General features: G+C 63.4%; 56 protein-coding genes (1 of these 56 running past the window's edge). 16 read left to right on the top strand and 40 right to left on the bottom strand.

Features of this window, described 5'->3' with window-relative positions; all coding sequences use genetic code 11:
• On the bottom strand, positions 1 to 1457 hold the 5' portion of the coding sequence (locus LB516_RS21870; RefSeq protein ID WP_224720353.1) for a BTAD domain-containing putative transcriptional regulator. Its footprint begins 523 nt before the window's first position; the window shows 1457 of its 1980 coding nt (coding positions 1–1457); its start codon is at positions 1455 to 1457; its stop codon lies off the left edge, out of view.
• 478 nt (positions 1458 to 1935) lie between these two features.
• Between LB516_RS21870 and LB516_RS21865 the strand changes: the two genes are divergently transcribed.
• On the top strand, positions 1936 to 2805 hold the full coding sequence (locus LB516_RS21865; RefSeq protein ID WP_140619424.1) for a DUF1194 domain-containing protein: 870 nt from the start codon (positions 1936 to 1938) through the stop codon (positions 2803 to 2805).
• 30 nt (positions 2806 to 2835) lie between these two features.
• Here LB516_RS21865 and LB516_RS21860 read toward each other — a convergent pair whose 3' ends face one another.
• Genes LB516_RS21860 through flhA form a run of 3 tightly spaced genes read right to left on the bottom strand, consistent with a single transcriptional unit; the run spans position 2836 to position 6057 of the window.
• Positions 2836 to 3219, bottom strand: coding sequence for a hypothetical protein (locus tag LB516_RS21860; protein ID WP_140619426.1), 384 nt, complete (start codon positions 3217 to 3219; stop codon positions 2836 to 2838).
• Position 3220: 1 nt separating this feature from the next.
• The gene (gene fliR / locus LB516_RS21855; RefSeq protein ID WP_140619428.1) at positions 3221 to 3973 is read right to left on the bottom strand and encodes a flagellar biosynthetic protein FliR; all 753 of its coding nucleotides are present in this window, start codon (positions 3971 to 3973) and stop codon (positions 3221 to 3223) included.
• The gene (flhA, locus tag LB516_RS21850) at positions 3970 to 6057 is read right to left on the bottom strand and encodes a flagellar biosynthesis protein FlhA (RefSeq protein ID WP_015315887.1); all 2088 of its coding nucleotides are present in this window, start codon (positions 6055 to 6057) and stop codon (positions 3970 to 3972) included. Before flhA ends, fliR begins: the two co-directional genes overlap by 4 nt.
• 115 nt (positions 6058 to 6172) lie before the next feature.
• Here flhA and LB516_RS21845 point away from each other — a divergent pair, with 115 nt between their 5' ends.
• Positions 6173 to 6472, top strand: a complete 300-nt coding sequence (locus tag LB516_RS21845) for a putative quinol monooxygenase (RefSeq protein WP_015315888.1) — start codon at positions 6173 to 6175, stop codon at positions 6470 to 6472.
• A 234-nt stretch (positions 6473 to 6706) separates the two neighbouring features.
• Positions 6707 to 8488, top strand: a complete 1782-nt coding sequence (locus LB516_RS21840; RefSeq protein ID WP_140661808.1) for a chloride channel protein — start codon at positions 6707 to 6709, stop codon at positions 8486 to 8488.
• A 23-nt stretch (positions 8489 to 8511) separates the two neighbouring features.
• Here the strand turns inward: LB516_RS21840 and LB516_RS21835 are convergent, their stop codons facing one another.
• The 32 genes from LB516_RS21835 to LB516_RS21680 all read right to left on the bottom strand — a co-directional run bounded on the left by LB516_RS21835 (position 8512) and on the right by LB516_RS21680 (position 39417).
• Complete coding sequence (locus LB516_RS21835; protein ID WP_140619434.1) at positions 8512 to 10155, bottom strand: MFS transporter; 1644 nt, start codon at positions 10153 to 10155, stop codon at positions 8512 to 8514.
• Between the two features lie 171 nt (positions 10156 to 10326).
• The gene (gene asnB / locus LB516_RS21830) at positions 10327 to 12195 is read right to left on the bottom strand and encodes an asparagine synthase (glutamine-hydrolyzing) (protein ID WP_224720352.1); all 1869 of its coding nucleotides are present in this window, start codon (positions 12193 to 12195) and stop codon (positions 10327 to 10329) included.
• A 179-nt stretch (positions 12196 to 12374) separates the two neighbouring features.
• The gene (gene fliQ, locus LB516_RS21825; RefSeq protein WP_013893193.1) at positions 12375 to 12641 is read right to left on the bottom strand and encodes a flagellar biosynthesis protein FliQ; all 267 of its coding nucleotides are present in this window, start codon (positions 12639 to 12641) and stop codon (positions 12375 to 12377) included.
• Positions 12642 to 12654: 13 nt separating this feature from the next.
• Positions 12655 to 13062, bottom strand: a complete 408-nt coding sequence (gene flgD / locus LB516_RS21820) for a flagellar hook assembly protein FlgD (protein ID WP_015315891.1) — start codon at positions 13060 to 13062, stop codon at positions 12655 to 12657.
• A complete protein-coding gene (gene flbT, locus LB516_RS21815) occupies positions 13062 to 13505 on the bottom strand; it encodes a flagellar biosynthesis repressor FlbT (RefSeq protein WP_015315892.1) in 444 nt (147 codons plus the stop codon). The genes flgD and flbT overlap by 1 nt, the downstream gene beginning before the upstream one ends.
• Positions 13502 to 13849 (bottom strand): flagellar biosynthesis regulator FlaF, encoded by a 348-nt coding sequence (gene flaF, locus LB516_RS21810; protein ID WP_015315893.1) that lies wholly within the window; start codon positions 13847 to 13849, stop codon positions 13502 to 13504. The genes flbT and flaF overlap by 4 nt, the downstream gene beginning before the upstream one ends.
• Before the next feature lie 28 nt (positions 13850 to 13877).
• Positions 13878 to 14921, bottom strand: coding sequence for a flagellar hook-associated family protein (locus tag LB516_RS21805; protein WP_224720351.1), 1044 nt, complete (start codon positions 14919 to 14921; stop codon positions 13878 to 13880).
• A 3-nt stretch (positions 14922 to 14924) separates the two neighbouring features.
• Positions 14925 to 16379, bottom strand: a complete 1455-nt coding sequence (flgK, locus tag LB516_RS21800; RefSeq protein WP_015315895.1) for a flagellar hook-associated protein FlgK — start codon at positions 16377 to 16379, stop codon at positions 14925 to 14927.
• Between the two features lie 27 nt (positions 16380 to 16406).
• Positions 16407 to 17666 (bottom strand): flagellar hook protein FlgE, encoded by a 1260-nt coding sequence (locus LB516_RS21795; RefSeq protein WP_224720350.1) that lies wholly within the window; start codon positions 17664 to 17666, stop codon positions 16407 to 16409.
• 79 nt (positions 17667 to 17745) lie between these two features.
• Positions 17746 to 18414: a response regulator transcription factor gene (locus tag LB516_RS21790; RefSeq protein WP_015315897.1), complete on the bottom strand. Its 669-nt coding sequence runs from the start codon at positions 18412 to 18414 to the stop codon at positions 17746 to 17748.
• Between the two features lie 222 nt (positions 18415 to 18636).
• Positions 18637 to 19224, bottom strand: a complete 588-nt coding sequence (locus LB516_RS21785; RefSeq protein ID WP_181171169.1) for a transglycosylase SLT domain-containing protein — start codon at positions 19222 to 19224, stop codon at positions 18637 to 18639.
• Complete coding sequence (locus tag LB516_RS21780) at positions 19154 to 20533, bottom strand: flagellar hook-length control protein FliK (protein WP_224720349.1); 1380 nt, start codon at positions 20531 to 20533, stop codon at positions 19154 to 19156. The genes LB516_RS21785 and LB516_RS21780 overlap by 71 nt, the downstream gene beginning before the upstream one ends.
• Entirely contained in the window at positions 20530 to 21897 is a 1368-nt protein-coding gene (locus LB516_RS21775) for a chemotaxis protein MotC (protein ID WP_224720348.1), read from the bottom strand. The genes LB516_RS21780 and LB516_RS21775 overlap by 4 nt, the downstream gene beginning before the upstream one ends.
• The gene (locus LB516_RS21770) at positions 21894 to 23261 is read right to left on the bottom strand and encodes a MotB family protein (protein ID WP_224720347.1); all 1368 of its coding nucleotides are present in this window, start codon (positions 23259 to 23261) and stop codon (positions 21894 to 21896) included. Before LB516_RS21770 ends, LB516_RS21775 begins: the two co-directional genes overlap by 4 nt.
• Positions 23258 to 23878 carry a hypothetical protein gene (locus LB516_RS21765; protein ID WP_224720346.1) on the bottom strand — a complete coding sequence of 207 codons (621 nt, stop codon included), beginning with the start codon at positions 23876 to 23878 and terminating at the stop codon, positions 23258 to 23260. Before LB516_RS21765 ends, LB516_RS21770 begins: the two co-directional genes overlap by 4 nt.
• Positions 23879 to 23881: 3 nt before the next feature.
• On the bottom strand, positions 23882 to 25531 hold the full coding sequence (gene fliF / locus LB516_RS21760; protein ID WP_224530250.1) for a flagellar basal-body MS-ring/collar protein FliF: 1650 nt from the start codon (positions 25529 to 25531) through the stop codon (positions 23882 to 23884).
• A gap of 126 nt (positions 25532 to 25657) precedes the next feature.
• Positions 25658 to 26728 (bottom strand): flagellin, encoded by a 1071-nt coding sequence (locus tag LB516_RS21755; RefSeq protein WP_015315904.1) that lies wholly within the window; start codon positions 26726 to 26728, stop codon positions 25658 to 25660.
• Between the two features lie 275 nt (positions 26729 to 27003).
• The gene (locus LB516_RS21750) at positions 27004 to 27999 is read right to left on the bottom strand and encodes a flagellin (RefSeq protein WP_015315905.1); all 996 of its coding nucleotides are present in this window, start codon (positions 27997 to 27999) and stop codon (positions 27004 to 27006) included.
• Positions 28000 to 28241: 242 nt separating this feature from the next.
• The gene (gene fliP / locus LB516_RS21745; RefSeq protein ID WP_015315906.1) at positions 28242 to 28973 is read right to left on the bottom strand and encodes a flagellar type III secretion system pore protein FliP; all 732 of its coding nucleotides are present in this window, start codon (positions 28971 to 28973) and stop codon (positions 28242 to 28244) included.
• Positions 28970 to 29464: a flagellar basal body-associated FliL family protein gene (locus LB516_RS21740; protein ID WP_015315907.1), complete on the bottom strand. Its 495-nt coding sequence runs from the start codon at positions 29462 to 29464 to the stop codon at positions 28970 to 28972. The genes fliP and LB516_RS21740 overlap by 4 nt, the downstream gene beginning before the upstream one ends.
• Positions 29465 to 29484: 20 nt before the next feature.
• Complete coding sequence (gene flgH / locus LB516_RS21735) at positions 29485 to 30189, bottom strand: flagellar basal body L-ring protein FlgH (protein ID WP_015315908.1); 705 nt, start codon at positions 30187 to 30189, stop codon at positions 29485 to 29487.
• Positions 30186 to 30773 (bottom strand): MotE family protein, encoded by a 588-nt coding sequence (locus LB516_RS21730; protein WP_411961378.1) that lies wholly within the window; start codon positions 30771 to 30773, stop codon positions 30186 to 30188. The genes flgH and LB516_RS21730 overlap by 4 nt, the downstream gene beginning before the upstream one ends.
• Before the next feature lie 2 nt (positions 30774 to 30775).
• The gene (locus LB516_RS21725; protein WP_140721464.1) at positions 30776 to 32017 is read right to left on the bottom strand and encodes a flagellar basal body P-ring protein FlgI; all 1242 of its coding nucleotides are present in this window, start codon (positions 32015 to 32017) and stop codon (positions 30776 to 30778) included.
• Positions 32014 to 32526 (bottom strand): flagellar basal body P-ring formation chaperone FlgA, encoded by a 513-nt coding sequence (gene flgA, locus LB516_RS21720; protein ID WP_224596440.1) that lies wholly within the window; start codon positions 32524 to 32526, stop codon positions 32014 to 32016. Before flgA ends, LB516_RS21725 begins: the two co-directional genes overlap by 4 nt.
• Positions 32527 to 32532: 6 nt before the next feature.
• On the bottom strand, positions 32533 to 33321 hold the full coding sequence (gene flgG, locus LB516_RS21715) for a flagellar basal-body rod protein FlgG (protein WP_015315912.1): 789 nt from the start codon (positions 33319 to 33321) through the stop codon (positions 32533 to 32535).
• A 10-nt stretch (positions 33322 to 33331) separates the two neighbouring features.
• Complete coding sequence (locus LB516_RS21710; RefSeq protein ID WP_015315913.1) at positions 33332 to 33655, bottom strand: flagellar hook-basal body complex protein FliE; 324 nt, start codon at positions 33653 to 33655, stop codon at positions 33332 to 33334.
• The gene (gene flgC, locus LB516_RS21705; protein ID WP_015315914.1) at positions 33652 to 34068 is read right to left on the bottom strand and encodes a flagellar basal body rod protein FlgC; all 417 of its coding nucleotides are present in this window, start codon (positions 34066 to 34068) and stop codon (positions 33652 to 33654) included. Before flgC ends, LB516_RS21710 begins: the two co-directional genes overlap by 4 nt.
• A 2-nt stretch (positions 34069 to 34070) precedes the next feature.
• Complete coding sequence (flgB, locus tag LB516_RS21700) at positions 34071 to 34451, bottom strand: flagellar basal body rod protein FlgB (RefSeq protein ID WP_015315915.1); 381 nt, start codon at positions 34449 to 34451, stop codon at positions 34071 to 34073.
• 192 nt (positions 34452 to 34643) lie between these two features.
• On the bottom strand, positions 34644 to 35225 hold the full coding sequence (locus LB516_RS21695) for a hypothetical protein (protein ID WP_224583355.1): 582 nt from the start codon (positions 35223 to 35225) through the stop codon (positions 34644 to 34646).
• Positions 35226 to 35460: 235 nt separating this feature from the next.
• Positions 35461 to 36876, bottom strand: coding sequence for a flagellar protein export ATPase FliI (gene fliI, locus LB516_RS21690; protein ID WP_015315917.1), 1416 nt, complete (start codon positions 36874 to 36876; stop codon positions 35461 to 35463).
• 1 nt (position 36877) lies between these two features.
• Positions 36878 to 37603, bottom strand: a complete 726-nt coding sequence (gene flgF, locus LB516_RS21685) for a flagellar basal-body rod protein FlgF (RefSeq protein ID WP_015315918.1) — start codon at positions 37601 to 37603, stop codon at positions 36878 to 36880.
• Positions 37604 to 37605: 2 nt separating this feature from the next.
• Entirely contained in the window at positions 37606 to 39417 is a 1812-nt protein-coding gene (locus LB516_RS21680; RefSeq protein WP_224720345.1) for a DUF1217 domain-containing protein, read from the bottom strand.
• 156 nt (positions 39418 to 39573) lie between these two features.
• Between LB516_RS21680 and motA the strand changes: the two genes are divergently transcribed.
• The 6 genes from motA to LB516_RS21650 are packed head-to-tail and all read left to right on the top strand — an operon-like array spanning position 39574 to position 44407.
• The gene (motA, locus tag LB516_RS21675) at positions 39574 to 40449 is read left to right on the top strand and encodes a flagellar motor stator protein MotA (RefSeq protein ID WP_015315920.1); all 876 of its coding nucleotides are present in this window, start codon (positions 39574 to 39576) and stop codon (positions 40447 to 40449) included.
• A 32-nt stretch (positions 40450 to 40481) separates the two neighbouring features.
• The gene (locus LB516_RS21670; RefSeq protein WP_224596450.1) at positions 40482 to 41429 is read left to right on the top strand and encodes a FliM/FliN family flagellar motor switch protein; all 948 of its coding nucleotides are present in this window, start codon (positions 40482 to 40484) and stop codon (positions 41427 to 41429) included.
• Between the two features lie 17 nt (positions 41430 to 41446).
• Complete coding sequence (gene fliN, locus LB516_RS21665) at positions 41447 to 41833, top strand: flagellar motor switch protein FliN (RefSeq protein ID WP_015315922.1); 387 nt, start codon at positions 41447 to 41449, stop codon at positions 41831 to 41833.
• A 43-nt stretch (positions 41834 to 41876) separates the two neighbouring features.
• Complete coding sequence (locus tag LB516_RS21660; RefSeq protein WP_015315923.1) at positions 41877 to 42890, top strand: flagellar motor switch protein FliG; 1014 nt, start codon at positions 41877 to 41879, stop codon at positions 42888 to 42890.
• Positions 42891 to 42893: 3 nt separating this feature from the next.
• Positions 42894 to 43976, top strand: coding sequence for a flagellar biosynthesis protein FlhB (flhB, locus tag LB516_RS21655; protein WP_140713476.1), 1083 nt, complete (start codon positions 42894 to 42896; stop codon positions 43974 to 43976).
• On the top strand, positions 43973 to 44407 hold the full coding sequence (locus tag LB516_RS21650; protein ID WP_015315925.1) for a hypothetical protein: 435 nt from the start codon (positions 43973 to 43975) through the stop codon (positions 44405 to 44407). The genes flhB and LB516_RS21650 overlap by 4 nt, the downstream gene beginning before the upstream one ends.
• 24 nt (positions 44408 to 44431) lie before the next feature.
• On the opposite strand, the gene LB516_RS21645 is transcribed toward LB516_RS21650, so the two are convergent.
• The 4 genes from LB516_RS21645 to LB516_RS21630 form a co-directional block, all read right to left on the bottom strand.
• Positions 44432 to 45202 (bottom strand): helix-turn-helix transcriptional regulator, encoded by a 771-nt coding sequence (locus LB516_RS21645; protein ID WP_224720344.1) that lies wholly within the window; start codon positions 45200 to 45202, stop codon positions 44432 to 44434.
• Complete coding sequence (locus LB516_RS21640) at positions 45199 to 45909, bottom strand: helix-turn-helix transcriptional regulator (protein ID WP_041163672.1); 711 nt, start codon at positions 45907 to 45909, stop codon at positions 45199 to 45201. The genes LB516_RS21645 and LB516_RS21640 overlap by 4 nt, the downstream gene beginning before the upstream one ends.
• A 472-nt stretch (positions 45910 to 46381) precedes the next feature.
• On the bottom strand, positions 46382 to 47413 hold the full coding sequence (locus LB516_RS21635) for a histone deacetylase family protein (protein WP_224720343.1): 1032 nt from the start codon (positions 47411 to 47413) through the stop codon (positions 46382 to 46384).
• 55 nt (positions 47414 to 47468) lie between these two features.
• Complete coding sequence (locus LB516_RS21630) at positions 47469 to 48122, bottom strand: TetR/AcrR family transcriptional regulator (RefSeq protein ID WP_224720342.1); 654 nt, start codon at positions 48120 to 48122, stop codon at positions 47469 to 47471.
• A gap of 258 nt (positions 48123 to 48380) precedes the next feature.
• Between LB516_RS21630 and LB516_RS21625 the strand changes: the two genes are divergently transcribed.
• From LB516_RS21625 to LB516_RS21595, 7 genes are all read left to right on the top strand, one after another.
• A complete protein-coding gene (locus LB516_RS21625) occupies positions 48381 to 50054 on the top strand; it encodes an amidohydrolase (protein ID WP_224720341.1) in 1674 nt (557 codons plus the stop codon).
• A 140-nt stretch (positions 50055 to 50194) separates the two neighbouring features.
• Positions 50195 to 51289, top strand: a complete 1095-nt coding sequence (locus LB516_RS21620) for an ABC transporter ATP-binding protein (protein ID WP_224641060.1) — start codon at positions 50195 to 50197, stop codon at positions 51287 to 51289.
• A complete protein-coding gene (locus LB516_RS21615) occupies positions 51289 to 52218 on the top strand; it encodes an ABC transporter permease (protein WP_224720340.1) in 930 nt (309 codons plus the stop codon). Before LB516_RS21620 ends, LB516_RS21615 begins: the two co-directional genes overlap by 1 nt.
• The gene (locus tag LB516_RS21610; RefSeq protein WP_224720339.1) at positions 52211 to 53023 is read left to right on the top strand and encodes an ABC transporter permease; all 813 of its coding nucleotides are present in this window, start codon (positions 52211 to 52213) and stop codon (positions 53021 to 53023) included. Before LB516_RS21615 ends, LB516_RS21610 begins: the two co-directional genes overlap by 8 nt.
• Positions 53024 to 53067: 44 nt before the next feature.
• Entirely contained in the window at positions 53068 to 54096 is a 1029-nt protein-coding gene (locus LB516_RS21605; protein ID WP_224720338.1) for an extracellular solute-binding protein, read from the top strand.
• 67 nt (positions 54097 to 54163) lie between these two features.
• Entirely contained in the window at positions 54164 to 55360 is a 1197-nt protein-coding gene (locus tag LB516_RS21600) for a serine hydrolase domain-containing protein (RefSeq protein ID WP_224720337.1), read from the top strand.
• Between the two features lie 32 nt (positions 55361 to 55392).
• A complete protein-coding gene (locus LB516_RS21595) occupies positions 55393 to 56574 on the top strand; it encodes a serine hydrolase domain-containing protein (RefSeq protein WP_224720336.1) in 1182 nt (393 codons plus the stop codon).
• The last annotated feature ends 131 nt before the right edge of the window (positions 56575 to 56705 follow it).

The following is a 56705-nucleotide window of genomic DNA, read 5'->3' as shown; positions in this document are numbered from 1 at the left end:
TCGTCAGGCACCGCCCGTACCGCCGCCGCCGCAAGCTCGACCGCCCGCTCGATCTGGCCCGGCTCCCTGGGTAACGAGCCGAACGCCACGCCCATTGAAATTATAATCGAGAGCGTCCGCTTCGCACGCGCGTTGTCGACGCCTATGGAGACAGCTTTCTCGGCAAGTTCTAGCCCGATCAGAAGCGAGTCCCGGGTCATCTCAAAATACTTCATCAAAGCTTCGTTCACCAACCTGCGCACTTCGGGGGGACCAGGCGGACTCTTGTCGCGGACTTTCCAGTTGGTCAGTTGAAGGTCGAGGATCACGGCCAAGACAACAGACTGTGCGATCCTGTCCTGGAATTCGAGCGCATTCTCGGACTGCCCGTCGAACTTCTGGGCCCAGACGTTGTGGCCGCCAGCGGCATCGACAAGCTGGATGTTCACCCTCAGCCCATTGCCCGATCTCTGGACGCTGCCGCTAAGCACGTATCGCGCACGGAGCGTTCCCGGGATCTTGGTTCCTTCGGCACCACTTTTCTCCGCAGGCGGCTGTGCGGAGAGCACGACATAATCGGCCACCTCGGAAAGAGCCGTGGTGATGTCCTGCATGAGCCCCTTGGAGAAAAAGTCGTCGCCTTGCTTTCCGGTCAGATTGATGAAGTCGGCAACGCTGATCGATGGGCGCCCGTGGCGCTGGTTGGCTGGAACAGTATTTGCCGACTGTGTATTCGACGCCGTATCGGTAGACAGCATGGATTGCCAAAGCGCTCGCGTTTCCGGGCCGACCTCGACCCCGAATTCTTTCTTCAACATGCTTCTGCAAACTTCGTATGTCCTGATCGCCCTGTCGCGTTGACCCGACGCAAGCAGTAATTCCATCTTGAGCCGATAGGCCTCTTCCCGCGTCGGTTCCATGACGAGAACGCGATCGACCAGTATGATTCCGGTTTCCGTGTCAACGAGACGGGCCAATTTTTCGAAAGCTTCAAGTGCGCGGCTCAGCAATCTGTCGCGTTCGGATGTGACCCAGCCATCGAACCCATCGCTTCCCAGATAAAACCCGTCGAGGAACGGCCCGTTGTAGTTCGCCAGAGCCTTTTCGAGTTCCGGCACAGAACGGGCCGTGAGGCCTGCTTCGAACTCGTCCACGTCAACCCGAACCGCGTCTGGCGTGAGGCCAATCGATTCCCCGCGGGAATGGATAAGATTCACGCCTGCCCGCGATAAATCCCGACGCAGAATACTGAGGGTTTGCCTCAGACTGTTGCGGGAGTGTTCGCTATCGCTGTCACTCCAGAATAGATCAGCCAGCCTCTCCCGTGTCGCTGCCATGCCTGGAGACCGGGACAGATAAGCGATGATCGCAGGCCCTCGTTTTCCTGTCAGCCGGAGCGAATCCGCCATGGCATTTTCGATCCTGAAACCACCGAAGAGTGAGATTCTATTTGTCTCGTCCTTATCTTCATTTTGCATTTGCTCTCCCCGCCTGACGAAATTCTAACTCAAAACTAACGCTTCGCAAACAGTAGCGGCCCACCCTCAAGCGCTGCCGTGATGCAGGATTGTCTAGGTCCGGCGAGTTAGGGGGCCGAGTCATCAAGAACTTGGCTTGAGGGGTGCCGGGTGTCTGAGATCAGAGCCAATTTGCTGCTGCTGTTGGCGGCCGCTATATGGGGCCTCGCCTGGCCCGATCCCTTCCGTAGTGCAGTGCTCGCCAGCCGGTTGCCGGCAATGCTAGCGACAACCGTAGCCCTCGGGGGGACCTTCCCGCGGGTCTGGTTGGGCGAGTCCTTCGCGGCGCTCGCCATGCAACTGAGTTTGCTGGGCTGTTACCTTCTATGGACCAAGGCGGATCTGCTGCTGCTCGGCGCGCGGAGCAAGGTTCTTCGCGAGACTTCCACATGTTGAAAAGTAACTGTTTGAGAATGCCCGTCTTGAGGTGGAGAATGACATGTTGGGTAGTATGCATCGGGGCGTAGGTGCCCTGTCCGTAGCGGCCTCTTTTCGCGAGCAGGCGTGCGCGATATGCAGGGGTACCCTGATATCGGGGACAGAGCGGTCAGCCGAAGGGCCAGCAAAGCGTGCCGGCCTATTTTTGGCGCTGGTAGGGACACTTGGAGCTTCGGTGGTTTGGGCGCCGCAGGCCTGGGCGGCCAACGTCGATGTTGCCGTAGTATTCGCTGTCGATTTCTCATCCTCGGTCGATCCAAAGGTCGCCGATCTACAGCGCGAAGGTCATGCTGCGGCACTTACTTCTCCAGAGATCATCGCCGCCATCGCGCGCAATTACGTCGGCTGCATCAGCGTTGCCTACTTTGAGTGGTCAAGTCCCGGACACTCACGCGTCGTGCTGCCGTGGACAAACATCTGCGGGCTGGAAGACGCCAGAGCGGCCGCATCGGTGATCAGCAAGAAAGGAGATACCGGCTTCGCCCGTCGGGGGCGGAGCGGAACGTCCGTATCGTCGGCTATTGATGTCGGTGCCCTTCTGCTCGACCAGTTTCCGGGAACGGCAGCAAAGAAAGTAATCGACATCTCAGCCAACGGCGAGAATAATGATGGGCTTCCTGTCCAGCCGAGCAGGCTAAACGCCGTTGCCAAGGGGTATACAATCAACGCGATTGCCATTCCAACGCAGGATGAGGATCCCGATCAACCGTTGGCATCCTATTTTGCCAAATCGGTCATTGGCGGCTCCCAAGCCTTCGTTATAACGCCGAAGGGACCGAGTGACTATGTGATGGCCCTTCGCCGCAAGCTGGTTACGGAAGTAAGCATGGACGTTAGCCGGCAGGCGGATGGACTCTCTACGCAACATTGATGAGTTCGGGCAACGTTCCGGCTCCGCCAATTACTCCTGTCCCCGCTTCTGCGCGATCAGGTCCAGCCGCTCGCGGTCTGATCTCTCGCGCTCGTCGCGGTTGCGCAGGTCCCTGTAGGCGCGCTCGACCATGTTCGTGCGGGCGGTTGCCGCGGCGATGAGGGCGGCTTCTTGTCTCGCGCCTTCCAGGCTCTCCTCCTGGCGCACGACGGCCTGGGCGATGCGGCGATGATAGAGATCGGGGAACAGGCTAGAGAGGGAATTGTCCTGGTCGAAATGGCCGATCAATTCGCGGGCCTCGGTCTCGGCGGCGCTTGCCGCGGCGACGAAGGTGGCGTGGCGGGTTTCGTGCAGGGCTTTCAGCTGTCCCTGCACCTTGACCAGTTTCCTCAGACGATCCTTGCGCGTGCTCATGTCACCTCGCCAGCGTGAGGTCGACGAAGCCGTCGACGAACAGCGACAGCATGGTGCCGGCGGCGAAATAGAAGATCAGCATGCCGCCGGCCATGACGAAGGGCTGCGAGATGAAATAAATCGGGATCTGCGGCGTCAGCTTGTTGACGAAGCCGATCGTCAGATTGACGAGAATGGCATAGGCGACGAACGGGCTGCCGAGGCGGATGACCAGGAAGAAAGTGTCCGACACGGTGTCGGTGATGTCGACCAGCGCCGCCTGCGGGTTGAAGAAGACGTTGACCGGCGCGACCGTGTAGGACGCCACGAGGGCGCGGACGATCTCGTGATCGAAGTCGAAGACGAACAGCATCAGCAGCGCCGAGAACGAAATGATGGCGGCAAGGGCTGCCTGCGGCTCCGGTTCCTCGATCGCCGGTCCGCCGGAACCGCCATAGCCGATCAGCATGGCGATGGCCGAGCCCATGAAGCGAAGCGCCTCCATGTAGAGCCTGGTCATGGCGCCGATCAGCCCGCCGACCAGCAACTCCGAGATGATCATCGGCACCAGGATCTGCGGACGCGGATCAACGAAGGGAAAGATCTTGTCCCACAGGAAGGCAAGCAGGCCGCCGGTGGCGGCGATCGCGACGAACAGCCTGACCTGGACCGGGACGCGGGCGCTGGACAGGCCAGGCATCAGCATGAAACAGGCGCCGATGCGGCAGAAGGCGAGGAACGCCGCGATGACGACGGCCTGCGAGAGAACGCTCACGATATGGTCCCGAGCACCCTGATCTCGACGCCCTTGGCGATTTCGACATGGGAGAGCACCGGCAGCGTGGTGAACAGGCGCTCGATGATCATGCGCACATAGGGGCGGGCGTCGGGCGCGGTGACGAGGACAAAACGCTCGCCGGCTTCGAGGTGTTTCTTGATCGCCTTGGTGGCGTCCTGGCCGAATTCCTCCAACTGGCGCGGATCGATGTCGAATTCGCGCACCTCGCCCTTGGCGTCGCGCTTGAGGCTCTGGTGGAAGGCAAGGTCCCAGCGGTTGCCGAGGCGCAGCACCTTGAGCACGCCGCCTTCGGAGAGGTCGCCGCAGATCTGCTGGGCCATGCGGATGCGCACATGTTCGACGATCTGCTCGGTGCGGCGCACATGCGGCGCGATCTCGGCGATGGCCTCGATGATGAGATGCAGGTTGCGGATCGAGACGCGTTCGGCAAGCAGCAGCTTGAGCACCGCCTGCAGGCCGGGATAGGAGATGTGGGTGGTGCAGATCTCGTCGGCGAGCTTGCGGTATTCCTGGTCCTGGCGTTCGAGTAGCGCCTTCATGTCCTTGTAGGACAGGAGCTGCGGCAGGTTGTTGCGGATGACTTCCGAGAGATGGGTGAGCAGCACCGACATGTTGTCGGCGAAGGTGAAGTTCTCGCGCTTCAGATCCTCGGCGAAGGTTTCCATGACGGAGTAGGCGCGCATGCCGAAGGCGGGCTCACGAATCTCCTCGCCTGGGATTTCGGGTATGTCGCGGTTGCCGAGCAGCACCATGATCTCGCCGACGCGCATCGAATATTCGGCGACCACGGTGCCGTGCACCTTGATCTGATAGCTTTTCGGTGGGATGGCGAAGTCGTCGGCGACACGGACTTCCGGCACGACGAAGCCGTATTGCTGGGCGAATTTCTTGCGCATCTTGGACATGCGGAAGACCAGTTCCTGGTGCGAGACCAGGAGCCGGGTCGAAAGCTGCTTGCCGATCAGCAGTTCGATCTCGGCGGTGGCGAGCGAGGCCTTGACCGAGTTCTTCTCTTCCTCGGCCTTGCTCGCTTTTTCCTGGCTCTTCAGCGCCTCGGCCTCGGCGACGGCCCGGTTGTGGCGCATTGGAATGACATAGCCGAGGCCGGCCATGCCGGCGGCGAGCGCGAAGAACGGGAACAGTGGCAGGCCGGGCATCAGGCCGAGCAACACCAGCAGTGCGGCCGCCACGTAGAGCGCGCGCGGATGGGCGCCGAGCTGGCCGAACACGGCCTGGTTGGTCGAGCCGCGCGTGCCGCCCTTGGAGACCAGCAGGCCGGCGGCGAGCGAGACGATGAGCGCCGGGATCTGAGTGACGAGACCGTCGCCGACCGACAGCTTGATGAACACGTCGGCGGCCTCGCCCATGCCCATGCCGTGCCTGATGTAGCCGATGGCGATGCCGCCGACGATGTTGATGGCGGTGATGATGAGGCCGGCGATGGCGTCGCCGCGGACGAATTTCGAGGCGCCGTCCATCGAACCGAAGAAGGAGGATTCCTCTTCCAGTTCGCGGCGGCGCAGTTGCGCGGTCTTGTCGTCGATCATGCCGGCGGAGAGGTCGGCGTCGATCGACATCTGCTTGCCGGGGATGGCGTCGAGGGTGAAGCGCGCACCGACCTCGGCGATACGGGTGGCGCCCTTGGTGATGACGATGAAGTTCACCACGATCAGGATCATGAAGACGATCAGGCCGATGACGAAATCGCTGGCCATCACCAGCTTGGAGAAGCCGGCGATGACATAGCCGGCGGCGTGCGTGCCCTCATTGCCGTGCGACAGGATCATGCGCGTGGTGGCGATGTTGAGCGACAGGCGCAGCATGGTGGCAATGAGCAGCACGGTCGGGAAGGACGAGAAATCGAGCGGCCGCTGGATCCACAGCGCCACCATCAGGATCAGCACCGAAAGCGCGATCGAGAAGGCAAGCCCGATGTCGATGAGAAAGGCCGGGATCGGCAGGAACAGCACGGCCAGGATGACGACGATGCCGAGCGCGAAGAAGACGTCGCGGCCGTTCTTGGCCACCGCGCCGGGCTGGATGCTTTCGCTGATCGCCATTCTCGTCCTCGAAACCCTGGGCTGCCGAGCATGCGACAGCCCGGCGAGGGTAGCTGGCCAAGCTTGCGCGAGGGTGGGAGAGTGACGGAATCGACTCTCTCGCGAAGGACACCTCATGCTGCTGATCATCGGTACGATCCGCCTGCCGCCCGACAGGCTCGACGAGGCAAGGCCGGTGATGGAGCGCATGGTTCGCGCCAGCCGCGCCGAGGACGGCTGCCTTGAATATTCCTATGCGCAGGATGTGCTTGATCCCGGTTTGATCCGGATCACCGAGGTGTGGCGCGCCAGACCGGCCCTGGATGCGCATTTCCGCTCGCCGCATCTTGCCGACTGGCGCGCGAGCTGGCCGGGGCTCGGCATCGGCGAGCGCAATCTCGTGCTCTACGAGGCCGGCGAAGCCATGCCGACCTGAGCGGTCCGGCGCCCGGATCCTTGCCGCGCTCCGGCTCGGTGTACGCATTGTGCTGAAAGGGCACGGTTAGTTCGCAACTGGCGGGCGGCCCCGTCGGCCCAAAGCGGGAAAGGCCGGATCGGGCGGTTTCGCGGCCATAATGGCGCCTTTGATGTCGGCATTGTGGTTGTCACGACGTGCCGCCCGGCGTATCAGGCGGGTCTTCCTTTGCCTTGATATCGGCGAGCCGCCCCGGTGCTTTCCAGAAACCAACCCCAAGTCTACGCCCGCCGGCTGCGCGCGGTTCTTTTGAGGTCAGTCCCTCTGCTGGAGGCGCGCGGTATCGCCGTCGTCATGCTGGCGGGCGTTATCGGCGTCATGGCTGGCATACTGGTCACCGCGATGAGCCAGATCGTACAGGACCTGCACGGGCTGCTGTTCGGCGTCCAGCCCGGCGGGCGCCTGTCTGGCATGTTCTCGCTCGCCAATCCGATACAGGCGCTGATCCCGGCGATCGGCGGTATCCTGCTCGGGATATCGGTGGTCTGGCTGAGGCTCCGGAAATTCCGCACGCCGGTCGATCCGATCGAGGCCAACGCGCTCTATGGCGGGCGCATGTCTCTGACCGATACCTTCATCATCGTCGTGCAGACGATGATTTCCAGCGGCTTCGGCGCTTCGGTCGGTCTGGAGGCGGGCTACACGCAGGTCGGCTCAGGCGTCGCCTCACGGCTGGCGCGCGCTTTCCGGTTGCGCCGCAACGACGTCCGCATCCTGGTTGGCTGTGGTGCCGCCGGCGCCATATCGGCCGCCTTCGACGCGCCGCTGACGGGCGCCTTCTACGGTTTCGAACTGGTCATCGGCATCTACTCGGTCGCCAATGTCGCCCCTGTCATGACGGCCGCGATCTCGGCGTCGCTGACGGCGGAAGTGTTCGGCGGCGTGCCCTTTCCGCTCGAGCTTTCAGGGTTGCCGCAACTCACCGCCAGCCAATATGTGCCTTTCCTGTTGCTCGGCCTGCTTGGCGGTGCTGCCTCGATCGCCATCATGCAACTCGTGACGTTGATCGAGCGTGGGTTCAACCGCCTGTCGGTCGACGCCTCGCTGCGCCCCGTCATCGGTGGTGTGCTGGTCGGCCTCCTCGGCCTGATCACGCCGCAGGTCCTGTCCAGCGGCCACGGCGCGCTGCATCGCGAGTTCGCCATGAATTACGGGCTGGCGGTGGTGGCCAGCGTCTTCGTGCTGAAGCTGGCGGCGTCGGCGATCTCACTGGGTTCGGGCTTTCGCGGCGGATTGTTCTTCGCCTCGCTGTTCCTTGGTGCGCTACTAGGCAAGTCGTTCGCCGGTGTCATGGCGCTCGTGTCGCCGGCGACCGGTATCGACCCCTCCGTCGCCGCCGTTGTCGGCATGACGTCGCTTGCCGTCGGCGTCGTCGGCGGGCCCCTGACCATGACCTTCCTGGCGCTGGAATCGACCCGCGACCTGACGCTCACCGGCGTGGTGCTGGCCGCCTCGATCATGGCGGCGATCCTGGTGCGCGAGACCTTCGGTTATTCGTTCTCGACCTGGCGCTTCCACCTGCGCGGCGAGACGATCCGCAGCGCCCACGATGTCGGCTGGATGCGCAGCCTGACCGTCGGCTCGATGATGCGCGAGGACATCAAGACCGTCGATGCGTCGACGACGCTGGCCGCCTTCCGCAAGGAATTCCCGCTGGGTTCGGCCCAGCGCGTGATCGCGGTCGACCCGGGGGATGAGTATGTCGGCGTGCTGATCGTGGCCGAACTGCATAGCGATCCCTCCGGGGGCGAGGTGCCGGTGCGCGACCTTGCCCAGTACAAGGATGCCGTCCTGGTGCCCAGCATGAACGTGCAGGCCGCCGCCGAGACCTTCCAGCGCGCCGGCGCCGAGGAACTGGCCGTGGTCGAGGACTTCGCCGACCACATCGTGCTCGGGCTGCTTACCGAGGGCCATTTGATGCGGCGCTATGCCGAGGAGCTGGAAAAGGCGCGGCGGGACCTGTCGGGCGAGGGGTGAGGCGCCGCGAACCTTCGAATTCGTCAGTGCTCGATCGGCCCCTTGGCCATCACCAACGCGGTGCCGGCGGTCGTCGGGCGCTCGATGACGCGGCGCACGCGCGGCGGCTCGTTGCCCGAGTGCAGCGCCCGCAAGCGTTCGCCGACCATGGCGTCGGCTTGGGTGATGCGACCGTTATGCCTGACATATTCGAGCCAGGTCGGCGTGTGGTAATGCTCGATCCAGATCGCCGGATTTTCGAGATCGCGCGCCAGTGTCCAGTTGCGGGCGCCGTCGCGGCGGCGGATGCGGCCGCGCTCGGCCATGGTGGCGAGGAATTCCGCCTCGTCCTCGTGCCGGATGATGTATTCGATCATAATGGCGATCGGACCGCTGCGCGGCTTCAGGTCGAGTGCCAGGTGCGGCTCCTTGAAGCGGTTGAGCGGGTCGAGGTTGAGCACCTGCTGTTGCGGCAGCGGCAGCACGAGGCCGATGGCGCCGCCGGCCAGCATGGCGATGGCCGCGGCGATCAGCGCCGTCTCGGCGCCATGCGCGTCGGCGACGACACCCCAGATCCAGCTGCCCAGTGCTATGCCGCCGAAGGTTGCGGTCTGGTAGACCGACAGAACCCGGCCGACCACCCAGCGCGGTGTCGCCATCTGCACGGTGACGTTGAAATGCGAGAGCGCGATCACCCAGCAGGCACCGCCGACCAGCAGGCCGAGCGAGGTCTGCCAGGCATGCTGGCTGACGGCGGCGTTGAAGGCGCAGGCCGCAAAGCCGGCGAATGCACAGCGCACCATCGTCTCGCTGGAGAGCAGCTGCCGCAGCCGCACGCTGATCAGCGCCCCGCCGACGGCGCCGATGCCGAAGGCGCCCAGCATGATGCCGTAGGTCAGCGCATCGCCCTTGACGACGTCGCGCGCCACCAGCGGCAGCAGCGCCAGCACCGCGCCGGCGCTGAAGCCAAAGGCGGCGCCCCTGACCAGCACCTTGCCGATATTGGGCGACATGGCGACGTAGCGCAGGCCGGCGCCCATGGCGGCCCCCAATGACTCGCGCGGCAAGGTCGAGGCCGGCAGATCCGGCTTCCAGCGTGCGAGCACGACGATAAGCCCGACATAGCTCACCGCGTTCGCCGCGAAGGCCGCGGCCGCGCCGGCGGCCGCGACGATGATGCCACCGATTGCCGGGCCGACGCTGCGTGTCAGGTTGAAGCCCATGGAATTCAGCGCCACGGCGGCAGGCACCTTGTTGCGAGGAACGATGTCGCCGACGGAGGCCTGCCATGACGGGCTGTTGAGTGCCGTGCCGCTGTCGATCAGGAAGGTAAAGGCCAGCAGCGTCCACGGCGTGATCAGGTCCAAATAGGTGAACGCGGTCAAAAGCACCGAAACGACCAGCATGAAAGTCTGGGCGACCAGCATCACCTTGCGGCGGTCGAAGCTGTCGGCGATGGCGCCGGCGACAAGCGCGAACAGCATGATTGGCAAGGTGGTCGAGGCCTGGACCAGGGCGACCTGGTAGGGCGAGGTGGCGATGGTGGTCATCATCCAGGCGGCGCCGACGCCCTGGATCAAGCCGCCGAAATTCGAGACGAGGCTCGCGCCCCATACGGCCCGGAAGATGCCATGCCGGAACGGCGCCAGCGCCGAGACGCTTTCGCTATCCGGCTTCTCGTCAATCATGGATGGGTTCCTGCCACGGCGCGCTGATCCTTGCGGGAATCCGTTTCCCCGCATGATTTGCCGAAACTATGGCATCGCGGCGCAAAGGGCGAATGCCTTGCAGGGAAGATCATGGTCCAACAAGGGGATAGCGAAGGGCCACGCCGCCCCTTTGGCATCCAGCCTGCCGTTTCAGCACGCCTCGCCCACGGCCGCATGCAACGCTTCGCTTAGTTGGCCGGCGGACTGGCCGCCGGCATGGAGACGAAGGAAAAGCTCCATTCCCACCAGCCGAAGCCTTGACGGCTGGTCGCGCCTGGCCAGGTCGACCAGATCCGCGACCGAAGATGCCGGCCACTTCATCGCATCGCGCAGAAGGCCACCATTCAACAGGGTCTCGGTGCCGGTGGTAAAGTTCGCGGATACCTGGAAGCCGTTCTTCCTGGCCTTTACATTCTGAACCGGAATGTGTTTTTCCGCTACTTTCTTCAAAAGCCACTTTCCCTGCTTCTGGCGGTATTTGTGCCGCCGAGGCAGATGGATCGCGAAGTCGATCAGCCGGTTCTCGAGGAATGGCACCCTGAGTTCTACAGAGGCCGCCATGCTGAGGCGGTCATGCCGGTTCAGCAGATCCTGCAGATGCGAATACATGTCGTGAAGGCAGCATCCCAGGAAGGCACGGTCGCCAAGCGGCGTCACTGGCTCCAGCCGGTCGAAGATCCTTGCCTGAAGGAAATTCAATTCCGGCGAAAGTGCCCTGAGCACGGCGTTGCGATCCCAGCCATGGGCAAAGCCGATCGCGGTCCGGAAGGGGGCATGGCGCTGGCGCTCGAATCTGCGAGCGAGCTTGTGCCTGGACCGAAACAGCCGACCCGGCCAGGACCATGGCCGCCACAATTTCAGGCTGGCTTCCTGCCAGTCGTAGCCGCCAAAGAGTTCGTCGGCGCCTTCGCCGGTCAGCAGCACCTTGACGCCATCGGCCCGGCATTGCTCGGCCAGCGCGAGCAGGCAGACGTGGCTTGCATGCCAACCGTCGCTTTCCAGATGCCAGATGGTCTTCGGCCACAGGTCGAGGAACCGGTCCTTGTCGATAGGCACCCTGTTCAGTGGCACATGAGCGTGGCTGGCGGTACGCTGCGCGTCATCCGCCTCGCTGTGGCCAATGCGGGGGTCGACCACATAGGCCGCTATCTCCGGCCTGAAGCGTTTGGCCAGCGTGGTGACGAGGCCGGAATCGACGCCGCCGCTGCAGGCAGCGGCCAGGCTGGTGTCGGCGATGCAATGGAGCCCGACACTGTCTTCGATCAGCGCCTCCAGCGTTGCCATGTGCTCCGCGTCGGTGGCGGTATCGCCAACGATGCGGGCGGCATCGAGCACGTCGAGGACATGCCAGAAACAGCGCTTCTCGACGCCCGCATCGCTGATCTTCCATAGAGCTGCCGGCGGCAGCCGCTCTATGCCCTGAAACAGGCTGGAACAGGAATCACGGCTTTGCCAAGCGAGGCGCAACGTCATCTCGCGCGCATCGATGGTCCGGGCGACGCCATCGCAGGCCAGGATCGCCTTATCCTCGGAGGCGAACAGGATCCGCTCACCCGTCTCGGCCACCGACATAGGCTTTATGCCGAGACGGTCGCGCGCGAGCCACAGGGCGTCGGCACGGGCGTCGAAATAGGCGATGGCGAACATGCCGTCGAACATCGGGATGGCTTGGTCCGGCCCCCAATGGTGCAGCGCTTCGAGAACCACTTCGGTATCAGAGGCTGTCCGGAACCGTTTGCCTTCAGCCCGCAGCGTGTCCCGCAGCGAGCGATAGTTGTAGACCTCGCCATTGTAGACCAGCACGCCCTGGCCACAGGCGGTGAGCATCGGCTCGCGTGCCTGCGCCGACAGATCGATGATTGAGAGCCGGCGGTGACCGAACGCCAGGCGGCTGTCGTTCCAACTGGCATGATCGTCTGGCCCACGATGGACCAGCGCCTGCATCATGCGGGCGACGTCGGCAATGTCACCTCCGGCGATCGGATCGCGTTTGCGCCAAACGCCGGCTATGCCGCACATGGCGTGCCGGGCTGGTTCAAGGGTGTGCGAGACGTCATCGAGACAATACCGTCATGTCAGGCCGACAATTTGCCGGATCATGGAACGGCACTCTAGCCGCAGCGCCATCGCCTGCAAGCCGTGCTCCATCTGGCGCAAGTCTGGATGGAAGTCCGTCGAGCACCCTTGCTGGAAATCGCTCAGAAACCGTTCTGGATGCGCTCGAAGATGACATTGGTGAAGGCCGATATCTGGCCGCCGATGAAGGGACCCGTAAGCGCCACCACCAGCATGATGGCGACGATCTTGGGAACGAAGGTCAAGGTGATTTCCTGGACCTGCGTCAACGCCTGGATCAAGGCAATGCCAATGCCGACCGCCATGGCGACCAGCACCACCGGAGCGGATGCGGTCAGCACCGTCCACACCGCATACTGGACGATGTCGAGTGCGTCGGCCTCATTCATGTCGGCGGTTGGCCTAGCTCGCCGGCTTGATCGACACGCCCGCGCCGACAGGGACCGTGGTGCCATCCTGCAACACCGCGATCAGTCCGTTGCTGCCAAGCGTAACCGACGCCACCGTGCCCGTTGTCTTGCCATCGGCCGAGGTGATGTTGCGGCCTATGAGAGCGTCGGCCTGCGACAGCGCCGAGGACTGCATGATCTGGTCGAGCTTGGTGTTGGTCTGCACCGATTGCTCGACCTGGGAGAAGGTGGCGAGCTGGGCGACATACGCCGTCGAATCCATCGGTTTGGTCGGATCCTGGTTCTTCATCTCCGCGATCAGAAGCTTCAGGAAGGACTGATAGTCGACCGCCGTCTTCGAGGTCGGCGTGGTGGTCTGGTTGGCGCCAACCGGCACCGTCGTCGTCATGTCCACGGTCATCAGTATCGTGCTCCCACGGCCAGCGGGCGCGCGGCGCCCGGAACATCGTCATTGCCGCCAAGCGCGCGGCGTTCGAGAGGATAAAGCGAACGGATCGCCTTCAAGGCCTCGTAGATGTGATCCTCGCCGACCATGCGGTCGACCTGTTTCAGCGCGCTGCCGATCTCGGCGTCTTCGAAACTTGCAATGAGCAGTGGCAGCGAGCGGCGGAACATCTCGCGCGCTTCGTCGGCACCAGCGGGGTTTATCAGCATGACCTGCACGATGAAATAGAGCTGCCGCAATGGCGTCGACGCATCGTCTGCTTGGATCACATGGCTCTCGAGCAGGAACTGCACGTCGTTCATCAGCTCGATGGTGACCTTGCGGTCGACGCGGATGACCGCGCCATTGATGTAGATCTTCTCATTGGGCTTCAGCGATAACTTCAACGTGTTGGTCATTGAATGCCGTCGCGGATGATCTGGGATACTTCGATCAGCCCCTCGAAATTGTCGGTGCGGCCCTGGCGGATGTCCTCGGCCTCCCGCAGCAGCCACAGGCCGATGGAGATCAGGTTGGCGCGCAACTCCTTGGGGAGTGCATTGTCGCTGGAACCGAGATCCTCGACGAAGGTTGTCCAGACGCGATTGGTGAAATGCAGCGCCTCGACCGCCTCCATCGAATGCTGGCCTGCCGCGGCGGCGGCCGACAGCATGTCGATCGAGCGGGTCAGGAGGTCCCGCTCGCGGTCCTTGGCGTCCGCGACGGAGGTGCTCTGAACGTCGGCGTAGGAGAATTGGTACATCGGTGGCTCTACCGTTCCGCTGGAGGTGTCAGGTCAGGTAATTCAACAGGCTGAGCTGCTGCAGGCGCGCCGTCAGGGCGAAAGACGTCTCGATATGCTGCGTCAGATTGGCGACGCGGGTCGCCGCTTCCGCCGGATCGACTGCCTCGAGATCCAGAATGTGGCGTTCGAACAGGTCGATCTGCGTCTTCATGCGGTCGCTGGCATCGGAGACGCGCTTCTGCACGATGCCGGTCTGGGATTGGACCTGCGCGATGCCGCTCAGCGCCTCGCCGACCAATTTCTGCGAGTGGTCGATGATGGTGTCCTTCGCCGCCTGGCTGATGTTGGTGGACATCAGGCTGGAGACCAAGGCCGCCGCCATGGCGAGCTTCCTGATGCCGTCGCTGTTGGCCCCGGTCGAGGTCTCGGTGGTTTCGTTGAGCGCGATGCGGCTGACGATCTGCTGGTCGGTCGCATTCGACATGTTGGTCTGCCAGCCCGCGCCGAGGAACTGGGGCGTGACATTGTTGGTGATGAAATCGTCCATCTGGGCCGCGGTGATGTTGGCCGCGGCCGGGTCACTGGGCGGGAAGCCGAACTTGGCGACGAAGGAGGCGTCAAAGGCAGCCTTGGCGGGAGAGCCGGCGGCGGTGAAATCGTTGATCGGCTTGACGTCGGTGTTGGTGCCAGCGAACAGATATTCGCCGTTGACGCTGGTGTTGAGGATCGACGTAAGCTGCTGGATCGTTGTCTGGCCGGTCGATTGGGTCAGGCTGTCGGAGTTGTCGCCCGACGACGCGGTGGTCAGGCTGGACAGGAAAGTCTGCGCGACGCTGGAGAGCTGGCCGAGCGAGGTCTGGGTGGATGAGAGCCGGGCGGCCACCAGTCCGTTGGAATCGACAACGACGTTGAGCCGGTCGAGGTCGCGCGAAAAGGTGACGGACTGGGCGGTACGCCCACCAAGTGCCAGACCGACATCGGCGACCTTGCCGGTCGAGGACTCTTTCGTGGCTTTGACGAGATCGGCCTGCATGCGCATCTGCTGATAGCGCATGGCATTCGTAAGGGCAGCAGAGGAGACAAAGGTCATGGCTTATCCCACCGCGCTCAACAGCGCCGTCATCATGTCGTCGATGGTCTTCATCATCCGGGCGGATGCCTGATAGGTGTGCTCGAGATCGAGCATCAGCGACATTTCCTGATCGACATTGACGCCCGTTGCGTTGGACAAGGCATCGGCACTGCGCTGTGCCAGGGCTTCCTTGGCGTCGGCGGCGGTCGAGGCCTGCTGACGAACGCCCTGCAACCAGCCGATCGAATTGGCGGCGTAGTCGGCAACGCTGGAGGTTGCCGAAATCCCGGCCAAGGGATCGAACGTCATCGGCTTGTCGAGCTGGTCGCCATAGGCGACCAGAAGGTTGGAGTATGAAGCCCCGCCAGTGGTGTTGGCGACGTAGGCGACGCCATTGGCCCCCCCATCGCGCAGCAATGTCGGGTTGCCGCCGGTGCTGGGATCCATCGCGGCATTGATCTTGATCGTTCCAGCAAGGCCGTCGACGAGCGTGCCCGCGGCTGGCACCGCCGGTGCGCCCGACCAGGTGAACAGGCCCGCCGCATTGGGCATCGACGGTGCCGTTTCGGCAAAGGCGGTGATCAGGCCGCGCGCGGTTTCGTCGAGCTGGCTCTGCATGGTCGAGGCAACGCCGTCGCGCAATTGCAGCAGGCCGGCAATGGTGCCGCTGGCGGTGGTGTTGCCGCCGCTGCCCGCCGAGACCGGTACGTTGTCGATATAGACCGTGTTGCCGGCCGCACCCGCGGCATAGCCCGAAGACGGAGCGAAGCTGACGGTGCGTGGGATCGTCTCGAACAATGTCGTGCCGTCACCCGTGGTGATGACCATGTCGTTGTCGCCACGCGTGAAGGTCGACACCGGAATGTAATTGGCGATCTTCTTCAACAATGCGTCGCGTTGGTCGAGCGCATCGGAAACGTCGGTGCCTGAACGGGTTCCGGACATGACCGCGGTGTTAGCATCCTGGAACTGGTTGAGCAGCGAGTTGAGATCCTTGACGGCGGTATCGATCTGGCCGTCGGTTTGGGTACGAAAATCCTGAATGGCCTTGGAGCCTTCATTGAGGGACCGCACCACCTGTTTGGCCGCGTCGATGACGCTCGAGCCAAGATTCTGGTTGGACGGCGAGGTGGCGTACAGCTGCAGCGCCTGCTGCAGATTGCCGATCGCTGTCGAAGGCGAGGAGGCGTTGTCGACGCCATTCACCGAGACGTCGAGCTGATCCATGCCGTTGTAGAGCGCGCTCTGGCCGGCATAGGCGGACAGAGCGCCGAGGTTCTGGCGAAACAGCAGGTCGTTGGCCGCACGCTGGACATCAACCGAACGCGCGCCGGGCGTCGTGCTGGTGACCAGCGCGATGCGGCGCGAATAGTTCGGATTGTCGGCGTCTGCCACGTTGCGCGTGACGACGCTTGTCTGCCGCGAGGTGGCCAGAAGCGCCGATTGGGCGATGCTCAGTGCGGAGGAAAGCGACATGCTGGTCTTTCACGGGCGAAGCCCGGTTTATCTCTTCAGGTTGACAAGGACGTCCATCAGGTCGGAACCGGTCTGGAAGACTTTGGAATTGGCGGTGTAGCTGCGCTGGGCCGCGATCATGTCGGTCAATTCCTCCGCGATGTCGACGTTGGAATTTTCGAGCGCGCCCGAGATGATAGAACCGGCCTTGCCTTCGTTGGCAAAGCCGACACGGATCGCACCGGAGTCGGTGCCTTGCGCGTAGACATTGCCAGGCAGCGCCTTGAGCTGGTCAGGGCTCTGCACGTCGGCCAGCGGAATTTTGTAGAGCGGCTTGGAGGTGCCATCCTTGTACTGGGCGTAGATGGTGCCGTCCTTGCTGATCTGCACCTTGTCGATGGTGCTCGGCGCGTTGCCGTTCACCTGGGCGTCGGTGACGGTGAAGCCGGTGCCGAGCTGGGTCAGCTTCGACAGGTCGAGGGCAAGGCTGGCGCCGCCCGGTACGGTGAATGAAACGCCGGTCGGGGTGCCGGTGAGCTTGCCGGTGGTGGTATCGAAGGTCAGGTTGGCCGTGCCCAGGGCGCCGCCGGCAGCGTAGGGGAAGCCAGTTCCGGCCGTCGCCTTCGACTGGTCGAAGACCGCCACCTCCCAGGTGCCTGCGCCGGTGTTGGTGAAATAGACGTCGAGCAACTTCTTGTTGCCGAGATTGTCATAGGCGACCATCGACGATTTCGAAGTATACTGCGCTCCCGCCGAGTTCGTGCTGGGCAGGTTGCCGGCAGGGACCGGTGTCGCACCTGCCGGCAGATTGCCGCTGAAATTGCCTTGGGTGCTCGGCGTCGCGGTCAGTCCCTGGTCGGAGATGACAACCGGCTCGAGACCTTCGAAGCCGTTCACCGTGGCCGCCGGCGTGCCATTGGCGTAGCTGTAGGCCATCAATTGGAAACCGGCGGCATTGACCAGCCGGCCCTGTGCGTCGGGGACGAAGGCGCCGGCGCGGGTCAGGAAAGGCGTGCCGCTTGGATCCTGGACGACGAAGAAACCATCGCCGCTGACGGCAAGGTCGGAGACCGAGGTCGTGTATTGAAGCACGCCCGGATCGCTGACCGCCTGGCGGATCGTGGTGGTGACGCCACCGGAATTATAGGCGCCACCGGTCGACGGCATGATCAATGTCGAAAATTCGGCCGAGGACCGCTTGTAGCCGGTGGTATCGGAGTTGGCGATGTTGTCGGCTGTCGTCGACAGGCGGTTCGCCTGGGCGTTCATGCCCGAAACGCCGGTCCGCATCATTCCGTAGAGGCTCATCGAGATGTCTCCGCAATATCCATGCCACTGGCTTCGAGGCTACGCGTCCTGTCTTGCGCGAGGCTGGCGCGGTGCCGCATCAGAACACGAGCCGGTAGCCGAGGAAGCGCTTGGAATCGATCGGGTCGGTGCCCAGCTTCTCGCGCAGTTTCTTGCGCAACTTGCTGATGTGGCTTTCCACCACGTTCTCTTCGACCTCTTCGTCGAAGATGCCGTAAATGGCATTGAACACCTGGGTCTTGGTGACGCGGCGGCCACGGTTGCTCGCCAGATATTCCAGGATACGGCGCTCGCGGCGCGGCAAGGGCAGCGGCTGCCCGTCGATCTCGGGATCGCGGCCGTCCATGAAGATGCGCATGGCGCCGATCTCGGTATAGGCGACGTCCTCGCTGGCGCGGCGGCGGATGGCGGTGATGCGGGCCAGGATTTCGCGGATGTGCACCGGCTTGCGGATGACGTCATCGACGCCGCTCTCGAACAACCGCAGCGTGTTTTCCAGCGAATGCTGCTCGCTGAGCGCAATGACCGGAGCTCCGGTGCGGTCGCGGATCTGGCGCGGCGAGATCGCGCCGTCGCGACAGTCGCCGATCAGGAAGGCCCGCACCGATCGCAGATCGGTGTCGGCGGCCGAGTTGACCCACTCGCCGAACTCGCCCGGCGCGAAACCGGCGCAGGCGATCCCCTCGCGGTCGAAAAGTGAATTGTAGCCCTCTGTCACGAGCTCTCGCTCGTCAACGATAACGATCATCGGCCCCGCCTCCGAATCAGCACATTTGCCCCGTGGGGAAAGGCGTATCCGCTGGCGGGAATCCTGAACAACCGTCATTTCTTGTAACTAGTTTCTTGGGAGTCCGGAATCGCATCGGTTGCATTAGCGTGCAGCCAGATATGCTTGGGGCCCAAGTCTCGGCCAAGTCGAATCGATCGCTTCGCAGCCACGGGACTGATGTATTAGAAGTGGAAAATGCGCTTACGGGTTGCAGAAGGCGCGTGCGTTCGTGGTCCATTTGCCGAAGCCGGTGGCCACCATGTTGGCGATCACCCTGCAGACATAGACCTTCTGCGCCGGGTCGTTGTCGGGTCCGGCATGATAGCGGGCGACGGCCATGGACCAGGTCTCATGGCGGGCATGGAGGCTGGCCAGGAAGCGTGCCGCGTAGTCGACGTTCTGGCGCGGGTCGAGCATGTCCTCGACGCTGCGGAAATGCGAGGCATGGTAGTGATGGTTGATCTGCATGCAGCCGAGATCGATCAGCGTCTTGCCCTCGCGCTGGGCGTTGGCGAAGGCGGCAAGTGCTTCGTCCCGGCTTCTCGGGAAGACTGCTTTTCCCTCTATATTCAAGGCATTGGGTTGAAGGCTGCCCTTGTTTCCGGTTTCCGTCAACCCGACGGCATAGAGGATGCCGGCAGGCACGCCATAGCGGTCGGCGGCACGCAGGATCTCGGGTTCGCAAGGATTGGTGGCGGCGCCTGCGCTGCTCGCGAGGCTAGATAAAAACACCGCCGCCAGCGCGCTCGCGAGAAGGCGAAGCGGCGCGGCCATGTGCTTGCGCTTCATCATGATTACCCCTTGCGGATTGCTGACCTGACTGCTGGCCGCCGGCTCCACTGTTGCCGCCGCCGGAATTTCCGGGCTGGAAGGATGACGGATCGCGGCCGGGTGCAGCGCTCATCGAGGCGGTTGCATCCGTGCGGGTTGTAGAGGGAATTGCCACCGAAGGTTGCAGGATGGTGACCTTGTCAACCTCGAAGCCCAGCCCGCGCAGCGACTTGACGATCGCCTCGCTGTCACTGGAAAGCCGGCGATAGGCATCGTGTGTGTCGGGCTTCAATTCAATCGACAGTTGTTCTCCGGAGAGCCGAAGATGGGCCGTCACCATGCCCAGTTCGGCCGGGTGAAGTTCGATCTTCAACACATGTGTCGGAACGGCAACAGAGCCTGTCAGCTGAGCGGTCGCGGAGGCCGTGGAAAACGCCTGGTTCGGACCGCCATCGGCTGAAATGGCGCCGATCACGTTCAGGGCTGCCTGGCTTATCGGTGCCTGCGGCGGCGCGGGGAAGCTGCGCTCGGAAACGACGTCGATGCGTGCAGCCGCCGACTGCTGTTTTCCCGGCTCGGACCGCAACGCGGACTGGAGATCGGCGATCGATTTCAACTGCGGCGCCGCCTGCTTCGTCTCCACGCCCGGCACCTCCGCAGGCGCCTCGGGCAAGGGGCCGGCCGTGACCATACTGTCATGTTTGGGCGTGCCGGCGGCATCACGAATGAGCTGGCCATCGAGTTTCGTCAACGGTCCGTCGACCAGCGATACCCGCTCGGGCTTGGCCATGGGTTCGAGACCGTCACGTCCGGCGGCGGATTTCTGCCGATAGGCCTTCGGCGGAAGCTGTCCAACGACCGCGGCGTCCTGTTCCCTTCCGGCCGCGCTCTGGTCGGCCGTTTTGGCCGATGTCGAGAAATGGCGTAGGTCATGAAACGCCATCAGCAGCGCTAGATGCTCGTCGAGCGGCGTCGCGCCCGATTCGGCGGCCGGCGCGTCGGCATCGGCATCCTTGTCCGTCCCGGCGTCCTTGCCGTCCTTCATGGATTTCGCGGCAGACGATCCGCTCGGCGTGGTCCTTGCCTTGCCGGCGGGCCTAGGCTCGTCCTCGCCTGCCTTTGCCGCAAGCTCCGCGGCAAGCTTGCTCCACCGCGGATCGCGGGAGCCTGGCCCGGCCGGTGGCTGCTTCTCCGAATGGGCAGGGCTTGCGCCGCCGTGCACCATCCCTCCGAACCCGGTGTCGTCCTTCTTTCCGGACGCGGCCGGCTGCTCGGCCGTGCGCGCGGCGGTAAATCCTGGCAGGGCCGGGCCGAGGCTGGGGGTCATTTCGGGGCGGCTCCAAGCATCTGGTCGATCAGGTCTAGCTGTCGACGGGTTTTCGTCATGGCGGCGTCGGTCGGGTCTGTCGTGTCGGCGGCGGCCGCGACCGCCGGGGCCGATGCCGGCAGAACGATTGCCGGGTCGGTTGCCGGCGCGGATGTGTTCGGCGCAGCGGGCGCCGCCGCCTGGGGCGCCACGGCCGGCTTCTCGGACACGGCACCCTCGACGGGTGGCAATCCGGCGGCATCCGTGGTCGATGCAGCCGCAATTTCGGGTTCGGGCGATGGTACGACCGGCGCGGGCGCCGGATTTGCGACCGGAAGAGAAGCAGGCGGCGCCACCACTTCGCCGGCGATGGCCTGGGCCGCGTCGAGCAAGGCCCGGTCGCCGTCCGATAATTTGCTGCGGTCGATCTTGCCAAGTTTGGTGCGCACGTCCTCGATCGTATCGGAGGTCACCGTGGACAGGCTGGAATAGAGCAGGGCGCGCGGATCGCCCTGGTTGGTGTTGCCGTCGCGACCCTGTTCGGCCCGCGCCGAGGCGAAGGCCGACAAGTCACTCATGCCGTCAATCGCGGCGCGGCGAGCGATACGCAGATAGATCACCTTCTCGCGCTCGGGGTCCATCATCGAGGTGATGTCGGCCAGCTTGTCCTGGCTGATCGACATATGCAGTGCAATGACGCCGGAAACGAAGGAGTCGGCGAACTGGCTGGCGTAAGGCGAATAGAGGTAGCGCTCGACATATTGGGTGGAGGCAAGCGCGAACCGCGCCGCGTCGCCCTGCGTCACGGCAATGCCGACCGAGCGCCGCAAGGCCGCTTCCTCGACCAGAGTGCCGGGGCTGAGCAGCTTGGCTTCATCGAGCAGCGTGAGTGCGGCCGCCGGCTGATCCGTGGCAAGCAATGAGCCTTTGACCAAAGCGAGGAACGCGCCGAGGTCGCCTGGCAGGGTCATCGGGTCGATCGGCCTCAGGGCTTCGATCGCCTCGCCTGGCCGGCCGTTCAGATAGTCGATCACCCCTTTGGCCATGGCAAGGTTCCGCGGATCGGAGGCGGCGCGCGATACGGCCGCCTCGAGGGTCACCGGATTGCCGCCGCTCATGCCGTAGACCAGCAACGCGCGAAAATTCTTGGGATCCTTGAAATCCTCGGCGTCCGCCGCGCGCAACCGCGCATCGGTCATCTCGAGCAGCTTGGCCTGCATCGGCATCGCGGCATGATCGCCGGCCGCGATGCGGTCCTGAACGAGCTGCAACGAGCGGACCAGCTGATAAGGCTGCAGCGTGTCCTGGGCGAGGCCCGCAGACGGACAAGCCGTGGCCAGCAGCAACAGGCCTATCATGCGGCTGGTGAGCGCCGCCCGTTTCATCCGCCGGTTGCCATCAGGATCTCGATGCGGCGGTTGGCCGCCGACAGCGGATCAGCGGCATCCTTGGGCTGGCGATCGGCGAAGCCGGCAACCTCGGTGATGCGGCGTTCATCGACGCCGCCACGCACGAGCATGTAATAGGCCGAGTGCGCGCGCGCCGTCGACAGCCGCCAATTGTCGTAGTTGGCACCGCGGAAGGGACGCGCATCGGTGTGGCCGTTGATGCTGATGGTGCCTTTCTGGCCGTTGACGATGCGGCCGATCTTTTCCATCGCCAGCACCAGTTCGCGGCTCGGCACCGCCGAGCCGACCTCGAACATGCCAAAGTCGAGCTGATCGGTGATGGAGATGACGACACCCTTGTCGGTGGCTTCCACCGAGACGCCGTCATGCAGCTTGTCGCCGGGCTTGAAGGCATCGGCCAGCTGCTGCTTGACGTCGGCGGCGGCCTTCAGCGCGGCGGCGGTCGGAGCCTTGTCCGTCTCGAATTTTGCGGCCTCCTGCTTCGCTGCGGCCGTGTCCGCCTTGGCCATGTCCGCGGCCTTGCCGTCTCCAGCCTCGGCCCTGGTATCGCCGGCCTTGGCATCAGCAGTCTTGGCCATTGCCGCCGCGGCGTCCTTGCCATCCCCGGCCAGGGGCTCCAGTGGTGCATCCTTGATCGGCGGCGCCGGCGGCACGGCCTTGACCTTGGCGATCTGTGTCTCGGCAGCCTTGTCGCCGGGCTTGAGCGGATCGCCCTCGACCCTGGGGCGCTGGGCGCTCGCCTCGGCGCCGGGCGCGGCGACCTGCTGCGACCAGAAGTCCGGCTCGAAAGGATCGCGGTAGGACGCGCCACCCGAGGCGCCCGTCGCCGGGCCGGAATTCTGCGCGCCGCCATCGCCCCTCTGGCTGACATTCTGCATGACGCCGGTATCCGTGGCGATCTCCGAAAGCACCGCATAGGGGTCGGCGAAAAGATGCTCGTCGGACTGTTGCGACTGCTGCGGCTCCTGCTTGTCCTGTTTGCGATTGGACGAGCCCGCGGCGCCGGTGCCGTCCTGTCCAGCCTTGGTGGTCGCTTCCTGCGGGTCTTCGGCCGTCGGCCCGGCCGTGCGCGGTCCATTGCCGAGATCCTTGAGGCCCTTGCGGCTCGACTCGCGGTCGACCAGCTTGACGGGGTTGAAATAGCTGGCGACGGCCGTCTTGGTCTGTTCGTTGGCGGCATTGATCAGCCACATGACCAGGAAGAAGCACATCATCGCGGTCATGAAATCGGCGAAGGCGATCTTCCAGACGCCGCCATGATGACCTTCGTCGTGGTCGTCATGGCCGCGCCGCACGATGATGATCTCGTGCCTGCCATGATCGGCTTCGGCGACGCTCATGACAGGACCTCGGACAGGGTTACCGACCATTCGGCCATTCGCGTTTCGAACACGGCCTCGTCGATGGTGACCATCAGGTCGAAGCCGGGCGCCTCGATGAAGTCGAGATTTGCGGCGCGGGACCCAAGCGACGCCTTCAGCGTTTCGAACAGCGAGAGCGGCCCGCGAACGGCAATGCGCACCGCTTCGCCATCGCCAACGGCTTCGCGGATCGCGCCGGCGAGCGCTTCGAGCGAGCGCTTCCGCAGATCGTCGCTGACAACGCCGCCGATGATGCGGGCGACCGTGGCGGCGACAAGATCCGTCACGCGCGCCTCCATGGCGTCGATGCGCGACGAGACCGCCTTGCCGACATCGCCGCCGAAACTGTCGAGAAAGGCCTTTGCTTCCTCGGCATTTGCCTGGCGTTCCGCTTGCAGCGCCGCTTCATGGGCCGCAGCAAGCCGTTCGCCGAGCGCCGCCTCCGCCTGGGCAACGGCTTCGGCGATCAGCGTGCCGATATCGGCCGTCGGTGCTGCCGCCTCGGGCTTATTCTCGGCGGTGGCCTGCGGCTGGCTGGCGCGTTGCACGCGCGTGCCGAAATCCGGGAGAAGATCAAAGAGGGCTGCGGAGGGCATGGTCTACGCCGCGACTTCCTGGGCCGCCCATTTGCGCAGGATCTGCGCGGTGCGTTCCTCGTTGATGTCGACCATGCGGGCAAGCCGCTCCTGCGGGGCCGGCCTGATCTTCTGGCGCAGATCGTCGAGCGGGGTGGCGCCGGCGCGCGTGCCGGGCAGAGCACCAATGGCGGCACCCGCATCGGCGGAAGCGGCTGCCTCCGGAGTGGGCAGGGAGCGCTGGACCTCATCGAAATTGGGGCCTGCTATAGCGGGCGTCGCCTTTGCCGTCAGCGCGGCCGCCATCGGCCGCAGGCCGAAGAAGGCGACCAGGAACACCACCACGATGAAGGCGCCGGCATTGATCAGCGTGCCGGCATGCTGGCCGATGGAATCGAGCATTCCCGCCTGTGGCACCGCCTCGCCGTCCAGCCCGTCGATGAACTCGACCGCCGAGACGTCGATGACGTCGCCGCGCTTGTCGTCGAAGCCGGTGGCGGAGCTTACCATCTTCTGGATTTCGGCGACGCGCTTGGCGATCTGGTCCGGTGTCGCGTCCTTGCCCAGGATCGTCTTCAGCCGGTCCTGGTTGACGACGACGGCGATCGACATCTTGGTGACGCTGTAGCCATTGGAGACGGTGGCGATCTTCTTGGAGTTGATCTCGTAGTTGGTGATCTCCTCCTTGCGGTCGTTGGCCGAGGAGGTCTGCGGACCCTCGGTGCTGGCCGCCTGCGTCTCCGGCAGGTTCTGCTCGACGCTGGCCGGGGTCGAGGCCTGTTTCTGGTTGCTGTTCTCGTTGGCGCGCACCGATTGCACCGAGCGCTCGACACGGGACTCCGGATCGAAGATCGTCTCTTCGGTCTGGCGGGTGTCGGTGTTGACATCAGCTTTTACGCTGGCGCGGAAATTGTCGGGCCCGAGATAGGGCGTGAGCGCGCGGCGAATGTTGTCGCCGATCTGCGCCTCCACGGTCTGCTCGACGCCGAGCGTGCGAGCGGCACTGGTGTTGGATGGATCATCGCCCGCGGCCAGCAGATTGCCGTTGGAATCGAGCACCGTCACCTTGTCGGCCGACAGGCCAGGGACTGCGGCGGCGACGAGATGGCGGATCGACATGGCGCTCTTCTCCGCGTCGATGCCGGCGTAACGGATGACGACCGACGCGGAGGGCTGCTGTTCGTCGCGACGAAAATTGGCGCGCTCGGACATGACGATGTGGACGCGCGCCGCCTTGATGCCCGATATCGATTGGATGGTGCGGGCGATCTCGCCTTCGAGCGCGCGCACCCGGGTGATCTGCTGCATGAAGGAGGTGAGGCCCATCGCGCCGACATTGTCGAACAATTCGTAGCCGGCATTGGCGCTGGTCGGCAGGCCCTTTTCGGCAAGCAGCATGCGCGCCTGCGCCGTGGTGCCGGCCGGAACCAGCACGGAGGTTCCGTCGGCGCCGACGTCGAAGCCGATGCCGGCCTCGCCCAGCACCAGGCCGATCTGGTTCACGTCGGAGCGATCGAGCCCGACATAGAGCGTGTCGTAGGCCGGGCGGTTGAGGTAGACCGAGGCAATGCCGATGACGCCCATCACCAGGACGGCGATGCCCGCCAGCATGGCCAGGCGCCTGACGCCAAAGCCGCGGAGATTCGAGATGATGCTCTGGATCTGTTCCGGCACGATTGAGCGACTCCCAGCATGACTGTCCGCCGGAACACTAGCCCCCGAAGCTTGTGCGAAAATGAAATCGGGCCGCGCTTGCGGCGCGGCCCGTGAATTTCGAAGTATCCGTCAGCTAGGCCACGGTTAGCCGTTCTTGAACAGCGACAGGATCGACTGCGAGGAGCTGTTGGCGATCGACAGCGACTGGATGCCGAGCTGCTGCTGAACCTGCAGCGCCTGGAGGCGGGTCGATTCCTTGTTCATGTCGGCATCGACGAGCTGGCCGACGCCGCGATCGATCGAGTCCATCAGGCTCTGCGTGAAGGTCTTCTGCAGGTCGATGGAGCTCTTGGCCGCACCGAGAATGGTGGCGGAGTCGGTCAACTGGCTCATGACCTTGTCGATCTTGCCGACCATCTGGGTGATGATGTCGTCGGTCACGCCGGCCGCGGTGATATCGAGGTTGTATGCGGAAACATTGTCGATCCTGGGAACCACCGCCCCGGCCGCGGTCTGGCCGGCGGTGTTGGCGGCAATATCCGTGCCGCCGCCGGCGATTGCGGCCGCATAAGCGGTATCATACAGGTCCTGGGCGGCCGCCGTGGAATAGACCGAGGTCTGGCGGTCAAGCGTGCCCTGGTTCTTGACGGCGGTGGAGAGACCGGAATCGAACAGCTTGGTGCTCTCGACATCGATGTCGATCGTCCCGAGCGAGATGGCGCCCGACGATGAGCGATTGAAGGACGACACGATCTTGGCGTCGGCCTGGACGCCATCATTGGCGGCGGCGACCTGCGTCGATGTCACCGAAAGATAATTCGAGCCCGAAAAGGTGGCGGCATCGGCAAAGGACTTCATCTGCGCCTGGAGCGCGGTGATTTCGGTCTGCGTCTTTGCCTTGGCGGCACCCGTCTGGCCAATGGTCGAAAGCAACTTGGTCTTGATCTTGCCGATCGTATCCAGCGCATTGTTCATGCCGGTATAGGCAGTGTCGACTTTCGAGGCGCCCAGGCCGAGCGCGTCCTGGACTGTCGACAGCGCCTGGTTGTCGGAGCGCATCGTCGTGGCGATCGACCAGTAGGCGGCGTTGTCGGAGGCCTCGGAGACCCTGTAGCCCGTCGAGATTCGGGACTGCGTTTGCTCGAGCGACTTGTTGGTGGCGTTAAGGCTTTGAAGTGCGGTCAACGCCGCGGCGTTCGTCATGATGCTCGCCAAGAAACTCGCTCCTTTTTCCAGACCGGTCCTTCTCAAACCGGCGTTGCCCTCGCGAGCCGCTCGACCCGCTGGTGGATTACCGTCACCCGATCAGGCCGATTCGGCAATCCGTTGTAAGTCATTGGTTAACCATGACTAGCGCGTTATGGTTAACGGCCTGTTAAAAGGCAGCTTTCGAGGGTTAAGAAACGAGGGTTGCGCGGGGCTGGAGCAAACGCAAAACGGGCCGCGCTTTTGGCGCGGCCCGTTTGCCTGGTTTGATCGGTCGAGAGGGATCAGCCGCGGAAGAGCGACAGGATCGACTGCGACGAGCCGTTGGCGATCGACAGCGCCTGGACGCCGAGCTGCTGCTGAACCTGCAGGGCCTGGAGGCGGGTCGATTCCTTGTTCATGTCGGCATCGACGAGCTGGCCGACGCCGCGATCGATGGAGTCCATCAGGCTCGAGGTGAAGGTCTTCTGCAGGTCGATGGAGCTCTTGGCGGCGCCGAGCTTGGTGGCAGCGTTGGTCATGCCCTTCAGCGCGGCATCGACGACGTTCATCATAGCCTGGATCTGGGTGTCGCTCGCAGCGGTGGTGCCCGAGAAGATCTTCAGGCTGGCGACCGAATAAGTGTCGGTGGCCGCCGCGGCAGCGCCCAGGGTCGGGTTCGAGGCCGCGGCCGCGACGCTGCCATCGGTACCGAGGCGGTCGGCGTCGAGGATACCCTTCGTCACGCCGGCAGCAGTGCCGGCTTCATACAGCTTGATGCTTTCCACGTTGACGTCGATCGTCGAGATCGAAACCGCGCCGGTTGCGCTGCGGTTGAAGGCGGAAACGATCTTGACGTCGGCCGCGGTCGTGGCGGTGGCGCCGCTGTTGACCGAGAGCATGTTGGTGCCGGAGAAGGTGGCGCCATCGGCATAGGCCTTCAACTGCTTCTGAAGAGCGGCGATTTCGACCTGGGTCTTTTCCTTGGAAGCGTCCGTCTGGCCGTAGGATGCGGTCAGCTTCTGCTGGATCTGGTTGATGGTCGTGATCGCGCTGTCCATGCCGGTGTAGGCGGTGTCGACCTTCGAGGCGCCGAGGCCGAGCGCGTCCGAAACGGTGGACATCGCCGAGTTGTCCGAGCGCATCGTGGTGGCGATCGACCAGTAGGCGGCGTTGTCCGACGCCTGGGAGACGCGATAACCCGTCGAGATGCGGGCCTGGGTGGTGTCGAGGTTCTTCTGGGTGGCGTTCAAGCTCTGCAGAGCGGTCAACGCCGAGGCGTTGGTCATGATACTGGCCATGGCTACTCGTACCTTGTTTTACAGGGTGTTTTTTGCATACCGGTTTGTCCGGTATGACGGAGCGGCATCATGCCAATGACCGTTGCGTTTGGGTCACCCGCCATCTGCGAGCGACTATGGCGGCGAGTCCCTACCAAACGACTAAACTGGACGGTTAATCGAAAATAATTCGGAGGAATTCGATGACGCGGCGCGCTGCCCAATTCCGCAGGCAGGCCATACCCGATGTCGAGCGCGCACGGTCAGGTGAAAGAGCGCACCAGGCTGCCGACGAGCAGGTTCCAGCCGTCGATCAGGACAAAGAACAGGATCTTGAACGGCAACGACACGACCGTGGGCGGCAGCATCATCATGCCCATCGCCATGGTGATGGTGGCCACGATCAGGTCGATGACCAGGAATGGCAGCACGATCAGGAAGCCGATCTCGAAGCCGCGCCGGATCTCGGAGATCATGAAGGCAGGCACCAGGATGCGCAGGTCGACCGTCTCCTTCGCAACGACCTGGCCGCGTTCGCGGGCGAGGTCCGCGAAAAGGTCGAAATCCTTGTCGCGCACATTGTGCAGCATGAAGGTGCGGAACGGATCGGAAATCTTCTCGAAGGCCTCTGTCTGGCTGATCTGATTGTCCATCAACGGCTTGACGCCGGTATTCCACGCCTGATCGAAGGTCGGCGCCATGACATAAAAGGTCATGAACAGCGACAGCGAAATGAGGATGAGGTTCGCCGGCGTCGATTGCAGGCCAATGCCGGCACGCAGGATGGAGAAGGCGATGACGAAGCGGGTGAAGCTGGTCACCATGATCAGCAGCCCCGGCGCCACCGACAGCACGGTGAGCAGGCCGAACATCTGGATGATGTAGCCGACGGTGGCGCCATCGGCCTTGCCGATGCCGCCAAGGTCCAGTTGCTGGGCCGCCGCGACGGAGGTGGCGGCGCCAATCAGTGCCGCGGCAAGAAGGAATTTTCTCATTCGAGCAGCAATGTCCTGACGAGAACCTGTTTGACGTGCCCCTGACTGCGGATCGAGGCGCGTTCGTCGAGATCGGCCTTCAGATGCTGGTAGCCGCTGGCGCCTTCGATCTGGTGCATCTTGAGGGTACGCACGAAGGCCAGAAGATCCTGCTGGACGTCCTCCGCCATCGCCGGCGGCTGCGGAGCGTCGTAGACCACGGACACTTCCATCCTGATCCAAGTGTCCGCGGGCGAGGCGATGTTGGTGGTGATCGGCGCCAGCGCGACGAGCGTCGGCCCCGCGCCAGCTTGTTGAGCGGCTTCGGGCTGGGGTACCTTGCCCTCGTTTTCAGGCGCGACTGGCACCGACGATGGTGCGCCGACGCCCTTGAGATAACCGCCCGACATCCAGCCCATGCCGATGGCGGCGGCCGTCACCACGAGCAGCATGGCGCCCTGCACGGCAAGGGAAGGACCCTTGCGAGGCTGAATCTGATCGACATTGGCCATGGTGCCGCGCTCTCCAATGCCTAGAACGGAAGAACCTGGTCGAGGACCTGCTGGCCATAAGCCGGCTGCTGGACCTCGCTGACGCGGCCACGGCCGCCATAGGAGATGCGCGCCTCGGCGATGCGTTCATAGGAGATGGTGTTTTCCGCGCCGATGTCCGACGGGCGCACCATGCCGGCGATGGTGAGCACCCTGAGCTCGTAGTTGACGCGCACTTCCTGGGAACCCCTGATCATCAAATTGCCGTTGGGCAGGACCTCGGTGACGACGGCGGCGACGTTGAGCTCCAGGTTTTCGGAGCGCTTGATTTCGCCGTCGGCATTGGTTTCGGTGCTGGAACTCAAGCCGGCGTCGCCCTTGCCGCTGGTGCTGTTGCCTTCCCATCCGAGCGTGACGTCATAACCCAGCTTGCGTGCGGCGGTGCGGCTCCGGTCGTTCTGGTTCTTGAAGTTGGCCTTGTCGTTGAGCTTGATCCTGACGGTCAGGATGTCGCCTTCGCGCAGCGCCCTGGGATCGGTGAACAGCCGGCTCTGGCGGTCATCCCACAAAGAGAACTTCTTGACCGGCGCGGCGGGCGGCTGAGGATAGCTGTAGGGTGCTGCCCCGTCGCCGCCGATGCCCGAACCGACCGGCGACAGCGATGGTTCCCTACCGATTTCCTTGAAATTGGTTGCGCAGCCGGACAAAGCTGCCGCCGCGCACAGGATGAGCATTCTGCGGATCATGACGGATCTACCCTTCGGGCTGCGCTGGCCATGATGCCGGTGAGCGTCGCCGCCGCCTTCTGGTCCATTTCGTTGAGGATGACGCCCGCCTTGCGTGAATCGAGCTTCATCAGGATGGCCGCGGCGAGGTCCGCATTGACGATCGCCAGGCGTTCGGCCGCCGCATCGGGCTTCATGCCGGCATAGATCTTGACGACGCCGTCCTCGGCCCGGGCCAGAAACACCTCGCGCCGCTTCAACCAGGTTTCGTATTCGGCTTTCTTTGCGTCCAGCGCCTTCATGCGCTCGTCGATGCCTGCCTGCAGCTGTTTTAACTCCTCCGCCTGCAAGGCATAGCGGCGGTCGCGCGCGGCGTCGGCGATGTTGGAGCAGAAGCGCTCGATCTCGCTCTGGTCCGGCGCCTTTTCTCGTGTCAGTTGCTGCGGTGCGACCGCGGGCTGCGCTCCGGGCAGAATCTGACGAACGACATCCTCGCCGCGTGCGCCGCTGCTCGAAACGGACATGGCCGCGAGGACCGTGGCCGCGAACAAGATTGCGCGGGGAGGGCGTCCTTGATGGGATGAGAGGGAGGTGATCATCGACATCGCTATTGGAGAACCAGATCGGCTTGCAAGGCGCCGGCCGACTTGATGCCTTGCAGGATGGCAATGATGCCGTCCGGCTTGACGCCGAGACGGTTGAGGCCGGAAACGAGAGTTTGCAGGTCGGGCCCGTCGAGCACGGCGACGCGGGCGTTGGGCCGGGTGGCATCGATGGCTGTGAACGGTTCGACGGCGGTTTCGCCCTTAGAGAAGGGTTCGGGCTGCACCACGCGCGGCGCTTCCGTAATGCGCACCGTCAGCGTGCCGTGGCTGATGGCGACACGTGAGATCTTGACGTCGTTGCCGATGACGATGGTACCGGTGCGCTCGTCGATGACGACGCGGGCCGGCGTGTCGGACTCGACCACCAGGTTTTCGATCTCGGCATAGAAGCGGGCCGCCGAAACGCTCTTCGGCCGCCTGATCTGCACGGTGCGGGAATCGCGCTCCGCCGCCACGCGCATGCCGAAGCGCTGGGCGGTGTAGTCGTTGATCGCGTCCGCGATGCGGATGGCGGTGGAGAAATCGGGATTGCGCAATTGCAGTGTCAGCGTCGACTGGTCATCGAACTCGGCCTTCACCTGCCGCTCGATTATGGCCCCGTTCGGCACGCGGCCGGCGGTCGGTACGCCTTGCGTCAACTGCTCGGCCTGGCCTTGAGCGGTGAAACCGGAAACGATGACCGCGCCCTGGCCGACGGCGTAGATCTCCCCGTCCGCCGCCTTCAGCGGCGTCATGATCAGCGTGCCGCCGGCAAGCGAGGTAGCGTCGCCCATCGAGGAGACGTCGATGTCGATGCGGGCGCCGGACTGCACATAGGGCGGCATGTTGGCGGTGACGATGACGGCGGCGACGTTCTTGGCGCGTGCGCTGCCGCCTTCCGTGGCGATGCCGAGATTTTCGAGCATGGCGCGGATCGACTGTTCGGTGAACGGCGAGTTGCGCAGGCTGTCGCCGGATCCGGCGAGCCCGATGACGAGGCCGTAGCCGACGAGCTGGTTGTCGCGCGAACTCTGCAGCTGCGCGATATCCTTGATGCGCGAGGCGACCTGGCCAGGCGGCAGCGAGCTTGGTCCGGGCGAAACGCGGAACATGCGCGCGGTGGTGGCGGGATCATATTCGGGATCGTCGTAGACACCGCCATTCCTGGCGGCGAGTTCGCGCTTGGCCTTGGGCGTCAGGCCATCGGCTAGTGCCGGCTGCAGACCGAGCGTGGCCGCAATCAGAAGGGCAAGCAGGCGCATCATGAAGCGCCGACCTGGATGGTGCCGTCGGCCATCACCGTGCCCGAGAGAATCTTGCCGCTGTCGCTGTTGCGTACCTTGATGAAGTCGCCCGCCGAACCCGCCTGCAAGGTCACGGCGGTGGCCGTTATCGTCAGCCCGCCGGCGACGAAGAAGACCTGCACGGCGGCACCCTGCTCGACCAGCCAGGCCTCACGGACGGCGGCTGAAGGAATGTAGCGGCCGGGCAGCAGTGTGCGCTTGGCGATCTTGCCCTGCAGTTCCTCGGAACGGGTCGCAACAGCATCGGGCTTGTGCTTGCCGGGGATGAGGGTGACCTGCTTCAGGGCGGCGAGTTCGATGGTCTCGCCGGGATAGATGACCCGGTTGGGGATCAGCACGACCTCGCCAGCAGGTTGGTTGCTGACGATCTGGTTGGCCGAGTCCTGGGCGAAAGCCGGCATGCCGCAGGCCACCAGCGCAAGGGCGAGCGCGGCGCGACGGAATGCGGAGCAGGAGATCGGCATGGCCATCATCCGTTACCTGATGTTCTTGGAGACGACGGAGGCCATGTCGTCGGCGGCCTGGATGACCTTGGAGTTCATTTCATAGGCGCGCTGCGCCGAGATCAGTTCCGTGATCTCCTTGACCGGGTCGACATTGGAGGCCTCGAGATAGCCTTGCTGGATGGTGGCGAAGCCGGGATCGCCGGGCACGCCGACATTGGCCGGGCCGGAAGCCGTTGTCTCCTGGAAGAGATTGTCGCCGAGCGGCGCGAGGCCCGCCTCGTTGGCGAAGTTGACGATCTGGAGCTGGCCGAGGTTCTGCAGGTCGGTCTGGCCGTCGATGCGGGCGAAGACCTGGCCGGTCTTGTTGACGATGACTTCGACCGCATCAGTCGGCACGGTGATGGCCGGAATGACACTGGCGCCGTCCACCGTCACCAGCTGGCCGGTGGCGTTGGTGTTGAAGGCGCCGGCGCGGGTATAGAGCGTACCGCCATCGGCGCCTTCGATCTGGAACCAGCCCCTGCCGGTGAGCGCCATGTCGAAGCTGTTGCCGGTGCTGGTCAGTTCACCCTGAGTGTGGACGTTGCGCACGGCGGTCGTCTTGACGCCGAGACCGATCGAAACGCCTTCCGGCACCAGCGAGGCATTGGAGCGGTTGGGGACGCCTTGCGTGCGGTCGACCTGGTAGAGCAGGTCGGAGAATTCGGCGCGCGCGCGCTTGTAGCCGGTGGTGTTGATGTTGGCGATGTTGTTGGCGATGACTTCCAGATTGGTCTGCTGGGCATTCATGCCGGTGGCGGCGATGGCGAGTGCTTTCATGGCCTGCTCCTCAGATGCCCATGCGACTGACTTCGAGATAGGCCGAGACCACCTTGTCGCGGATGGCGACGGCGGTCTGCAGCGCCTGCTGGGCGCTCATCACGGCATCGACCACCTGGCGGGTGTCGGCGTCGCCCTTGAGCGCCTGCATCGACACCTGCTCGGCATTCTGCATGGTGCTGACGGTCTTGGAGGCAGCCTGGCTCACCGCTTCGGCGAAGGAGGTGCCAAGGTTGCCCGATGCCGCCGGCGCAACGCCACCCTGCAGCAGATCGGTGGCTGTATGGCCCAGCCCAGGCTTCAGGTTAAGCGCGCCGATGCCGTTGACGATCATTGGTTCCTCATCAGGTCGATGGTCATTGAAATGAGATCACGCGCCTGCTTCACGACTTGCAGGTTGGCCTCGTAGGAGCGGTTGGCCTCGGTCATGTCGGCCATCTCGATCAGCACGTTCACATTGGGCATCTTGACGTAGCCCTTGTCGTCGGCGGCCTCGTTGCCGGGCTGGAATTCGACGGGAAAATTGCTCGGGTCGCGGTCGATCGAATTCACCTCCACCGTCGAGCTGCCGGAGGCCCGGTCGAGTTCGGAGACGAAGCTGATGGTCTTGCGGCGATACGGGTCGGCGCCCGGCGTGGTTCCTGTCGACTGGGCGTTGGCGAGGTTCTCCGAAACCACGCGCAGGCGCTCGGACTGGGCGCCGAGGCCTGATGCTGCGACTTTGAGGGCTGCGGTCAGTGCGTCCATGGTCAGCTCTTCACCGCCATCATCATCATTGAGTGGAATGCCTTGACGATGGCCGTGTTGAGTTCGAAGGAGCGGCGCACCTCGCCGGCCTTGAGAAGCTGGTCTTCAAGCACGACCGTGTTCTTGGAGGGCATGACCACGCCGTCGTCTTCCTGCGGCTTGATGGAGAAGCCGGCATTGGTCGCCGCAGTGCCGAGATGGCCGGGCTCGGTGATCTGGAGCGACACCGCGGTGCGGTCGAGCACCTTCTCGAACGGCTCGACATCGTTTGCCGTGTAGCCCGGCGTGTTGGCATTGGCGATGTTGCCGGCGACCGCCGACTGACGTACCGACAGCCACTGCGCTTGCTTGGCGGCGAGATCGAAAAGGGAAACAGGCTCCATGGGAATCTCCGGGCATGTGCCCAAAGACTAGGACGCCAGTCTTGCGCGGACCTTGCGATCGGTCGCTAGAACGTGAAGGCGAAAACGGTGAAGCGGTTTTCGGACGACATCATGCTCCATCCCTTGAAATGGAGACGGATGATTTCAGGACGATCCGACCTGAAATCATCCTCGGCACAAAACCGTGACGGCTTATCTGGAAAGCTCGATCACCTGGTTGGCGCTGGTGAGCATGACCCATTTGCCGTTGCGCTGCTCGATCGCCGATACCTTGCTGGAATCCGGCAGCGTCGAACCGCGCTGGACCATCCACAGGCCGGTGTCGTCCTCGATCATGGCGCGGCCATTGGCGACATGGACCATGCGGAACTTCGCGATGTCGGCGGGGAAGGGTTGCTCGCCGGGCGGCTGCGTTTTGGAATCGTCCTGCACCGTGCCGGTGGCAAGCAGATCTACATCGGCGTTGGGAACGTCCCTGGCGGTCAGCGGCGCGCTGCGCTCGGCGACCACGCCACCTCCCGCACGTCCCGAATTGGTACCGGTGCCGCCGAACTTGATCGCCTGCACGCCGAACTGGTCCTGGTTGAAGAAGATGTACCAGGGAAACAGGGCGCAGGTCAGGCCGAGCGTGATGCCGAGCGCGGCGATGACGACGTCGCTGCGACGGTCCGCCTTCTTCTTGCCCAGTCTGGGGAATTGCGGCTTTGGCGGCTGCGGCCATTCGCTGGCGGCAAACAGACCATCGATCAGCGATTCGCGACTGGCTTGAGCCATATCGGCAGCCTCGACGCGGGGAAGGGAATTCACAGGGGGCTCGGCAGTCCGGGCCGGCAAAGGCTCGGATCTGGGGAGAGCCGATTTGACGGCCTTGGCCAGAACAACCGCGGTCCGGGCAGCCATGGCGGCGGCGGCGTTTGCCCTGGCGACCCTGGCCTCCTCCGCTCGAGCCTGCTCCGCGGCGTTCGCTTCGGCGATCATCTCGTTCAGGAGTCGCTCGGTGTACTGGCGTTCAGTCTCCTGGTTCGGCATTCTGCTTTCCCTTGAGATGGCGGGCAAGATCGGAGAACGGATCGGCGGACGGACGGTCCCTGGGCGATTGCGTCAGCGCCTCATAGATGACGGGCACCTGGCGTACGGCCATATCGAGTTCAGCGTCGACGCCGCCCTGATAGGCGCCGAGCAGCCGGATGTCGCGCGTGTCCTCGAAGCGGGAGATCATCGACTTCAGCCGCGTCACCAGGGCTCGCTGTTCGACACTCCAGGCCTTGCCGGCCAGTCGCGAGATGGACGACAGCGGATTGACGGGCGGATAGCGGCCCTGTTCGGCGATCGCGCGGTCGAGCACGACATGGCCGTCGAGGATGCCGCGCACCGAATCGGCGACCGGATCGTTGTGATCATCGCCGTCGACCAGCACGGAAATGATGGCCGTGATCGATCCCTTGCCTTCCAATCCTGGGCCTTCGGTTCCAGGCCCGGCGCGCTCGAGCAGCTTGGGCAGTTCGGTGAAGACCGAGGCGGGATAGCCGCGGGCAACCGGCGGCTCGCCGGTTCCCGTCGCCACCTCGCGCAGGGCGTGAGCGAAGCGGGTGATCGAATCCAGCACCAGCAGCACACGGTGGCCCTGGTCGCGAAAATGCTCGGCGACGCGCATGGCGGTGTCTGGCGCGCGCCGGCGCATCATGGCGCTCTCGTCGCTGGTGGCGACGACGGCCACGGTCTTGGCCATGCTGTCGCCGATCGTATCCTCGAGGAATTCGCGGACCTCGCGGCCGCGTTCGCCGATGAGCGCCACGACGACGGTGTCGAACGCGTCGGCGCCGGCGAGCATGGCAAGCAGCGTCGACTTGCCGACGCCCGATCCGGCGAAGACGCCCATGCGCTGGCCGAAGCAGAGCGGCGTGAAGATGTCGATGACCTTGACGCCGGTCATGAAGGCGGTACCGACGCGCTGCCGCGCCATGGCGCCGGGTGTCGCGGCGGCCGCCGACATGTCGTCGCCCCTGACCAAGGGCGGACCACCGTCGATTGCTCGGGTGAGCGCGTCGATGGCGCGGCCGCGCCACGAGGCATGCGGCGCCACCGCGAGCGGACCCCTGCGGAACACGGCATCGCCGATGCCGGCGTCGGCGCTGCGTTCGAAGGGGGCGATCACAACCTCGTCGCGGCTGATCTTGACGATCTCGCCGCGGCGCGAGCCGGACTGACCGCGCTGCTCGACAATGTCACCCAGCCTGGTGAAATCGGAAAGGCCGCGCACCTTGTAGTGCGTTGATGTGACTTCGGTGACGAGCCCGCCGCGCTTGACCAGCCCGTCGCTGTCGCCAAAGCGCCTGATAATCCGCTCCAAAGCGGCAAGCCGATCCAGCGGCGCCGGCTGGAGCTGTCTTTCGGGTGCGCGGAGGGCTGGCTGCTCTGACGACATGCTACGACTTCGAGCCGAGCGTCTTTATCGCCTCCTCGGCGGAGGAATCGGTCTGCCGCATCAGCGCGGCAGTGTTCTCGAAGGCGCGCTGGACCATGATTAGCCGGGTCATTTCCAGCACGGGATTGACGTTGGATTCCTCGAGGAAACCCTGGGCGACGCCGATGTCGGAGCGGTCGGTGACCGGTTCGGGCGTGCGTGCCGGCACAATGCCGGAATTGCCGTAGCGCACGAAATTCTCGCCCGGGTCGAAATTGTAGAGGCCGATGGAGCCGACGAGCTGTTCGTTCTGGCGCAGCGAGCCGTCGGCGCCGGCCTTGGGCGGACCGTTGCGGGGATCGAGCTGGATCGGCGCCCCGCCGGCGTCGAGCACCGGATGGCCCTCGACCGACATCAGCTCGCCATTCTCGTTCATCGAGAAACGGCCGTCGCGGGTCATGACGGTGCCAACTGGCGTGTCGATGGCGAACCAGGCGTCGCCCTGGATGGCGAAATCGAACGGGTTGCCGGTCTCCGTCATGGCGCCGTGTGCCCCCGACAGAAAGGTCTTGCCGGAGGAGGCGAACGAAACCGACTTCTGCCCTGCGCCAGACACCACGTCCTCGAACTTCACGCCGGTGGCGCGAAAGCCGACGGTGCTGGCGTTGGCGACGTTGTCGGCGATCGTGTCGAGCCGGCGCTCGAGGGCTATCTGCGCGGAGAGGGCAACGTAGAGACTGTCTCGCATGATCAGAACTTCAGTTTCTGCATGGCCATCATCAGGTCGGTGGAGATGCCCGATGTGACCGGTTTGGCAAAGAGCACGCTGACCGACGTCACCGCCGTCGAGGTCGGATTGTTGATCTCGTACATGCTGGTGAAGCGGGTCAGGAACTTGTTCAGTTTCACCGGGTCGGTGAAATCCGAGATGTCGAGCTTCTGCCCGAACAATTGCGCCTGCTTGTCGATGTCGGCGGTGGCGAAAGAATCGGGCAGCCCCAGCGCGGTGCGCACCACGCTGGCAAGCGCCGTGTCGGCCAGCACGTCGTACCAGCTGGTGATGGTTGATGCTTTGCGGTCGAAATAGAGCGCCAGCCGCACGCCCTCATTGGTCTTGCCGGCGTCCTCCTCGAGAGTCTGGCGCATGTAGTTGTCGACGGTCGGCTGCTGCGCCGGATTGATGGTGGTGGCTGCTTCACCGTACTGCTCGAAGTTGAAAGCGGCGGCGAGCCCGGCATAAGCCTTGTTCGTCATCTTGTTGGCGACGCTGTCGGCGTCGCGAATGCCCCCGGTCAGCACGCTGCGGATGAGATCCTTGCTTTCCGTCGCCGGATCGAGTCCGTAAGCCGAGAGCGCATAGTTGTACAACCGGCTGTTGGCCATCAGGTCGTCGATGGATTTCACGTTCGTGACGTTGGCAAGGTAGTATGCGGTCTCCGATTTTATGGAGTCCGCGTTCGGCGGGATCAGGCCAAGCGCCGACCCCGTGGTGTAGATCTTCGGCGTGTCTTTCAGCACCTCGTCGCGCGACGTTGTCTGATCGCCATATTGGGCAAAGTTGAACGCCGTGACGAAGTTGGCGTAGCGTTTGTCCGTCAGCTTGTTTGCCGGGCTGTTGGGATCGCTGACGCCGCCCGCCAGCATCGTGCTGATCTGCAGCGGCTTTTCGGTCGACGCATCCAGTCCGTAGGAAGCCATCGCGAAGGTGAGCAGGCGCCTGTCCGCCATGAGATCGTCGATCGACTTCACCTTGGAGATGTTTGCCGCGTAATAGTCCGCCTCGCCCTTGATATACTGGGGGCTCGGCTCGACCAATTTCAGTCCGGTTCCGGCCACATAGCCTTTCGGCACCGCCTGCTGGGCAGCATCGCGCGTGGTTGTCTGATCGCCATACTGGGCGAAGTCGAAGGCCGAGACAAAGTTGGCGTAGCTCTTGTCGGTCAGTTTGTTGGCGGGGCTGTTGGGGTCGCTGACGCCACCTTCGAGCATGGCCCTGACGGTTGCCGCCGGTTCGGTCTCGGCATCGAGGCCGAATGCGGCCATCGCGTATGTCAGCAGGCGGCTGTTGCCCATCAGGTCGTCGATCGACTTCACCTTGGAGATGTTGGTGACGTAGTAGGCGGTTTCACTCTGGTAGTAGGAGAGTCCTGCCTGCGAGGCGCCGATCTGGACTTGCAGCGCATAGTTGCTGGTCACCAGTTGCTGCGCCTTGTTGTAGATCGTCGCATTGGGGCCGTTGGCGGCGAAATTGAAGGCGCTGACGAACGCGGCGTAGCGCTTGTCGGTCAGTTTGTTGGCAAAACTGTTGGGATCGGAGACGCCTTCCTTGAGCGCCTTCACCATGAAGGCCTTGGCGTAGTCCATGTTCTCAAGGCCGTAGGCCTTCATGGCGTATTTGAACAGCCGGTCATTTTTGACGAAATCGTCGATCGATTTCACCTTGGTGATGTTGGCGAGATAATATTGGGTATCGCGGTCGACTGTCGGCTGTTGCTCGATGCGGTCGATCGACTTGTTGATGTCTTTGGTGATCAACTGGTAGCTGGTATAGGTACTGAGCAAGGACGCGCCTCCGGCCGAAGCTATGCCAGCACAATAAGCTCACTTCCTTGCGCGAAACTGAATCGCCAACTTTCGTGCCATGGCGGCTCGGATTCAAGCCTCACACAAGGCACGGGGACTATCCCTTGTCCGACGTGAAATGCGGAAGGACCGGTCGTGGGCATTCTGATTGGACTTGTGGTGACGCTTGGCTGCGTCCTTGGCGGCTTCATGGCCATGGGCGGGCATCTGCACGTGCTGGTGCAGCCATGGGAAGCCGTGGTCATCTGCGGCGCCGCACTCGGCACCTTCCTGGTCGCCAATCCGATGAAGACTGTCAAGGATACCGGCAAGGGCATTCTGGAAGCCTTCAAGCAGGCGGTGCCGAAGGAGCAGGACTATCTGGAAACGCTCGGCGTGCTGCACAGCCTGATGCGCGAGTTGCGCTCCAAGTCGCGCAGCGAGGTCGAGGCGCATATCGACAATCCGGAGGAGTCGGCGATCTTCCAGGCCTTTCCGACCGTGCTCAAGAACCACGATTTGATGAATTTCATCTGCGACTACTGCCGCATCATCATCATCGGCAATGCCCGCTCACACGAGATCGAGGCGCTGATGGACGAGGAAATCCAGACCATCAAATCCGACAAGATGAAGGCCTATCACGCACTGGTCGCGGTCGGCGACGGCCTGCCGGCGCTCGGCATCGTCGCCGCCGTGCTCGGCGTGGTCAAGGCGATGGGGGCGCTTGACCAGTCGCCGGAAATCCTCGGCGGCCTGATCGGCGCGGCGCTGGTCGGCACCTTTCTCGGCATCTTCCTGTCCTATGCGGTGGTCGGACCTGTCGCCACCAAGATCAAGACGGTGCGCGAGAAGAAGAACCGCCTCTACATCATCGTCAAGCAGACGCTGCTCGCCTACATGAACGGTGCGCTGCCGCAGGTGGCGATCGAGTTCGGCCGCAAGACCATCTCCTCCTATGAACGGCCGACCATCGACGCGGTCGAGCAGAGCACCATGAACACCGGCAGCGCCGAGAAGAAGGCCGCCTGAGCGATGCGCGACAGATCGGTGCCAAAACGGTCATGACGAGTCCGGGCAGCCCCTCGCAGGCGCGTTCGTTGATCATCGAGCGTCTGGTCGGCGACAGCGGCGAGACCGATCAGGTCGTCGACGCCGGCCGTGCCATGGCCGAACGCGCCGTGCCGCTGCTGCAGAAGGGACTCTCGGGCGAGCTCGGCATTCCCGTAATTGTCGACCTCAAGGCCGTCGAGGTCAGCCGCGTCCCGGAGGCGCGCTCGCGCGCCGGCGACAATTTCGCGATGACCGTCGTCGGCTCGCCGGCGTCCTCGGACGCGATGACACTCGTCATGGATGCTCCCGCAATCGCGATCATGGTCTCCACCCTGTTCGGCGGCGACCCGGATATGCCGGTGTCGCCGATCGAGCGCGAGCTGTCGTCGATCGAGGCCGATGTCTCGACCATGGTGCTCCAGGAAGTAGCGCAGGCGCTGAACGGATCGGGGCGGCGCTCGCTCGAACTTCGGCTGCCCGCACCGCGCGCCATGTCGGGGATCGAGGCCAGGCGGCACGTGTTGCGCGACGGTGCCGCGATCCGCATCGTCCTTGGCATCTCGACGCCGGTCGACAGCGGCTCGATCACCGTGACGATGCCGCAGCGCATCGTGCTGGCGGGCCGCGATGCCACGGCCAGCATCAACGAGGACGATCATGGCACCAGTTGGCGGGCACGCTTTTCGGAAGAGGTGATGCGCTCGACCGTAGCGCTCGAGGCCACCATGCCGCTGGCGCGGCTGACGCTGGGCGACCTCGCCAACCTCGAAGTGGGCCAGGTCATCGACTTCGAAGAAACGGCGCAATCGCGGGCTCGCCTCGGCGCGCGCGGCCAGACGCTGTTCGTATGCGAGTTCGGCAAACTGGGGCAGAATTACACCGTCCGAATCAGGCATCCTTTCGATGCCGGGCAGGATTTCATCGATGGGCTCATGCCGGCTGGTGCCGGGCGCGCCTGAGCTTTTGGAGACGACGCATGGCCAAGACCAAGGTAGAAGCAGAGCTCGACCAGCCGGACGAGCAGCTCGATCGCGCCATCGAGGAATTGCGGGGGGTCCTGCACGAAGAAGAGCAGCGCCCCGATGCGGCGTTCCGGGCTGCCGCGGGGGCCAATTCAAGCGTCATCATGAACATCCCCGTCGATGTCCAGATCATCCTCGGCAGCACCGAGATGGCGGTTGCCGATCTGATGGCGCTGCAGAAGGGGTCGACGGTCGCGCTCAATCGCCGCATCGGCGAGCCGGTCGATGTCGTGGTGAACGGCCGCAAGATCGCGCGCGGCGAGATCACCGTGCTCGAAAGCGACCCTTCGCGCTTTGGCATCAGGCTGACCGAAATCATCGCCGGCACGAAGGGCGCCTAGACGTGGATCGCGGAGCTCGCCGGTGGCAGCGGAGGCGAAAGGCATGACGACGCCGCTGACGACCCTGACGCGCGCGCAGAAGGCGGCCGCCATATTGGTGGCGATGGGCAAACCGTCCGCCAGCCGCCTGTTGAAATTCTTCAAGCAGGAAGAGCTGAAGGCGCTGATCGAGGGCGCGCGGCTGCTCAGGACCATTCCCCAGAGCGATCTCGAGCGCATCGTCGCCGAATTCGAGGCCGAGTTCACCGAGGGCGCCGGCCTGCTCGATTCCGCCGACAGGATGGACACCATTCTCAACGAGTCTCTCTCGCCCGAAGAGATGAGTGCCATCATGGGTGACAAGAAATTCGAGGTCGCGCCTGAAGGGCCGCCGCCGATCTGGCCCGATCTCGAAAAGCTCGAACCCTCGCGGCTGGGCGCCTTCCTGGCGGGCGAACACCCGCAGACGGCGGCCATGGTGCTGTCGAAACTGGCGCCGCAGGCGGCGGCGAGTGTGCTTTTGACACTGACGAAGCCGATGCGCGGCGAGATCATCAAGCGCATGGTGACGATGGCCAACGTTCCGGCCGCCGCCACCAGGATCGTCGAGAACCGGCTGCGCTCCAGCGTGCTGTCGGACACCTCCACCAAGGACACTTCGGCCGGGCAGGCGCGCGTCGCCAGCGTGCTCAACGAGCTGGAAAAGCCCCTGCTTGAGGAGGTCATGCAGGATCTCGAAGCCGCCGGCACGCCCGACCTCGACGGTGTCCGTGCCCGGCTGTTCGCTTTCGACGACCTGCCGCTGCTCACCCAGAAGGCGCGCGTGCTTTTGTTCGACGGGCTGTCGACCGAGCTTGTCACGCTGGCGCTGCGCGGCACGTCGGCCGCACTGGCCGAGGCGGTGCTGTCGGCGATCGGCGCGCGCTCGCGACGCATGATCGAGGCCGAACTCGGGCAAGGCTCGGAGGGTGTCCCGGCCGCCGACATCATGGCCGCGCGCAAGACGATCGTGACGACCACCATCCGCCTGTCGCGCGAAGGGGCCTTCGAACTTCCCTCGACGCAGAACGCCGCCTAAGGCATGTCCGACGCCACCGACAAGGACTCGAAAACCGAAGAGGCGACGGAAAAGAAGATCCGCGATACCATCGAACAGGGCAAGCTGCCCCATTCGAGGGAAACGGCGCTCCTCGCCTCGTTCGTCGCCATACTGGTGTTCACAGTCTTCTATGCCAAGGACGCCGTCGTCGATCTCAGCACGTTCCTGTCGATGTTCCTGGAGAAGCCCGAGGCCTGGCCGATGGACACCGAGACCGATGTCATCGCGCTTTACAAGCAGGTCTTGTTCGAAGTGGGTCGCGCCGTCGTGAGCCTGCTGGTGCTGCTGACGGTTGCCGGCATCGGCGCCTCGGTGCTGCAGAACATGCCGCAATTCGTCGGCGAGCGGATCAGGCCGCAGATGTCGCGCATATCGATCGCCAAGGGCTGGAACCGGATGTTCGGCGCCCAGGGGTGGGTCGAGTTTTTGAAATCGCTCGCAAAGGTCGGTTTCGCCATCACCGTGCTCACCTTCACCCTGTCGGAGGACCACCGCAAGCTGCTTGCCGGGATGATCACCAATCCCGTCGCTTTCGGCCTCGTCATCCGTGGCATCGCCGTCGACATACTGGTGGCGATCGTCTTCGTCATGGGACTGATCGCGGCGATCGACATCGTCTGGTCGCGCTTTCACTGGAAGCAGGACCTGCGCATGAGCAAGCAGGAGGTCAAGGACGAGTTCAAGCAGTCCGAAGGCGACCCGATCGTCAAGTCGCGCCTGCGCTCGTTGGCGCGCGACCGGGCGCGTAAGCGGATGATGACCGCGGTGCCGCGCGCGACGCTCGTTATCGCCAATCCGACCCATTTCTCGATTGCGCTGAAATATGTGCGCGACGAAGATTCGGCGCCGCTGGTCGTAGCGAAAGGGCAGGATCTGGTGGCGCTGAAAATCCGCGAAATCGCCAAGGAGCATAACATCCCGATCTTCGAGGACGTGGCGCTCGCCCGCTCCATGTACAAGCAAGTTTCGGTCGATAATGTGATCCCATCACAATTCTACCAGGCCGTCGCCGAACTGGTGCGGATCGTCTACTCGAAAAAGGCTGAGCGCAGACAGATTTCATGAACCGGCAACCGCACGCAAAATCCCGCGAGATCATCGTCGCCAGCGCCATCGAACAGGTGGTGGTGGAACTCAGGCTGATCGACGTCGCCGACTATATCGCCTTCATCCGGCTGGAGCATTTCGCCTGCCTGTCGGATCTGGTCGATTCAGCGGCGGAGCTGTTCTTCATGCCGGGTACGCTTAGGCTCGGTCATGGCGGCGAGGCACATGTCGACTGGAGCGGCAGCCCGCGCATCGTGCTCGATCTGGAACTCAGGCCGCCCGGCGTGACCGTCTATTTCCAGCTGACGCTGAGCGAGACCGGCAGCACGGTCCTGGTCAATTACGTGTCGTTTGAAAAGCCGGGCGAAGACCCCGGGCACAACACGGCGCTGCTGGAGGCGGTGATCGAACAGGCCCGCATTCGCAAGGTCGAACCGCTGGCGTTCTAAAGCGCTTCCTTCAGCCGAGAGCGGCTACTCGATAAGCCCCAGCCGTAACGCCTTGGCGACCGCTTGGTTGCGGTTGACCGCATTGAGCTTTTGGGTCGACTGGGTGAGGTACTGGTTGGCGGTGTGCACCGACAGTTTCAGGAGCCGCGCGATCTCCTCGCTGGTGTTGCCGTTGGCGGTCAGCTTCAGGCATTCAAGCTCGCGCTTGGAGATCGAGCGCATTCTGCCGACGTCTCCCGGACGCATCCGCGCGACGGCGGCGAACAGCGAGAAGCAGCGAGCGTGAATTTCGTAGAGCGCATCCTGCGCCAGCGCGATCTCCGATCCCAGGAAGACGACAAGACCGCATTGACCGCGATCGGCATGGACGGGGAAGGCAATGCCGCTCGACCCGGGTGTCAGCGGCGCCATCTGTCCGGTCCAGGCGAGATTGCCGAACATGTCGGCCATGGCCGCCACGCCATCACCCGTCCACCAGCGCGGCTCGGTCGAAATCCGGCTATGGCGAACGATGTCCTCGCCATTGGCGCCTGAAATGAACTTGGTGGCCACCGCGACGCCTGGATAATCTGAATCAAAGCACGGGACCAGCCGCGCGCGCTCCGGCGACGGGCTGACGAAGTACAGGCCGAAGGCCGAGGCGTTGATGTCGACTGAGATCCAGCGGCAGCGGCGCACCGCATCGGGAATGGTGACGGCGTGATGTGTGTCGGATCCCAGCGAGAAGGCACCGAACGGGCTGCGCTGCTCGTTGAAAAGGGCCTCCGCGGCCTCCTTGATGTCGGCGTGTTTCAAATGATGCCACTCCTGATCGCCGTGGCGATGGCCATCGCACGGTTCGAGGCCGCGAATTTCTGGATGGCGTGGGTGATGTAGCTGTTGACGGTGTTGGAGGAGACGCCAAGGATCACCGCCACCTCGTCGGTGGTCTTGCCTTCCGAGACCCAGAACAAGCATTCGCGCTCGCGGTCCGACAGCGGATCCTGCATCGCCGCGGCGGCGATCAACTGCGGGATGTGCGAAAGCGCGTAGCAGCATTTCAGCTGCGCCTTCATCAGCGCCGGCTGGTCGATCCGGCCGGCGGCGGCCGCCGAGAACAACGCGAACAGGCGCTGACGGCCGACATTCAGCCGCAGTGAATAGACCTCGGCATGGCCGAGCACGTCGAGGAGCCGAGCCTCTTCGCCCGAGACCAGCCCGCCGGCATCCGGCGCCTGGGCCGCCACCAGCGGCGTCGGACGGATACCGGGTGCGGCGGTGAGCGGGCCTTGTGCAAGGCCGGCGATCAGCCGCTTGCCGATCAACTCGATGGCGTCGAAGATCCAGTTCGAAGACACGATACGTGCATCGTTGCGGTCCTGGTCATGGACAATGGCGACCAGCATGTAGCTGTCGGCGCCGATCTCGGCGGTCAGCTCCATGAAGAAGGAGGTGAGATCACCGCGCGACGTCAGGCGCGAGCCCAATGTGTCGGATTGAAGAGGCGCGGCGGGACTGCTCATCTGCTGCTTTTTGGTCGGAATCAATTCTGATGCCCGGCTGCTGGAGTACCAGCTGCCGAACCCGAAAACGCGTTACTTTTACGAGACACACACGAGGCGCGGGGCCGCGCCCAACCAGACGGAATCCATTCAGGGAACGCGAGACATCCGCGTCTAGCGCCGGAAAAATTCCGGAACGTGAGACTTTGGGTGGTCGCCGCGCCCCCCGAGGACCGGCTGATTCGGGTCTAATCTACCCGCAGATGAATCCGACATCAAACGCGATTTGACAAAATCGAATCCGGTGGACTCGGCCTGCGACTCAGCGGCCAATTTCTTTGCATTTCCTGGGCACGGAAATCGAGCCGCGCAGGCCGGCCATGATTTTTACGATGGGCTTACGCGGCGCCTCTGGGTGCAAAGAAGGAGCGGCTGCCGCCACCCTTCCTTTGTCCGTCCTCCCCGCAGACGCTGCGCTTGCTGGACGACCGCTCTACCGATCCTCGAACCCAGTCAGCACGCCGACGGCATTGATGCCGATCTCCTCGACGGCATAGCCGCCTTCCTGGACGAACAGCGTCGGCAGGCCGAGCTTGGCGATGCGCTGGCCGATCTTCGGATAATCCAGGCTTTTCAGCTTGAACTGGCTGATCGGGTCCTTTTCGAAAGTGTCGACGCCGAGCGAGACGACGACGATGTCGGGAGCGTAGGCGGCGAGCCTGGCGCAGGCATCCTCCAGCGACACGTTCCAGGCATCCCAGCCGGTGCCGAAGGGCATGGGGTAGTTGATGTTGAAGCCTTCGCCGGCCCCCGCGCCACGCTCATCGGCATGGCCGAGGAAGAACGGGTACTCGACCATCGGATCACCGTGCAGGTTGAGAACCTGTACGTCGGCGCGGTCATAGAAGATCTCCTGCGTGCCGTTGCCGTGGTGATAGTCGACATCGAGGATCGAGATACGCTGGGCGCCCTGGTCGCGGAACCATTGCGCGGCGACGGCCGCGTTGTTGATGTAGCAATAGCCGCCCATGAAGCCGGCCCCGGCATGGTGGCCGGGCGGACGGCAGAGCGCGAAGGCCGACCTCTCGCCGTCCTTGACCAGGCCGGCGGCGGTCAGCGCGACGTCAAAGGACGATTTGATCGCGGCCCAGGTGCCCTCGACGAAGGTGGCGCCGCCGTCGAAGGAATAATAGCCGAGCAGGGCGTCGATGCGCTTGGGCGGCACGTCGCCGCGCAGTCCGCGCGTCGGCCAGGTGAAGGGCATCGCGGTGCCCGCATGGCCCTCGGCGATCCATTGCGGCCAGACGGTCGGCAGGAAGTCGATGTAGTCGGCCCGGTGGACGCGCTTGGCGGCGGCAAGGTCGTGCTCGACCGGCGCGATGATCGGTCCGAGCTTCTCGCTTTCGACCCGCGCCTTGATGAACTCCGCCCGCGAGGGCTTTTCGAAGCCGGGCACGATGGCTGAGGTGACCAGTTCCATCTGCCCGGCATGACCGGCGTGAAGTGGCGAATAGACAGTCTTCATGAATTTCCTCTCGAAGTGCGAAGCGGTTTTCCGTCCGGAATTGCATTGAAATCGGTCAGTCAAGGTTGAGGTAGGGGCTCACCAAGGCGAGCCACATGGTTTCCACATCGTCCTCGATGAGGTCGAACGTCCTGCGGTCCTTCTTCAGCCCAACGAGCCGACAGACGTGCCCGACCTCCATCATCACCACGCCGAGCCGGCTGGCGATCTTGCCTTCGAGTGCGGGGTTCACATGCTGCAGCCATGCAGCATAGAGGGCGATGATCTGGTCGTCATATTCGTTCTGGATCGGCCGCAGGTCGGCATTGCCTGAAATGGCCTCGATCACCGGCATCAGGGTGGCGTTTTCGAGGTAGAGCTTGGACGTGTCGATGAACAGCTTGCGCACTTCCCGCCGAAATTCTTCGCGGTTGGTGGGCGGGGCGACCTTGATGCGCCTCGCGATCACCTCGGGAAAGGATGACAGCCAGCGTCGGGCGAGATCCAGAAGAATGGCTTCCTTGTTGGGAAAGTACTGGTAGACCGAACCGACCGACAGGCCCGCGCGCTGCGCGATGGCGAGCGTCGTCGGTGTCCTGGTTCCTTGCTCACGCGTCAGGATCAGCGCCGCGTCGAGAATCCTGTCGACCACCTTGCTGGACCGTTGTTGCCGCGGCTGCTTGCGCGGCTCGAGCGCTATCCTGGTTTTGCGGTCGAGACTGCGCTTCACTGCTTGATGCCCTCGTTCCCCGCCTGGTCCCAACACAAGCGGGGCGTGCTGTCCACAATACATTCTAAATCCGGCATGTTGACAAACGCGAATAATCAGTCGCATTCTTTATCCACACTGTCTCTTGGGATAACAAGGGAAATTTCGAAGACAGCGTACTGGCATCTATTTTTGTCCCATGGCGCCGCTCCTGTGGAGTGGGTCGTTGGGCACGGGGTTGTCGGGTCTAAAGTCAGTCGTCAAAAGCGCGGAGTCGCGATGTCTGTTACGGGTGCGGGTCACAATGCGGATCTGATTGTCATCAACGGTCGTGTGCTGACCATGGACGGTGACAATCCCGCCGCCGAGGCCGTTGCCGTCAAGGACGGCGCCATCATCGCCATTGGCAGCCGTGCTGCAATCGAAGAGTTCAGGGGAACGGGTACAAAGGTCATCGACGCCGAGGGCGGTTCGGTGATCCCGGGTTTCATCGAGGCCCATATGCATCTGTTCGGCGGCGCGGCTGAACTCGACAATCTGCACCTAGCTGGCGTGCATGGCTTCGATGCCTTGCGCGATGCTATCCAGCTCTTTGCCGCGGCGCGGCCCAATGCCAAGCTTCTGATCGGCGCCGGCGTCGACTATGCGGTCCTTCCCGAGCCGGTTACGCGGCATCATCTCGACCGCATCATTCCCGACCGCCCCTTCGCCATGTCGGCTTCCGACCATCACACGATGTGGGCGAACACCAAGGCGATGGAGCAGGCAGGGCTTCTGCATGGCCGCCAATTGGGGCCGGGCAACGAAATCGTCATGGGCGCCGACGGACTGGCCTCGGGCGAATTGCGCGAAGGTGAGGCATTTGGTCCGATTCTGGAATTCTTTGGCCAGAACCGCACGCGGCTTGGCCTGACTGGCATGGAGCCGGAGCCTTATCCTTCGGCCGAGGAATTGGCTGCCGACCGCGATCTGATGCATCGCGGTCTCGAATGGTGCGCCAGGCATGGCATCACGTCGATCCAGAACATGGATGGCAACCTCTACCAGCTTGAATTGCTTGCCGGCCTGGAGGCGGAAGGGCGGCTTATATGCCGTACAAAAATCCCGTTCCATTTCAAGAACTTCATGACACTGGGCATGCTTGAAAAAGCGTCGGGTATGGCCGCGACCTATAACTCCGAATGGCTCTCCTCGGGCATGGTCAAGGTGTTTTACGACGGTGTGCTCGATTCTTGGACTGCCGTGATGGTCGACGACTACGCCGACCGTCCCGGCTGGCGCGGCGAGCCATTGTTCACGCCCGAGCACTTCGCCGAGGTGGCAGTGGAGGCCGACCGCAGAGGCCTGCAGATCGCCGTTCATTCGATCGGTGACGGCGCAGTCCGCGCGGTGCTGGACGGCTATCAGGCGGCGCGGGAGAACAACGGCAAGCGGGACAGCCGTCACCGCGTCGAGCATATCGAAGTCATCACCCCGACGGATGTACCGCGGTTCGCCGAACTTGGCGTCATCGCTTCGATGCAACCGCCGCATCCGCCCGGCGCCATGAACTTTCCGCTGGAGCCGACGATTTCGCGCATCGGTCGCGAAAGGTGGCCGCTGAGCTATGCCTGGCGCACGCTGAAGGATGCTGGCGCCCGCGTCGTGTTCGCTTCCGACTGGCCGGTCTCGCCGGTTGATCCGATCCTGGGCATCCAAGCGGCGGTGATGCGAAAGCCTTGGGCAGAGGGCTTGGCGGACCAGAGTTTCTCGCTGCATGAAGCGCTTGCCGGCTATACGGTCGAGGGCGCCTACAGCGAATTCATGGAACACCGCAAAGGCGTGCTGAAGCCGGGTTATCTGGCGGATCTGGTCGTTTTGTCGGCCGATATCGAGAGGACTGCCCCGGAAGCGTTGCATACGGTGCGGCCGGTGACGACCATCTGTGGCGGCAAAATCACCTACCAAGCCTGACTGTGGCATGGGGCTTGCTACCCCAAGAGTACACTGAACTGTGAGTCAATGCCGGGCTTGCCAACATACCGGGCGTGTGGTCACATCCAACAGGGGAACAGCTCCGCCAGCAAGAGCGGGGTCAACAGTGAGGCGTAATCGTGCCGGACAAACCGGATCGGAATGCGATTGAAGTAGTAAACGTCAGCAAAATTTTCGGATCGGGTGAGGGGCAGGTCGCTGCCCTCGACAAGGTCTCGGTCTCCATTCGCGAGAACGAGTTTTTCACGCTGCTTGGGCCGTCCGGCTGCGGCAAGACCACTCTTTTGCGGCTGATCGCCGGATTCGATTTTCCAACAGCCGGCGAAATCCTGCTCTATGGCCAGGACATCGCGCCCTTGCCGCCGTTCAAGCGCCCGGTCAACACCGTCTTCCAGTCCTATGCGCTGTTCCCGCACATGACGGTGGCCGAGAACATCGGCTTCGGCCTGGAAATGCTGGGCAAGCCAAAGGATCAGATCAAGGCGCGCGTCGCCCAGATGCTGAAGCTGGTCAAGATGGAGGCGCTGGCTTCCCGCCGCACCAGCCAGATCTCTGGCGGCCAGCAGCAGCGTGTGGCACTGGCCCGTGCGCTCGCACCGCAGCCGAAGGTGCTGCTGCTCGACGAGCCGCTCTCCGCGCTCGACTACAAGCTGCGCAAGGAGATGCAGATCGAGCTGAAGCGGCTGCAGCACGAGACCGGGATCACCTTCATCTTCGTCACCCACGACCAGGAGGAAGCGCTGACCATGTCGGACCGTATCGCCGTGATGTCGTCGGGCAAGATCCTGCAAGTGGGTTCGCCTTGGGACATCTACGACAAGCCGGCCGAACGCTTCGTTGCCGACTTCATCGGCGAGACCAACTTCTTGACCGCCGCCATTGCCGGCGTCAGCGATGGAAAGGCCCGCGCGACGCTCAAATCCGGGGCGATGATAAATGCCACGGTGGCGGAAGGCTTCCAGCCCAAGGACAACGCCACCGTGGTGGTGCGGCCCGAACATGCCAAGCTGACAACGACCAAGGGTGATCTTTCCGGAACGGTCGAAAACATCGTCTATTTCGGCACTGATACGCACATTCAGGTCCGCCTCGACAGTGGCGAGGCCTTCACGGTCCGCCAGCAGAACACCCGCAGCGCAGGCTGCGGTTTTGAGCAGGGCGACAAGGTCGGCATTGCTATTGGCAACGACGCCGCACAGGTGTTGAGGGACTGATGGCAACCGCACTCTCAAAAGCCGCCTTGTTCGAAGCAGGTGCCGCCAAGGCCTCGGCACGGCGCAACCGGCTGCTCTCCGTGCCGGCGCTGATCATCATCGGCATTTTCGGCGTGCTGCCGCTCATCATCATATGCGTTTATTCGTTTCTCCAGGCCGCGCCCTATGGCGGCGTGCAATGGCAGTTCTCGACCGACGCCTATCTGAACTTCCTGTTCCAGCGCGATATTTTCGATGACACGCTGCAGTTCACGCCGGACTTCCTGATCATCTACCTGCGCTCGTTCCTGTTCGCCGTGGTGACGACGGTCATCTGCCTGCTGCTTGGCTTTCCAACCGCCTACTTCATGGCGACGCGGCCGCCGGCGCAGCGCAACTGGTGGGTGCTTTTGATCACTATTCCGTTCTGGTCGAACCTTTTGGTGCGTACGCTGGCGATCATGTTCATCATCCGCGACGAAGGACTGGTCAACAATGCGCTGATGGCGTTGGGTGTGATCGATAAGCCGATCACGATGCTCTATACTAATTTCGCTATCCAACTCGGCCTGCTCTATTCCTTTCTGCCGTTCATGATCCTACCGCTTTATTCAAGCCTGGAAAAATTGGATTTCCGGCTGGTTGAGGCCGGCTATGACCTTTACGCTACCCGTCGCAAAGTGTTGTGGCGCGTGATCATCCCGCTGTCGTTGCCCGGCATCATCGCCGGCTGCCTGCTCGTCTTCATCCCGGCACTCGGCGCCTACGTCACGCCGCTGATCCTTGGTGGCGGCATCCATCTGATGATAGGGGATCTCATCGCCCAGCAATTCGGCTCGGGACGCAACTGGCCGCTCGGCTGCGCGCAAGCGCTTATCCTAATGGCCGCGGTGCTCGTGGCGCTGTACTTCTACGTTCGCAACACGTCGGGGAAGGTGCAGCATGGCTGATCCCCGCAACGTAGAAATCAAGGATCAGCCGGGGTTCCGCACGATCGCCATCATATGCGTTGCCGTGCTTTACGTGCCGATCCTGATCCTGATGATCTTTTCGTTCAACACGGGTTCGCTTGTCACCCATTGGGAGGGCGTCGGCCTGACTTGGTACGGCACCGCACTGCTCAATGAGGAATTTCACAACGCCGCCGAGAACACGCTGATCATCTCGGTGAGCGCGACGATCGTTTCGACGATCTGCGCCACGCTGGCGGCGATCGGCATGACCCGGGTGAAGCCGTGGCGTGGCCTTCCGGCCGCCTTCATGGTCATAAACCTGCCGCTGATGGTTCCCGAGATCATAACCGCGGTGGCGACATTGTCCTTCTTCGCCCTGATCGCCGGGGCCTTCGGTCTGAATTTCGGCATCGGCAATCTGATCCTCGCCCATACCGTGTTCTGCATCCCCTTCGCCTACATGCCGATCCGGGCACGTCTCGAGGACATGGACCTGACGCTCGAATCCGCCGCGGCCGATCTCTACGCCACGCCCTGGCATGCGTTCCGGCGCATAACACTTCCCTTGCTTGTTCCCGGTATAATGTCGGGTGCGGCGCTCGCCTTTATCGTCTCCTTCGACGATTTCACCATCACGCAGCTCGTCGCCGGCCCCGGCCAGACGACCTTACCTCTCTACATCTGGAACCAGATCAGGCGGCCGATGACGCCGGAGATCAATGCCATCTCCACCATCCTGCTGTTGGTCTCGATCCTCTTCGTCTCGGTATCATTCCTGATCGCGCGCAGACGCGCCAAGTGACCAAAAGCTCCACGACAAACAATGGGAAGGCAAGGAGAACAAAAATGTCTAGAAAGTTGATGGCGGCCGTTTCGACGGCCGTGCTTATGTGGGCAGTGCCGGCACTCGCCGATGGCGAGCTGCACATCTACAATTGGGGTGACTATACCAATCCCAAGCTGGTCGAAAAGTTCGAGAAACAGTACAACGTCAAGGTTACGCTGGACGATTATGATTCCAACGAAACCATGCTGTCGAAGGTGCGCGCCGGCAATTCCGGTTACGACATCGTCGTGCCGTCCGACTACACGGTGAAGATTATGGTCGACGAAGGGCTGCTCGAAAAGACAGAGCCCAACGCGATGCCGAACGGCAAGAACATCGATCCGCGTTTCGTCGACGTCTATTGGGACAGCGGCCGTCACTACACCGCGCCGTGGCAGTTTGGCACCACGGCATTCGCGGTCAACACAGACAAGTTCAAGGGCAACATCGACACGCTGGCCATCCTCTTCGACCCGCCGGCGGAGCTGAAGGGCCAGATCAATATGCTCGACGATGTCAACACCGTCATGCATGCGGCCGAGCGTTATGCCGGCGCGCCGCGCTGCGGTGCCGACAAGGCCAATCTGAAGAAGGTCAACGACATCCTGATGGCCGCCAAGCCGTCATGGAAGACCTTCAGCTACGACACCATCACCAAGATCACTTCCGGCGATGTGATCGTGACGGAGCAGTGGAATGGCGCGACCTATCGCTCGCGGCAGAAAATCCCGGCCATCAAATACGCCTATCCCAAGGAGGGCATCGAGGGCTGGATGGACAATGTCGCGGTGCTGAAGGGCGCCAAGAACCTCGACAATGCCAAGCTGTTCCAGGACTTTATCATGGCTCCGGAAAACGCTGCGCTGATCTCGGAATTCGCCGGTTACGACAACGGCATTGCGGGCAGCCACAAGTTCCTGCAGCCGGATTTCGCCAATTCGCCGGAACTCAATCCGCCGGCAGGCGCGCCGGTAGCGGAATTCGTTCCGCCCTGTCCGCCAGATGTGGTGGAGATTTACAACAAGATCTGGACCAATTTGCGCAAATAAGTTCGGTCTAAAGTCCAGCGGGAGGGAGGCTTCGGCCTCCCTTCTTTGCGCTTACGGGGAGGGTTCCATGACATCTTACCGCAATTCCAATCCGCGGCCGCCTATCATGCAAGGCTCGCCGCCCGCCATGCTGCCGCCGAGGCTCGACTGGGACAGGCCGCCCTGGAACCGCTGGGCTTTCCAGCACATACGGGAAATTCTGCCGACCGTGGAAGTCTGGCGCGGCGCTGGCCATCGCCACCGTCTCGAACGCGCCGAGGTCGATCTCGACGGGCTGGCGGTCGAGGACAGCGAGGGCAGGCCTTCGACACTCGCCGGTCTGCTCGACGAGACCTATACGGACGGCTTCCTGGTGCTCAAGGACGGCAGGATAGCCTATGAGCGCTATTTCAACGGCATGGACGAGCGCACGCTGCACCTGTCGCAGTCGATGGCCAAGTCGGTCACCGGCTCGGTGTTCGGCATATTGGCCGGGCGCGGCCTGATCGATCCGGCGAAGCCAGTGACGGACTACCTGCCGGAACTGAGCGCGACCGGGTGGGCCGGCGCCAGCGTCCAGCATGTGCTTGATATGACCACCGGCGTGCGGTTTTCGGAGGAATACACCGACCGCTATTCCGACATCGGCCAGGTCGATGTCGCCACCGGCTGGAAGCCGGTGCCACCGGGCAGCGATCCGGATTTCCGCTGGCCATCGCACATGTTCGAACTGATCCTGGGCTTGAAGGACACGGTTCGCCCGCATGGAGCCACGTTCGAATATCGCTCGATCGAGACGGACGTGCTCGCCTTCATCATGGAACGGGTGACCGGCAAGCGGCTGGCGCAACTGGTTTCCGAAGAACTTTGGCAAAAACTTGGCGCCGAGGAGAGCGCCTGCTTCACCGTCGACAGCGCTGGTTATGCGATCGCCGATGGTGGCTTCAACGCGACGTTGCGCGACTATGGCCGCTTTGGCCAGCTGATCCTCGACAATGGCGGCGGAGTGGTGCCGGCTGGGTGGGTCGAGGCGACACGAAACGGCAAGCACGTGCCGGGCTTCAGTGAAAGCCTGCCGGAAGGCAGTTACCACAATCAGTTCTGGATCGAGAATCCCAGCTCGCGGGCACTGATGTGCCGTGGCGTGTTCGGACAGTTGATCCACATCGACTGGAACACAGGAATGGTCGTGGTGAAGCTGTCGACCTGGCCAGATTTCAGCAACATGGCCTATTCCAGGGCAACGCTGAAGGCCGTGCACGCCATCGCCGCGGCGCTTGCCTGAGCTTCATGACCAATGGACTGGGAGGAAACGCCATGACCGGCAAGACCGCGTTCGAGACTCGATACGGATTCCGCCGCAACGAGGTGTTGCTCGGCAACTGGCGCGTGAGCCCGTTCAATCGGTGGTCGTTCCAGAATCTCGGCGAACTGGTGCCGACCGCCCGTGTGGCGGCAGCGCCCGGCGCCGCAGAAGCCCCTCGGCGAGACATGGACGGCTTGCTCGGGGAAAAGGTCACGGTCGCGAATGCACCGGAGACGGTGGCTGAATTCCTCCTGCGCTCCAGCACCGACGCCCTGACGGTGATGAAGGGCGGCAAGATCATTGGCGACTGGTTCGCGCCGCATATGGAGTTTGGCGCGCGCCACATCATCTTCTCGATCAGCAAATCGGTGACCGCGATCATCGCCGGCATACTGGAAGGCGAGGGGGTGTTCGATCCGGAAGCGCCGGTGACGGACTATATCCCCGAAGCAGCCGGCTCGGCCTATGGCGATGCAAGTGTTCGGCATGTGCTCGACATGAGCGTCAGCCTCGACTTCGAGGAGGCCTATCTCGATCCGGAAAGCGCCTTCGCCCGCTATCGCCGCGCGACGCTGTGGAATCCGGGCGGCGGCACCGAAAGCCTGCGTGAATTCATCCTGACCCTGCAGCGGCTTGCCGAGCCGCATGGCCAGACCTTCCGCTACCGCTCGCCCAATTCCGACCTGCTCGGCCTGCTGCTCGAGCGCGCCTCGAGCCAGCGCTTCACCGACCTCATGCGCGAGAAACTGTGGCTGCCGCTTGGCGCCCTCAGCGAGGCCTCTGTCGGCGTCGACATGGAAGGCACGGCACGCACCGCCGGCGGCATTTCGGTGACGCCGCGTGACCTGGCGCGCATCGGCGAGATGATGCGGCAGGGCGGCACCGCCAATGGCCGCCGCATCGTGCCCGAGGCCTGGGTGCGCGACACCACCAGCACCGGCGGCAGTTCGGAAGCTTGGCGGCGCGGTGCCATGCTGCCGCTGTTCCCGAAAGGCCGCTACCGCAACAAATGGTATCAGACCGGCTTCGAAAATGGCGCGTATTGCGGCATCGGCATCCATGGCCAGTGGCTTTATGTCGATCCCAGCACCGAAGTGGTGATCGCCAAGATGTCGTCGCAGCCGGAGCCGGTCGACGATGCGCTGGATATCGAGATCGTTGCGTTCCTCGAGGCGCTGAGCCGGATGGTCTAAGTGGGCAATCGCGTGCGATTGGTGATGTCGGCGCTGCCCCTCATCCGCCTGCCGGTGTCCAGCCGATAGATGGGTTACAGAATGAACCGGATACATAGGTAACAGTTCTCCCCCTATGCGTCCGCCGCAGC

Origin of the sequence: Mesorhizobium sp. CO1-1-7 (genome assembly GCF_020164885.1) — a bacterium.
Taxonomy (GTDB): domain Bacteria; phylum Pseudomonadota; class Alphaproteobacteria; order Rhizobiales; family Rhizobiaceae; genus Mesorhizobium; species Mesorhizobium australicum.
The sequence above is the reverse complement of the archived record's forward strand: the minus strand, read 5'-3'. Positions and strand labels throughout refer to the sequence as shown.

Excerpts from the sequence above, each read along its gene's own strand:
- LB516_RS21865 (WP_140619424.1), top strand. The coding sequence starts at position 1,936 with ATGTTGGGTAGTATGCATCGGGGCGTAGGTGCCCTGTCCGTAGCGGCC.
- LB516_RS21860 (WP_140619426.1), bottom strand. The coding sequence starts at position 3,219 with ATGAGCACGCGCAAGGATCGTCTGAGGAAACTGGTCAAGGTGCAGGGA.
- flhA (WP_015315887.1), bottom strand. The coding sequence starts at position 6,057 with ATGGCGATCAGCGAAAGCATCCAGCCCGGCGCGGTGGCCAAGAACGGC.
- LB516_RS21845 (WP_015315888.1), top strand. The coding sequence starts at position 6,173 with ATGCTGCTGATCATCGGTACGATCCGCCTGCCGCCCGACAGGCTCGAC.
- LB516_RS21835 (WP_140619434.1), bottom strand. The coding sequence starts at position 10,155 with ATGATTGACGAGAAGCCGGATAGCGAAAGCGTCTCGGCGCTGGCGCCG.
- asnB (WP_224720352.1), bottom strand. The coding sequence starts at position 12,195 with ATGTGCGGCATAGCCGGCGTTTGGCGCAAACGCGATCCGATCGCCGGA.
- fliQ (WP_013893193.1), bottom strand. The coding sequence starts at position 12,641 with ATGAATGAGGCCGACGCACTCGACATCGTCCAGTATGCGGTGTGGACG.
- flgD (WP_015315891.1), bottom strand. The coding sequence starts at position 13,062 with ATGACCGTGGACATGACGACGACGGTGCCGGTTGGCGCCAACCAGACC.
- flbT (WP_015315892.1), bottom strand. The coding sequence starts at position 13,505 with ATGACCAACACGTTGAAGTTATCGCTGAAGCCCAATGAGAAGATCTAC.
- flaF (WP_015315893.1), bottom strand. The coding sequence starts at position 13,849 with ATGTACCAATTCTCCTACGCCGACGTTCAGAGCACCTCCGTCGCGGAC.
- LB516_RS21805 (WP_224720351.1), bottom strand. The coding sequence starts at position 14,921 with ATGACCTTTGTCTCCTCTGCTGCCCTTACGAATGCCATGCGCTATCAG.
- flgK (WP_015315895.1), bottom strand. The coding sequence starts at position 16,379 with ATGTCGCTTTCCTCCGCACTGAGCATCGCCCAATCGGCGCTTCTGGCC.
- LB516_RS21795 (WP_224720350.1), bottom strand. The coding sequence starts at position 17,666 with ATGAGCCTCTACGGAATGATGCGGACCGGCGTTTCGGGCATGAACGCC.
- LB516_RS21790 (WP_015315897.1), bottom strand. The coding sequence starts at position 18,414 with ATGATCGTTATCGTTGACGAGCGAGAGCTCGTGACAGAGGGCTACAAT.
- LB516_RS21785 (WP_181171169.1), bottom strand. The coding sequence starts at position 19,224 with ATGAAGCGCAAGCACATGGCCGCGCCGCTTCGCCTTCTCGCGAGCGCG.
- LB516_RS21780 (WP_224720349.1), bottom strand. The coding sequence starts at position 20,533 with ATGACCCCCAGCCTCGGCCCGGCCCTGCCAGGATTTACCGCCGCGCGC.
- LB516_RS21775 (WP_224720348.1), bottom strand. The coding sequence starts at position 21,897 with ATGAAACGGGCGGCGCTCACCAGCCGCATGATAGGCCTGTTGCTGCTG.
- LB516_RS21770 (WP_224720347.1), bottom strand. The coding sequence starts at position 23,261 with ATGAGCGTCGCCGAAGCCGATCATGGCAGGCACGAGATCATCATCGTG.
- LB516_RS21765 (WP_224720346.1), bottom strand. The coding sequence starts at position 23,878 with ATGCCCTCCGCAGCCCTCTTTGATCTTCTCCCGGATTTCGGCACGCGC.
- LB516_RS21750 (WP_015315905.1), bottom strand. The coding sequence starts at position 27,999 with ATGGCCAGTATCATGACCAACGCCTCGGCGTTGACCGCTCTGCAGAGC.
- fliP (WP_015315906.1), bottom strand. The coding sequence starts at position 28,973 with ATGAGAAAATTCCTTCTTGCCGCGGCACTGATTGGCGCCGCCACCTCC.
- LB516_RS21740 (WP_015315907.1), bottom strand. The coding sequence starts at position 29,464 with ATGGCCAATGTCGATCAGATTCAGCCTCGCAAGGGTCCTTCCCTTGCC.
- flgH (WP_015315908.1), bottom strand. The coding sequence starts at position 30,189 with ATGATCCGCAGAATGCTCATCCTGTGCGCGGCGGCAGCTTTGTCCGGC.
- LB516_RS21730 (WP_411961378.1), bottom strand. The coding sequence starts at position 30,773 with ATGTCGATGATCACCTCCCTCTCATCCCATCAAGGACGCCCTCCCCGC.
- LB516_RS21725 (WP_140721464.1), bottom strand. The coding sequence starts at position 32,017 with ATGATGCGCCTGCTTGCCCTTCTGATTGCGGCCACGCTCGGTCTGCAG.
- flgA (WP_224596440.1), bottom strand. The coding sequence starts at position 32,526 with ATGGCCATGCCGATCTCCTGCTCCGCATTCCGTCGCGCCGCGCTCGCC.
- flgG (WP_015315912.1), bottom strand. The coding sequence starts at position 33,321 with ATGAAAGCACTCGCCATCGCCGCCACCGGCATGAATGCCCAGCAGACC.
- LB516_RS21710 (WP_015315913.1), bottom strand. The coding sequence starts at position 33,655 with ATGATCGTCAACGGCATCGGCGCGCTTAACCTGAAGCCTGGGCTGGGC.
- flgC (WP_015315914.1), bottom strand. The coding sequence starts at position 34,068 with ATGGACGCACTGACCGCAGCCCTCAAAGTCGCAGCATCAGGCCTCGGC.
- flgB (WP_015315915.1), bottom strand. The coding sequence starts at position 34,451 with ATGGAGCCTGTTTCCCTTTTCGATCTCGCCGCCAAGCAAGCGCAGTGG.
- LB516_RS21695 (WP_224583355.1), bottom strand. The coding sequence starts at position 35,225 with ATGGCTCAAGCCAGTCGCGAATCGCTGATCGATGGTCTGTTTGCCGCC.
- fliI (WP_015315917.1), bottom strand. The coding sequence starts at position 36,876 with ATGTCGTCAGAGCAGCCAGCCCTCCGCGCACCCGAAAGACAGCTCCAG.
- flgF (WP_015315918.1), bottom strand. The coding sequence starts at position 37,603 with ATGCGAGACAGTCTCTACGTTGCCCTCTCCGCGCAGATAGCCCTCGAG.
- LB516_RS21670 (WP_224596450.1), top strand. The coding sequence starts at position 40,482 with ATGACGAGTCCGGGCAGCCCCTCGCAGGCGCGTTCGTTGATCATCGAG.
- fliN (WP_015315922.1), top strand. The coding sequence starts at position 41,447 with ATGGCCAAGACCAAGGTAGAAGCAGAGCTCGACCAGCCGGACGAGCAG.
- LB516_RS21660 (WP_015315923.1), top strand. The coding sequence starts at position 41,877 with ATGACGACGCCGCTGACGACCCTGACGCGCGCGCAGAAGGCGGCCGCC.
- flhB (WP_140713476.1), top strand. The coding sequence starts at position 42,894 with ATGTCCGACGCCACCGACAAGGACTCGAAAACCGAAGAGGCGACGGAA.
- LB516_RS21650 (WP_015315925.1), top strand. The coding sequence starts at position 43,973 with ATGAACCGGCAACCGCACGCAAAATCCCGCGAGATCATCGTCGCCAGC.
- LB516_RS21640 (WP_041163672.1), bottom strand. The coding sequence starts at position 45,909 with ATGAGCAGTCCCGCCGCGCCTCTTCAATCCGACACATTGGGCTCGCGC.
- LB516_RS21635 (WP_224720343.1), bottom strand. The coding sequence starts at position 47,413 with ATGAAGACTGTCTATTCGCCACTTCACGCCGGTCATGCCGGGCAGATG.
- LB516_RS21625 (WP_224720341.1), top strand. The coding sequence starts at position 48,381 with ATGTCTGTTACGGGTGCGGGTCACAATGCGGATCTGATTGTCATCAAC.
- LB516_RS21615 (WP_224720340.1), top strand. The coding sequence starts at position 51,289 with ATGGCAACCGCACTCTCAAAAGCCGCCTTGTTCGAAGCAGGTGCCGCC.
- LB516_RS21610 (WP_224720339.1), top strand. The coding sequence starts at position 52,211 with ATGGCTGATCCCCGCAACGTAGAAATCAAGGATCAGCCGGGGTTCCGC.
- LB516_RS21605 (WP_224720338.1), top strand. The coding sequence starts at position 53,068 with ATGTCTAGAAAGTTGATGGCGGCCGTTTCGACGGCCGTGCTTATGTGG.
- LB516_RS21600 (WP_224720337.1), top strand. The coding sequence starts at position 54,164 with ATGACATCTTACCGCAATTCCAATCCGCGGCCGCCTATCATGCAAGGC.
- LB516_RS21595 (WP_224720336.1), top strand. The coding sequence starts at position 55,393 with ATGACCGGCAAGACCGCGTTCGAGACTCGATACGGATTCCGCCGCAAC.